We start from the raw sequence: 57,671 nt of genomic DNA, 5'->3' as shown, positions 1-57,671 counted from the left end.
GTGCTCGGCTTCGTCCTGGCCGTCGCCGGGGCGGACCGGATGTGGATCGACATCGTGGCAGGAGTCGCTTCGGGTGCGGTGCTCCTGGAGTTCGCGCGCCGAGGAGTGCGTCAGAGACCGACCTCCTCCAGTGCCTCGTCGTAGATCAGAGCCGCCTCGGACTCCGAACGGCCTTCCTGCAGCGCATTCACGTAGACGGCGGACACCTCCTTCTCCACCGCCGTGTACTTCGCGAGCCACTGCTCGGCTCGCACGCGCCAGTAGCCGATGATGTCGAAACGGTCGACGCCCATACCCTGCTCGCGGCGCACGTACTTGCGGACGGCGCGAGAGTCGGCCGCCTCCCCTGCGAAGAAGACGTAACCGTCGCCCGGTGGGAACTCCCATGCCTGCACCGCGTCCGGCAGCACACCGGGACCGTGCCCGTTACCGGACCCGACGCACCACTGCACTGTCACCTCGGCCGCCGACTCGAACGTCTGCACGTCGGCCTCGTCGAGAACCTCGACGATCGCATGGGCCCGAGTGTTCGCGGGCAACTCCTCGAGCACTCGGCCCAGCGCCGGAAGCCCGGCGAGATCCGCCGCGAGGAGGAACCACGCGGTGTCCGCCGGCGGCGCGAACCAGTGCCGCGGTGGAGTGACGACCACGACGTCGCCCGGTCGCGCCGACAGCGCCCAGGAGGCGGCCACCCCGCCGTCGTGGGCGACGAAGTCGATCACCAGCTCACCGGCGTTCGTCACCCGTCGCACCGTGTAGTTGCGTCCCTCGGGACGGGTGGCGTCGTCGTGGTACCACCACACCCCGTCGACACACTGCATGGCCGGCGGCCGAGCGTCGCCGGGAGCCGGGAAGTAGAGCGCGACGCACTCGTCGGCCACACCGGCCGGGCGGTACCGGCGCAGGTCCTCTCCGCCGAAGGTGAGGCGAACGAGGTTGGGGCTCAGTGTCGTCCGGTCCACCACCTCGGCCCAGTAGAAGGTCGGCTCGGTGTCGTCGGTCATCGATGAAACTCCCGCAGTCGAGGTCGTGAACTCGACTTAGGCTACCCTGACCGCTCGGCTCATGGTGGTGCCACGACGAGTTGTTGCCCGCAGGCGCAGGACTCCCGGGCAATTCGATTCACAGACGCGTCCCGACGAAACGGCCCGTGTGGTCTGATCGACACGTGCGCGAAGAGATGCCGACCGAACCGAAGCAACCGATGACGTCGAGCCTGCTGTCCAAAGGCCAGAATGTCGAACTTCCCGACGGGATCTCGAAGATGGACATCCTGATCAGTTGGGTCGACGACGCGGGCGACGTGGACGCGTCCGCACTCCTGCTGGCGGAATCGGGCACGGTGTCGAAGGACGACGACTTCGTGTTCTACAACCAACCTGAGAGTTCCGACGGCGCGATCCGCCACCTCGGGCGAAGTGCCGCGGAGGACGGAATGTCCGAACGCATCAGTATCGACCTGACACTTCTCGACCCGGCCGTTCTGACCGTGGCGCTCGCGGGAAGCGTGACCGGGGGGACGTTCGGTGACCTCGGCAAGCTGAGCCTGCGTGTGATCGACGGTACGGGCGTGACGCTGGGCGAGTACGTCACAGCGGATGCGAAGGACGAAACGGCTTTCGTATTCGGGGAGGTCTACCGGCGAGGGGGTCGGTGGAAGCTGAGGGCGGTCGGACAGGGATGGACCAGTGGGCTGGAGGGATTGGCAACCGATTACGGGGTGTCGATCGAGAACAGCGATGTGCCCGACCCGGAGGTGGTCGACAGAGCCGATCCCGTCGCTGACGATGTGGTGAGTGTGGCACCTGATGTCGTCGAACCGAGTACTGTCGAATCTGAGCTCGATGAGACAGTTCCGTCCGCTGATGTCGACATGCCGATCACGACGACGACATCCGCATCGGTTCAGGAAGATGGATCCGACAAGACCACGGGGCGCGCGGCCGCCTCCACGCGTCGCGGAGTGCGCACCACTAAGGCGGTGCCGAGGAAGGCGAAGCCCTTCACGTTCGTCTCCGCCGACGGGGACAACTGGGCGCCCGCCCGACTGTTCTCTGTCGTCGGCTCCGGCGACGAGCAAGAGCGCCGTGCGACTGCCGCACTCGTTGCCACGATGCAAGCTGTGAGGCCCTTCGCGCGCGCAATCAGTGGACGTGTCGGCGCACCGGCAGGCCGATTCGAAGGCTACGTCGAAGTTCCGTACACGAAGGGCGAAACCAAGGTCATCCCGGATGCCGTCTTTCGCGTCGCCCGAGGGTCCAAGATGTGGACGGCGCTGCTCGAAGTGAAGACGGGTACTGCCTTGGGCCCCAAGCCTGGAGATCAACAAGAGGCACATAAACAAAGCCCAGATGAGCTGTTTGAGCGATAGATAGCTGTAATTGCTATTGGCCATTAGCCCAGGTCCGACAGCTGCCCTAAACCGCCCGATATGAGCCGGTAGCAGCCCTTTTCTACGCACCATTTCAGTAGAATTTTTTAAGGCACTATTTCAGTACAGCATCGCGTACTGACGCAAGGTCTCTTCTGTTCGTTTGGGTGACCCCTTGAGTGAACACCCGTGTCCTTTCAACCCCCGGGGTGCGGAGCAGGTTTTCCTAAGTAGCCGATTATCTCTTCGATGTCGTACAGGTCGCTTCCGGTCACGCTGGGGTATCGCGCATTGACATCTGTCATATGATCCCGAAGATTCGCAATAACGCTCGAATCGTCGAGTTTACCGTTCTTGGAGTGAAAATTGAAGGCGGTCCGCGACATGTGCACCGCAGCTTCGTTAAACTCTGCAGTGGGGTCACCATCGAGTTCGCGAATGGTCATGCGTGAAACGACAAGGCCATCTATCTTGCCCGTCATGAAGTCGAACCAGCGAGCGGTGTCCGACCCAGCGTATGTTGCTCCGTGCTTGCTACCGCCGATCTTGTTCCACGGCGGCAGTTTACCGTGCAACGTTTTGAATCCCTCAAGTAATTGTCCCTCGCCGATAGCCGCAGCCTCGTCGTACGCCTCATCGGCAAAGGCATCTTGCAATACAAGGCTGAATCCCAAACGGTCATTCTCGGCGAACCACCCGTTGATCTTAGCTCCCTTGTTTCCACCGCTTGGTTTATTCCCCCCCAAACCGTTGTGCTGCGCAAAACGAGTGCAAAGATTTCTAGCCAAACCTATGTAGAGAGGTTCTTTAGTGGATGGATCCCAGTAGCAATAGAGACCAGAGGAACTCCAGTTGGGCTGCCGCAACAGGCTTACTAGCGTGCCATACATGACCTTCCGCTCACCGTCGGTGTAAACATCACGGATAACTGTTCCTAGTGCCATGGTTAGATGGTACGTGAAATTGACGTGTCTGGTTTATCGGTTAGGGACCTTCACGGTTCGCCCCGCAACTCAGGCTCGTCTCCTCGGATCGGCTGCGTGTCGATCGTCGACAGATCACGCTGCAGTTCGGACGCGTCGATCGGTGTCAGCTCGCCATCACTGATCGCGATGTAGACGATTTTCTGTATCTCCGAGAACACAGCTTGGGCGGCGTTGAAGCCCGGAAAGACCATGATCGAGATGGTCACGGCATCCGTGACGCGCTTGTCCAGGGATATCTGCGCGCCCTTGTCCTGGGGCTCCTCTCGAATCCACCCGCGTGATTTCAACGAGAGCAGTTGCCGTGTCGATGCCTTCGTTCCCTCCAGCCGGGCGATGGACGCCCGCACGTCACCAGTGAAGACAGCCCGGTGCACCTGCTCGAACGGCTGCTGCACCATCGCGGCGTCGAGCACGTGCTGCCAGGTTCTCAGCGCGTCACCCATAGTCAGGGGGTGCACCACCGCGACGTCGACCTCATCTGCGATCTCGACGTGCGCACCATCGGCATCGATGGGCGACCGGAGGTCGGAGAATCGGAAATGCGTGCCACTGCCGGTAGACCAGACGAGCCTGCTCACGACATGCCACGTCAACGGGTGCGCGACCAGGTGGGTACGTACTTGGCCCATGCGCCACGTTCGGTGCGCGACCATCGCCTTCTCGAAGCGTGCAATCAACTCGCCGGAGACCGCGCCGAGATCCTTTCGCAGAGTCGTGTACCGCTTGTACTCCTCACGGGCGAGATCCGAATCATGTTGTCCCGGGCGGGCAAGCCGGTCCCGGGTCTTGCCGTCGCGGTCGACGATCACCAGGCTGAGGCGGTGGTCGAAGGTCGCGACGAACGAGCGGTCGCCATAGTCGAATGTCGTCGTGCCGTCAGGGTCGAGTCCGAGGTTCGGAACCAGGCGGTCGGCGAGGTCGAGTGGCGTGAGGTTCAGTTCGTCGGCGATGCGCCGGATGCGGGTATCGGCCTTCGCTCGCAGCGCCGGGAACCGCAGTGCTTGCGAGATAGTCCAGAGATGACCGAGTGCCGCGTCCGTACCGATGGTGGCCAGAGCTTCCAATCCTGCTGCGGCCCTGCGGTGCGCGGACTGGAGCGGCCACGTTCGGATCAAAGGCGTGAGCCTGCGCGCGGTGTCGTCGTTGCCGACGATCCCCAGGGCATCCAATGCCCAGTTCTGCGCATCGGGGAAGCCTGCCGCCGCCCATCGTTCGAAGACATCCCACACGAACACGGCAAGGTCATCGGTGTCGACGAGGTCGCGCAGTATGTCGATCCCGGCATAGACCTCGTCCATCCGCGACATCGCGAACATGACGAGAACGTTCTGCACGGCATCTGTGGGCAGCGGCGCCTCGGTGTCCCTCAGAACGAGCGGCGGCAACAACGCGGGGTCGAGCCACGCCGGAGTCGTCGGGATGGTCCGTGGCAGCACCAGTAGCGGATCGGTGTCCACGATCGTGGCCACCACGGCGCTCGCTTTCGGCCCAAATTGCCCTGCGGCGGAGACCAGTACGTCGCGGTTACCCCGCCGGGCCAAGGTGCGGATGCCTCTCTCCGCTGCCAGTCGCGGCGCACCCTTCTGGCGCAGCACCGACGCGACGACGTCAGGCGCTGCCGAGTCGATGTGCCGGTCGAACCACTCGAGAGCGCTCGCCCTCACCGACCTCGCCTGCAACCAGTCCACCATCCGACGGGCTACAGCGCTGCCGCCCACCGGTAGAAGGACGTGCACGGTCTGCGCCGGTTTGGTGATCACTGTTCGCAGTACGTAGTGCGCTGCGTCGACATCGAATCGGGCCAAGATACGACGGATCTCGCCCTCTGCCTGCCACAGGTAGGACGATTCGGTGATCGTCGGAAGTAGGGGACGGATGATGTCGTCCGGTGCGTGTGCCACGTAGCTCAGCGGATATCGCCCGTGGCCATCGGTCACCTCTTTGATGAAGTCCGCCCACGTCTTTCGCCACACAGACGGTGGATACGGCGTGCCCGCTGCGGCCCATTCTTCTCGCTCTCCGGGCAGCCATGCCGTGAACAAGTCCGTCGACGGCTCGTCGACGTCGATCACGACGGGGGCTGACGCTTTCCGAGGCCCGAGCCACGGCGGCGACGCCAGAAGTGTGGGAACGGCACTCGCGGACAGCGTGGTCGGCTCGTCCCGTGACTCGGGTCCGGCAAGTTCAGGGTGTGTTCGGTACAGGTCGCGAAGCAGTGCCCCTGCGAGCGGTTTGTCCGACTCCTCCAACATCCGCGCCGCCCGCTCGGGTGCACGGTCCATCGCGTCGAGGACAGCAGGTTCTATATGTTTCGTGCCCAACCGGTCCAGGAGCTTCGACACCCCCGCGTCCGTGTCGAATTCCGCAAGAATTTCGGCACACCGCTTCTTGTTGGCGGACGAGAGATTGCCGTCGAAGATCTCACCCACGATCGGCTCCAACCCCGGCCCGATGTTGGCACACATGGCGTGAAGGATGCGCGGATAGATCCCAACATTCCAGATCGCACGGGCACGGTCTTCGACCAGCTCGAACGCGGTCTCTACGGCAGCCACGTCGCTGACACTGGCAAGCAGGACGAGGCCGATACTCCGTTGATAGCGGTCGAGTCCGGACGACTTCTGCAGATCGGCCGCAACCCAGTCGTGTTCGGTCGGCAACAGGAATGACGTCGCGATGCGACGCGCGAAGCAGGAGCCGCGAAACTCCGCGAGTCGTTCCGCCACTGCCGCGTACTCGTCGTCCGAGAGTGCGGCGAGCGCCGACCGCACCCGGCTGTAGGCGTCGTCGACCCAGAAATTGACGGTGTCCATGCCGATTCGGTGGCTGAGGGAACTAGTGGCCATGGTTCTGGGTTGCGGACTCGGGTGATATTCGATGGTCATCCCCGCTGCTACGACGACAGCCTCTGCGGCGAACGCGGCCCCGAATCGACCGATCAAGTACACGACGAACGGTGTTCGCATCTTGTATTGATTGTGCTGGGTCGACACCATCCACGCCGCTGCCGCCGCGAGTGGCGTCACGTTTTCCGTGGGCGAGTGGTGGCCTGCAACGAACGCGCGGGCAGCATCGGCCCACTCCGGCGGTGTCGCGGGATGATCGAGGACGGCATCGAACTGGTCCGCCACCCGTTCGATGAGACCGTCGATCGCGTCAGGTTTGAGCGGCGCCTTCGACGGCGCGGGCGTCGGCGTCCGACCGTGCACCGCCTCGCCGCGCCGCCACCATTGCGCCGGCACCTGCCACGTCGAAGATCTGGAGCTCATCGCATCGACAGTAGGGGCCCGCCCCGACGGTCTGCCTTCTGAAACACCGGAGAGGTCGTCACGAAACTGACTCGTGCACACCATGGGGCTGAGAACGCGAAAACCCCCGACCGCATCGCAGATGCGTGATCGGGGGTCTCAGGCGCTCCCCCATCTGGACTTGAACCAGAAACCCTTCGATTAACAGTCGAATGCTCTGCCAATTGAGCTATGGGGGAATGTTCGTGGCCTCGAACAGACCCGTACGGATGTGTCCTCGTCCGAGAACAGACTCTAGCTCATCACACCCGCACACCACCAAATCGGCTGTTCGGAGGCACTTCCGTACGTCCGCGTAGATCTCGGCAGGCTGTACGCCCCCCGCCCACGGCGCATGTCCACGCTGTCGGGCAGGATATGGGGAGACGTCTCGGAAGGACTCACGCTCACATGATGGGAATGTTGGCCGGCATCGCCGCCGGATACGTGCTCGGCACCAAGGCGGGGCGGGCCCGCTACGAACAGATCAGCCGGGCCACGAAGGCCGTCGCGTCGTCCCCCGCGACGAAGAAGGTCGTGTCGGCCGGACGCCAGAAGTTGGCCGACACCCTCAGCACGCAGCCGAAGCTCGAGCCGATGAAGCAGGTCGACGACACTCAGCTCTACATCCCGCACGACAAGCTCTAGACGGCCGGAAACTCCGCGTCCGTGGTGCTGCCGACGGCCTGCTCCAACAGGCTGCGGCGGTACTGCTCGAGCGCGATGAGGTCGCCGAACAGCGCGTTGTAGTCGTCCGGCTTCTCGATCGGTGACATGCGTTGCAGCTTCGACTTCAGTTCCGCCACCTGCCGGCCGACCCACACCTCCTGCAGTCGCGCGAGCACCCCCGAGATGTAGCGCGGGGTCGCCTCGTCGGAGATGGGCATGGCCTCGACGGCCAGTTCCGTGACCAGTGAGCGCAATCCCTTCGGCTCCGCCTTCTTGCCGACGGCGTCGAGCCACTCCCCGCCCCCGAGCCCCGCGGCCGTTCCACCGGCCTCGCGGACCGCCTCGGACACCGCGGCGTACGCCGGGTGCCCGAACGTCTCGGGCGGCAGCGAATCGAACACGGACCCGGCGATACCGGGGTGCTGCATGACGGCCTTGAGGGCTTCGCGCTGCGGCCACAGCGTGGGGTCGTTGCGCGCCGGATGGGCCGGTCCGACCGGCGCGGCCTTCTCGGTCTCGGTACTGCGCACCGGCCGCCGGAGCGGCGCCGGAGCGCCACCCTTCGCGATCTTGGCCGCTTCCTCGCGCACCCGGTTGACCACCATGCGCTCGTCGATCCAGCCCACCCAGCCGCTGAGCCGAGCCGCGTAGTTGTCCCGCAGCGCACGGTCCTTCATCTGCGCGACCATCGGCACGGTGCGGCGCAGTGCTTCGACCTGCCCTTCGGCGGTGTCGAGGTCGCACTCGGACAGAGCGCCGCGGATGGCGAACTCGAAGAGCGGGGTACGACGCGCGACGAGATCACGTACCGCCGCATCGCCCTTCTCGAGGCGCAGGTCGCACGGATCCATCCCGTCCGGAGCCACCGCGATGAACGTCTGGCCAGCGAGCTTCTGGTCTCCCGAGAAGGCCTTCATCGCGGCGGCCTGACCAGCGGAGTCCCCGTCGAAGGTGTAGATGATCTCGCCGCGCCAGAACTTGTCGTCCATCAGCAGTCGACGCAGCAACGCGAGATGGTCGTCGCCGAACGCGGTGCCGCACGACGCGACCGCCGTCGTGACCCCGGCCAGGTGCATGGCCATGACGTCGGTGTATCCCTCGACCACGACGGCCTGGTGCCCCTTGGCGATGTCCTTCTTCGCCAGGTCCAGGCCGAACAGCACCTGAGACTTCTTGTACAGCAACGTCTCCGGCGTGTTGACGTACTTGCCCGGCATCGTGTCGTCGTCGAAGATCTTGCGTGCGCCGAAGCCGATGACGTCACCGGACAGGTTGCGGATGGGCCACAGCAACCGACGGTGGAACCGGTCCATCGGCCCCCGCTTGCCCTCGCGAGACAGCCCGGCCGCCTCGAGTTCCTTGAACTCGAAGCCCTTGTTCAGCAGATGCTTGGTGAGCGTGTCCCACCCACTCGGGGCGAACCCGCACCCGAACTCCTGTGCCGCGGCGGCATCGAAGTTGCGCTGCGTCAGGTAGTTCCGCGCCGCCTGCGCCTCGGGTGATCCGAGCTGCTCGGCGTAGAACTGCTGCGCTGCCGCATTGGCCGCCACGAGGCGGGACCGGGTACCGCGATCGCGCTGCACCGAGGTGCCGCCGCCCTCGTACGAGATGGAGTAGTTGAGCCGATCTGCGAGTTGCTCGACGCTCTCGACGAACGTGATGTGCTCGATCTTCTGCAGGAACGTGTAGACGTCGCCGCCCTCACCACAGCCGAAGCAGTGGAAGGTGCCGTGATTCGGCCGGACGTGGAACGACGGGTTCTTCTCGTCGTGGAACGGGCAGAGCCCGCTCATGGAATCGCCACGCGGAGCCTTGAGCGCGACGTACTCACCGACGATGTCCTCGATGCGAGTGCGTTCGCGAATGGCGGCTACATCGCGTTCAGGTATCCGGCCGGCCACGAGCCCAGTCTAGTGCCGGGTCCGACACGGCTCCCCCGCCCTACCGACCCGGATCGGCTAACCCCAGGACGCCTGTGCGCCGAGGCTGCCCTTGTCCACCCGTTCGAGCCGCGACTCCGTGTAGGACGCGATCTGATCGACCACGACGCGGGTGCGCTGGGCGTCGTCCGCGGCGGCGTTCCACACGGGAACGAACATCGGATCGAGCGAGGTCGGTGCCGAGTACAGCAGCCAGGCCGCGACGCGGTGGATCCGATCGCGCTGGCGGTCCTGTCGCAGCCGGTGTCCGGCGTCGGACATCACGTAGCGCAGCGCCATCGTCTTGAGCAGCGCCACCTCAGCTCGCACCAGCGACGGTACGGAGAGATCGGCCTCGTAGCGCCGCACAGGCCTGCCGTCGGCCGCCTCCCGGGTGCTGGAGATGGCGGCGGTGGTGAATCGGCCCACCAGTTCGCTCGTCATCCGCTTGAGCGCCACCGAGCGGACGAGAGTGCCGTCGTATCCGGACGCATCGGTGACCACCGGCATCTCCGACAACCGCTGAGCGGCCTCGCGCATGTGGTCACGGTCGAAGCCGCGGAACTCGCTCACCGACATCTCCGCGAGGGCCGACTGCTCGCTGGGGTCGGCCAGCGACCGGAGGTCGATGCGCCCGGCGATGATGCCGTCCTCCACGTCGTGCACCGAGTACGCGACGTCGTCGGCCCAGTCCATCGCCTGCGCCTCCAGGCTCTGACGGCCCTCGGGTGCGCCCTCGCGGATCCAGGTGAGGGTGTCGGCGTCGTCGTCGTAGGCGCCGAACTTCGCGCCCGGCCGCGGCCGCAGCCACGGGTACTTGATCGCGGCATCGAGCGAGGCACGAGTGAGGTTCAGCCCGGCGCTGGCGCCGTCCTCGGTGAGGACCTTCGGTTCCAGCACCGTGAGGATCCGAAGGTTCTGAGCGTTGCCCTCGAACCCGCCGCAGGACTCGGCCACCTCGTCGAGAGCTCGCTCGCCGTTGTGGCCGTAGGGCGGATGGCCGATGTCGTGAGCCAGCCCGGCCAGTTCCACCAGATCGGGATCGCAGCCGATGCCGTCGGCGATGCTGCGCCCGATCTGAGCCACCTCGAGGGAGTGCGTCAAGCGGGTACGGGGCGTGTCGCCCTCGCGGGGACCGGTGACCTGAGTCTTGTCGGCGAGTCGTCGCAACGCGGCCGAGTGCAGCACGCGGGCGCGATCACGGGCGAAGTGTCCGCGCGAGTCGCCGGGCGTCTCGGTGAGCACCAGCGCGGCCGTCTTCGGCCCTTCCGCCACCAGTCGTTCGAGGTCCGCCGCGTCGTACTGCGTCACTGGCTGGCCGTGTACTGGAAGTCGGCGGAGTAATGCGTCAGCTGATACCACAGCAGAGCTGCCGTCTCCCTGGCGATTCCGTGGATCTGCGACTCTCGGGTGAACACGGCGGGACCCTGGCGCGTGGGCGACGTCCAGGCATCCAGCCCGGCGTCGCGTGCCATGGTGCGGGTACGCAGCGAGTGCCACGGATCGCTCACCAGCGTGATGTCGGTCAGGCCTCGCGTCGCCAACTCGGCCGCCACGGCTTCGATGCTGCGCAGCGTGTCCGATCCCTCCTCGACGGCGACGATGTCCTCGCCCGGAACACCCTGATCCATCAGGTAGTTCCGACCCGATGCCGCCTCGGTGTAGTTGTCGCCCACCTGCTTGCCACCGACCGTCACGATCAGCGGGGCGACCCCGCTGGAGAACAGCGCCGACGCCTGTTCGAGTCGCGCCTCGAAGACCGACGAGGGGACGCCGTCGTACTGGGCCGCGCCGAGCACGACGATGGCGTCCGACGGCGTGTGATCGTCGATCCGAGCCACCTGCCACACCCGCACGGCGGTCCCACCGACGAGGAGCACTCCCACGAGGACCACGCCCGCGACCAGCCGACGGAGCCAGCGCGCGACGGTGCCGCCGAAGCCGAGGCGATCGGGCTGCGGCACATACGGGTCGTCGTAGTGGTAGTCGGTAGTCACACGTCGATTCTGCCAGCCGCACCCGCGGAGATCGGTCCGCCGCGCCTCACAGCCACCCGTTGTCCTCGGCGATGCGCACGGCCTCGGCGCGGGTGGTGGCGCCGGTCTTGCCGATGGCAGCGGAGAGATGGTTGCGCACCGTGCCCTCCGAGAGGTGCAGCGCGCCGGCGATCGACCCGGCGGTGGTCCCGGCGCGCGCCGCGGACAGGACGTCCCGCTCCCGCGGAGTCAACGGCGAGTTCCCGGCCGTCAGCGTCTCCGTGGCCAGCGCCGGGTCGATGACGCGCATCCCGGCGTGGACCCGCCGGACCGCCTCGGCGAGCTGGCGAGCGGGCGTGTCCTTGACCACGAATCCGCCGGCACCGGCGTCGATGGCCCGCCGCACGTACCCGGGCCGTCCGAAGGTGGTGACCACGAGCACGCGACACGTGGGGACTGCCGCCCGCAGCAGGGCGGTGGTGGCGATGCCGTCTCCCCCGGGCATCTCGACGTCGAGAAGCGCCACGTCGGGACGGTGCTCGAGCGCTGCGGGCACCACCTCGTCGCCGCGCCCCACCTCCGCGACGACGTCGAGATCGTGCTCGAGTCCCAACAGGGCGGCCAGAGCGCCGCGGACCAGGGCCTGGTCGTCGGCCAGCAGGAGTCGGATCGTCACGGCGCCGTCACCGTGAGAGTGAACCCGCCGTCACTTCCCCGTGCGACCCGGACGGCGGCGCCGACTGCGTCCGCCCGGTCGGTCAGCCCGCGCAGGCCGGTGCCCGTGGACTCGCCCTGCGGCCCGATGCCGTTGTCCGCGACGGTGATCCGGCGGGCATCGAGTCGCACCCGGCACTCGGTTCCGCCGCTGTGACGCACCACGTTCGTCACCGCTTCCCGGAGCGCCCAGGCGAACAGCTCACGGAACTCCTCCGCCACGTCACGCACCGACCCCTCGATGTGCAGTGTCATCCCTGCCGCTTCGACGGCGCTGCGCACTCCGCGTATCTCGGTGTCGAGTCGCAGGTGTCGCAGCCCGCCCACCGTCGATCGCACGTCGGCGAGCGCTGCGCGCGAGAGGCTCTCGACGTCGGCGATCTCGACGGCGGCACGCGCCGGATCCACCTCGACGAGTCGCCCGGCCAGTTCCGCCTTCACGGTGATGACGGTCAACGAGTGACCCAGGATGTCGTGGACGTCGCGGGCCACTCTCTCGCGCTCCTCGACGACGGCCAGGTCCGACAGGCGACGGCGCGCTTCGTCCAGCTGAATGTTGCGAGCGACGAGTTGGCTGATTCCCCAGGCGGCGAACGCGGCCACCGCCACGGTGAACCCGGCGGAATCGTCCGGGGTCCACTTCGGGACGACACGGGGAAGCACCTCGACCGCGGCGACGTTCGCAGCGAGCACGAGGAGACCCGATCGGGGCGGGAGGGTCATGACGGCGAGAACCGCCACGAACACGCATCCCGTCAACACGGAGTCGCCGGCTGCGGGAGCGACCGGAACCAGCAGCAGCATCAGCGCCACCACCACAGCCCACTGTCGGGGTACTCGCACCTGCGCCTCGGCGTGCAGCCGACCACGGAAGTCGCGGAAGCCACCCAGGAACACCGCGGCGAAGGCGAGCAGACACAGCGCTGCGGCCACCTGCCAGTACAGAGGCCCGTCGTAACTCCACACCGCCCGTACCGGATAGATCAGGTAGGCCAGCCACACCGCACTGAAGATCCAGCCTCGGCGCACGGCGGCGCGCAGTCGCGTCCCCTCGCTGTCGTCGACGTTCACCTCGCGCGGCTCGATGACGACATGCGACCGAAGTGACTGCACGAGGCCCTGACGACGGCCGAGCGCGGCGGCGGTGGTCCTGCTCACCGCCGCCACGCTAGACCCCCCGGTGTCCGGACGTGTCATACGCGGGCGGTGTCCTTGCGGAACATCGTCATCGCGCCGATCACGAAGATCGTCGTCCACACCGCGACGTTGACGAGCGCCTCCACCAGCGACGTCCACGAGGTGTCCCCGAGCGGAGATCGCGCCAACGTGGCCACCCCGTACGTCGGGACGAACTTCGCCACGGTCGCGAACCATCCACTCGCCGGGACGAAGAGACCACCGGCGAAGGCGAGCACAGCGAGACCGGGTCCGAGAATCTGCATCACGTTCTCAGACGGCAGCAGGTACCCCATGAAGAGGCCGAACGCCGCGAACACGATCGAGGTGATCCAGGCGAGCACGAAGCACTCCACCCATGCCGCGGCGGGAAGAGTCGCGCCTGTCGCCGCACCGACGGCGAAGACGACGGCCACGGACACGAGCCCGAGCGCCATGGCGACGACGACCTTCACTGCGATGTACGCGGTGGGGGTCAGCGGGGTGAGCCGCAGCTGACGGCTCCATCCGAGTCCGCGTTCGATCGAGACCATGGCGCCGCCACTCGTGGTGGCCAGCATCGCGCCGTAGAGGGCCATGCTCACCATGACGTAGCCGGTGACGTTCGCCGATCCTGCCGACTCGGTCTTCAGATCACCCTGCAGCCCGAAGATGAGGAAGAAGATCGGCGGGACGACGAGCGCGAAGATGATGGTGCGTCGGTTCCGCAACATCCGGCGCATCTCGAGTGCGAGGAAGCCGGCGTTGAATCCGCCCCGCGCCGGCATCGTCCGGACGGTGGTGGTGGTGGTCGAATCGGTGGCGGTCATGCGAGGCTCCCGGTGGTGTCGGTGGTGAGGGTCAGGAACGCGTCCTCGAGAGTGTGGGGCACGATCTCCACCTCGCGAGCAGCGGTGTGTGCGAACAGGTGTCGAGCGACCGCATCCGAGTCCGTCGCGTGGACGGTGAGCCGGTCACCGTGGATCTCGACGTCGTCGACGCCGGGAACGACCAGCAGATCGGCTGCCCGCGCGCCCGGCAGGATCGCCGAGACCCGTCGGCCGGACGCCACGTTCTTGATCTCGGCCGCGGTGCCGTCCGCCACGATGCGCCCGTCGCGCAGCAGCACGATGCGGTCGGCGTACGCGTCCGCCTCGTCGAGGTAGTGCGTGGCGAACAGGACCGTGCGTCCGTGCGAGGTGTCCTCGCGCATGGCGGCCCAGAACTCACGTCGGCCCTCGACGTCCATGCCCGTGGTCGGCTCGTCGAGCACGATGAGGTCGGGGTCCGGGAGCAGGGCGAGCGCGAACCGCAACCGCTGCTGCTGTCCGCCGGAGCACTTCCCCACCATCCGGCCCCCGATGTCCGCGATGCCTGCGCGTGCCAGGACCTCCGAGACGGGCCGGGTGGTCGAGTACAGCGTGCCGATGAGCCGCACGGTCTCCTCGACGGTGATGTCCTTCAGCAGTCCCCCGCTCTGCATCACCGCCGACACGCGGCCCGTCGCGACGGCGTCCTCGGGCGATCCGCCGAAGAGCGCGACGGAGCCCTCGTCAGGACGACCGAGACCCAGCATCATGTCGATCGTGGTGGTCTTGCCGGCGCCGTTGGGCCCGAGGAACGCGACGATCTCGCCCGGGTGCACGACGAGGGACAGGTCGTCGACGGCCTGGACGCGGGTGTGGCCCGGCCCGGCGAACGACTTCCGCAGATGATCCAGGTGAATCGCTGGTGTGGTCATGAGAAGAACACTGCTCCGATACGAGGGACGAACCCTCGTTCGTGCGTCACGACCGCGGCATGACAGTTGTCACGGGTCTCTCGTCCTCGTTCGCACCGTTCGGCCACGCTCCCGGTAGGTTCCCACCATGACCCGGGTCCGAGTGCTCCTGCGTGCCGCCACCACCGCGATCCTGTTCGTCCTCGCCGTGGTCGGTGTGGGCGTGCCCGCCTCCGCCGAGGAACCGTTCCGAGTGCCCGAGCAGGTCACCGATCAGGCCGGCGCACTCGATGCCGGTGAGGTGTCCGAGGTGCAGTCCGCCGTCGACACCCTCTACGACGAGCAGGGCTTCCGACTCTGGGTGGTCTTCGTCGACGACTTCTCGGGCCAGGCTGCCACCTCGTGGGGTGAGCGCACGGCGTCCACCAGCGACTTCGGGGACCGTGATGTGCTCATGGCGGTCGCGACGCAGGCCCGCTCGTACGTCCTGAACGTTCCCCAGGCGCTGTCGAGCATCTCGGACTCGGAGATCTCCGAACTCGAGCAGGCCTCGATCGAACCGGCGCTGCGCGAGGAGAACTGGGCGGGCGCGGCGACGGCGGCAGCCACCGGTTTGGGCAAGGCGGCGTCGACCACCGGCTCGGGATCGGCAGGTCTCTGGGTCGCCGTCGGCGTGATCCTCGTCCTCGTACTGGGTGCCTTCGCCTTCACTCGGCTGCGCGCACGGCGGCGGCGAGCCGATGCACTGGAGGCCGCCGAGCAGTTGGACGGCAGTGACCCCGCGGCCTTCGCCGCTCTCCCGCTCGACGTCCTGGACGAGCGTTCCCGTGCTCTGCTGGTGGAGACCGACGAGGCGATCCGGGCCAGTGCCGACGAGTTGTCCACTGCCGTCGGCGAACTGGGACAGGCCGCGGCTCGCCCGTTCGTCGAAGCTCTCGACGGTGCCCGCCGCGCGCTCGCGGCCGCGTTCGAGACGAGGCAGCGTCTGGACGACGCGATCCCCGAGTCGCCCGACGAGCGGCGCCAGATGCTCCTGTCGATCATCACCTCGTGCAGTGACGCGGACCGGCACCTCGACGAGAAGGTCGCCGAGTTCGACGAGATCCGGAACCTGTTGATCGACGCGGACTCCCGTCTCGACGCGCTCACGCGCGGGCAGGTGGAGCAGACGGCGCGGCTGGACGCGGCGGCGGCGACCCTGACGAGCCTCGCGGGGCGGTACGACAGCTCCGTCCTCGCACCGGTGGCGAACAACGTCGATCTGGCGAAGGAACAGCTGGAGCTCGCGGACGCCGGCATCGACGACGGGCGCGATGCTGCCGCGCAACCGGTGGGTCACCAGGGACCTGTGGTGGCCGCGGTGCGCACCGCGGAGAGTGCACTGTCGCGCGCCCGATCGCTGCTCGATGCCGTCGAGCACGCCGACGCCGACATCGAGGCCGCCCGATCCGGACTCGACGCGGCGATGGCCGATGCGGAGGCCGACATCGCGTCGGCGGACCGCCTCGCCTCGCACGGCGGAGACCAGCTCGCCGCAGCACGGACCGCCGTCGCCGAGGCGTTGACGCGGGCACGGACTCGCGGCGCGCAGGATCCGCTGGGCACCATGAACGCTCTCGTCGCCGCCGACGCGCAACTCGACTCCGCGCTCGCCGCCGCCACGCAGAGCAAGGAACAGGACGACCATGCCCGTGCTCGGCTCGACCGAGATCTCGCCTCGGCGCAGGCACAGGTGCGGGCCGCGAGCGAGTACATCGGCGCTCGCAGCGGCGCGGTGAAGGTCCAGGCGCGCACGCGGCTCGCCGAGGCCGAACGGCACGTCCAGGCCGCCCAGCAGCTGGGTGCCACGGACGCGCCGCGCGCTCTGCAGCACGCCGCGGCCGCCCTGTCCCTCGCCGCGCAGGCGTCGCACCTCGCTCAGGCGGACGTCGCCGACTGGGAGGCGACACAGCGCCCTCGGCACAGCGGTGGGTACGGCGGCTCGTCCTCGGCGGGCGGCATACTCACCGGCGTGCTCATCGACAGCGTGCTGCGGGGCGGCTTCTCCGGGGGCCGTTCGTACGGGAACCGTCGCGGCGGTGGCTACGGCGGATTCGGCGGCGGTCCGCGCTCGTTCGGCGGCTCCGGCAGCTCGGGTCGCATCGGACGCTCGTCCGGCGGACGTTTCTGAGCCCGGAACGGAACCGGCGACAGCGGTCGTCGAGACGAGTGACGACATCGCTGTCGAGGTCCCGCTCGCGTCGCAGAACGACACCCTGCAGCGAATCCATGCCGAAAAATGTGCCGCCGCCGAACTCGCCGACATCGTCGCGCATCGACGTCCCGGTCACGCTGTCGACGGCGTCCTGCGAACCGCATGTCATCGCGGACGCCACGAAGCCCTTCGTGTTCCCCGCGTGGATCGCAGTGGGTGACGGTGTGCCGGTCCACACCCGCATTCCGGTGCCCGTCTCGGTGCGGCGCCAGTTGGTGGGGTATCAGCAGCGCGCAAGCGCCAGGTAGCTCCAGATTGGACCGAGTCCGACGAGGGCATCCCTGCCCGGTACGCATCCTCTAGTTCAGGAGTCAGACACGCCATGGTCGATGTCACCCGCACCTTCACCGTCACCCGATCACGGGCGGACGTGGCCGCGTACCTGCGCGACTTCGCGAACGCCACCGAATGGGATCCGGGCACCGTGGAGTGCACGCAGTCCACGCCCGGACCGGTCGCCGTCGGCACGGAATGGAACAACACGTCGAAGCTGTACGGAATCTCGACGGAGCTGACCTACCGCCTCGAGGTCGACGAGCCCGGCCACATCGTCCTGAAGGGCACGAACAAGACCGCGACGAGCACCGACGACATCACGCTGAACGAGGCCGGCCCGACCTCCACCGAGATCACCTATCACGCGAACATCGAGTTCAACGGCCTCGCGAAACTGGCCGACCCGCTCGCCGGCATCGCCTTCGAGCGGGTCGGGAAAGAGACCGAGGAGCAGATGACCGCTGCTCTACAGAAGTAGCGGTCAGCAGCCCAGCAGGCGGGTGGCGAGGTAGCCCTCGACCTGATCGAGGGCGATCCGCTCCTGTGCCATGCTGTCGCGCTCGCGGATGGTGACCGCATGGTCGTCCAGCGTGTCGAAGTCGACCGTGATGCAGAACGGGGTGCCGATCTCGTCCTGGCGACGGTAGCGGCGACCGATGGCGCCGGCGTCGTCGAACTCGACGTTCCAGTTCTGTCGCAGAGTCGCCGCGAGGTCCTTGGCCTTGGGCGTCAGGTCGGCGTTGCGGCTCAGCGGGAGCACGGCGGCCTTGACCGGCGCCAGACGACGATCGAGTCGCAGCACCGTCCGCTTGTCCACGCCGCCCTTCGCATTGGGCGCCTCGTCCTCGTGGTACGCGTCGACGAGGAAGGCCATGAGCGAACGGGTCAGTCCCGCCGCAGGTTCGATGACGTACGGGGTGTAGCGCTCGTCGTTGGCCTGGTCGTAGAAGCTCAGGTCGGTGCCCGAGTGCTTCGAGTGCGTCGACAGGTCGAAGTCGGTGCGGTTGGCGACGCCCTCGAGCTCGCCCCACGCGCTGCCCTGGAACTCGAAGCGGTACTCGATGTCCACGGTGCGCTTGGAGTAGTGCGACAGCTTCTCCTGCGCGTGCTCGTACAGGCGCAGGTTCTCCGGGTCGATGCCCAGGTCGGTATACCACTTCATGCGGTAGTCGATCCAGTACTGGTGCCACTGCTCGTCCTCGCCGGGCTTGACGAAGAACTCCATCTCCATCTGCTCGAACTCGCGGGTGCGGAAGATGAAGTTGCCGGGCGTGATCTCGTTGCGGAAGCTCTTGCCGATCTGGCCGATGCCGAACGGCGGCTTCTTGCGCGACGTGGTGAGCACGTTGGCGAAGTTGACGAAGATGCCCTGCGCCGTCTCGGGGCGGAGGTAGTGCAAGCCTGCCTCGTCGTCGACGGGTCCGAGGAACGTCTTGAGCAGTCCGGAGAAGGCGCGCGGCTCGGTCCAGGAGCCGGGCTCGCCGGTCTCGGGATCGCGGATGTCGGCGAGACCGTTCTCCGGCGGGTGGCCGTGCTTCTCCTCGTACGCTTCGAGAAGGTGATCGGCGCGGTAGCGCTTGTGGGTGTGGAGAGACTCGACCAGCGGGTCGGAGAACGTCTCGACGTGGCCGGACGCCTCCCACACCTCGCGCGGCAGGATCACGGACGAGTCGAGACCCACCGTGTCCTCGCGGCTGGTGATCATGTTGCGCCACCACTGCTTCTTGATGTTGTCCTTCAGCTCCACGCCGAGGGGGCCGTAATCCCACGCCGACTTGGTTCCGCCGTAGATCTCGCCACACTGGTAGACGAGTCCCCGGCGTTTGGCCAGGTTGGCGACGGTATCGATCTTGGACTTCGGTGCCACGGGGCCAGCTCTCCATCTCGGGTGGTCGGTAGTACTGCCGAGCGAGGGGGTGTCCCTCTGCTCGCGACACATCAGACTATCCGGCGACGTCCCGGTCTTCGAGCACCGGTGAGTTGACATGCACGTCCGCGCATATCAGAGTAGATGTCGAAAGTGGTTACTGTTTCCATTAAGCGCCACCCGACAGTGCAGGAGGACCTTCATGAGCATCGACGACACGGTGGTCCCTCCCGCGGCTCCGAGCCCCGTTCCGCTGCCGTCCAAGGACGTGCTGGGCGGCGCGGGAGACCTGCTGCGTGCACTCGCCGCTCCGGTGCGCATCGCGATCGTGCTGCAACTGCGCGAGTCGGAGCGGTGTGTGCACGAGCTGGTCGGTGCACTGGGCGTCACGCAGCCCCTCATCAGCCAGCACCTGCGCGTCCTCAAGGCCGCGGGCGTCGTCCGCGGTGAGCGTGCCGGACGCGAGGTCCTGTACCGCCTGGTGGACGACCACCTCGCCCACATCGTCGTCGACGCCGTCGCCCACGCTCAGGAGGAGAACCACTCGTGACCGCTCCCCGCACCATCGGTGTGCGCTCGACCAAGCAGCGCAGCGCCATCTCCGAACTGCTGGAGACCGTCGACGAGTTCCGGTCGGCGCAGGAGCTGCACGACGAACTGCGCAAGCGTGGCGACGGTATCGGCCTCACCACCGTCTACCGCACCCTGCAGGCCCTCGCGGACGCCGGCACCATCGACGTCCTGCGGACCGATTCCGGTGAGTCCGTCTATCGCCGGTGCTCCGACGGTCACCACCACCATCTGGTGTGCCGCGACTGCGGCTTCACCGTCGAGGTGGAAGGTGCCGCCGTGGAGCGCTGGACCAAGTCGGTGGCCTCGAAGCACGGGTTCAGCGACGTCAGCCACACCGCCGAGATCTTCGGCACCTGCAGCGAGTGCGCCGCTCGCTGAACGCTCGTCATCCCTCGATCAGTGGATGCCGTGAACAGTGCGCGGACCATCCGGACGGGAACACCTGCACCACCATGCGGCGGCCGCACCACGCGCAGTACCGCGGTGGCTCCAGGTCACGAGGCCGTGGTCGCGCCCCGTCTGCCAGCGGTGCTCCCGTCCACCCATCGAACGCCGGGGACTCAGATGGCGGCATCGAGCGCTTTGACCGGCATCTTCAGCTCCGCCAGGAGATCGAGATCGGATTCGGCCGGACGACCGAGCGTCGTCAGGTAGTTGCCGACGATGATGGCGTTGATGCCGCCCAGGATGCCCTGTCGCGCGCCGAGGTCGCCGAGCGTGATCTCGCGGCCACCGGCGAAACGCAACGTGGTGCGCGGGAGCGCGAGTCGAAATGCCGCGATGGCGCGGAGGGCATCGGTTGCGGGCAGGACCTCGAGGTGGGCGAACGGGGTTCCGGGTCGCGGATCGAAGAAATTGAGGGGCACCTCGTGCGGATTCACCGCCGCGAGTTCGGTGGCGAATTCTGCTCGCTGACGCAGACTTTCGCCCATCCCGAGAATGCCACCGCAGCACACCTGCATGCCGACATCAGCGACCGTCGTCAAAGTCTCCTGGCGTTCCTCCCAGGTGTGCGTGGTCACGACGGTCGGGAAGTAGGACCTGGCGGTCTCGAGATTGTGGTTGTAGCGGTGGACACCCCAACTCGCGAGCCGCTCGGCCTGTTCGCGGGTGAGCATGCCCAACGAGCAGGCGATATCGATGTCCACCTCCGCGTGGATTGCCGCGATCCCGGCCTGGACCTGACTCATCAATCGCTCGTCGGGACCGCGCACGGCGGCGACGATGCAGAACTCGCTCGCACCGGTCTTCGCCGTCTGCTTCGCGGCCTCGACCAACTCGGCGATGTCGAGTCGTGCGGCGCGCACCGGGGAGACGAACAGTCCGGACTGGGAGCAGAAGTGACAGTCCTCGGGGCACCCCCCTGTCTTGACGCTGATGATGCTCTCGACTTCGACTTCTTCTCCGCACCAGCGCATGCGCACTCGGTGAGCGAGATCGAGTGCATCGGCGACCCGGTCGTCGGGCAACTCGAGAACGGCGAGGACTCGGTCGACGTCGAGTGGGCGGCCCTCGTCGAGAACGATGCGCTCGGCCTCGCGCAGAACGTCGTCGGTCGGTGTGTCGGTCATGCTGACTCCTTCGGTGGGTTCACGCGAACGGCGCGAAATCGGGGGCGAACCATGTCGGCGCGGTGGAGACGAAACGTTCCGCCGGCCACGAGCCGACGCCGTCGGGGATGCGGCCGACAATCGGAACGCCGGTGACGGCAGGGAGTTCTGCGAGGTTGGTGACAGCGGCGAGGTCGGGCACCGTCGGCCACGAGCCGAGAACCACGCCCACGCACCACAGTCCGGCACGGCGCACGGCGTCCACGGTGAGCTCGGCGTGATTGAGCGCTCCCAGGCCCGGCTGCGAGACGACCAGAACCCGCGCGTAAAGAGCGCGGGCGATGTCCAGCACGGTGGTCCCACGGTCGTCGAAACGAACGGCCACTCCCCCGGCGCCCTCCACGAGCACCGCTCCGGGAAGATCGCCGACAGCGTCGACCACGTCGCCGACGGACAGTGATGCACGCCCTCTGCGCCGCGCCGCGACGCCGGGTGCGAGCGGATCGGGGTAGCGCACGCACTCGCGGTACTGCCTGCGGCGCAGAGGGTCCGACAGGCCGACGACCGCGTCCAGATCCCCGGCCTCGTCCGGATCGACACCGGTCTGGGCGGGCTTGCACACCGAGACCACGTGCCCGGCGCTTTCCAGCAAGACGGCGAGTGCCGCGGTGACGATCGTCTTCCCGACGTCCGTCGACGTCCCGGTGATCACGAGAACGCTCACAGGGACACCTGCTCGAGCGCCCCCGCGACCACGGTGCACACCCTGGACACCTCGCCGTCGGTCAGATCGGCGCGGGCCGTGATCCGCAGGCGCGAGCGGCCTTCCGGCACCGACGGCGGCCGGAAACATCCGACCGACACGCCCTGTGCGCGGCACGCGTTCGCGGCTCGGAGAGCGGAATTCGCGTCGCCCACGATCACGGGGACCACCGCCGATTCCGGCAGGTCGGCCAGTCCCAGTTCCGCGGCGAGCCGACCTGCGTGCCGACGCAGCGCCCCTACCCGATCCGGCTCGCGCCGGAGCACCCCCAGCGCCGCGTGCGCGGCCCCCACCGATGCCGGAGCCGGAGCAGTGTCGAAGATGAAGGTTCTGGCCGAGTTCAGAAGATGCTCGCGCACGACTTCTTCCGCCAGAACCACTCCACCCTGGCTTCCGAGAGCCTTCGACAGCGTCGCGGTGACGACGAGGTCGGGAGCGCCGGCGAGACCGCACTCCTGGACCAGTCCGCGCCCGCCGCCCCCTCGCACACCGAGACCGTGCGCTTCGTCGACGACCAGAACGGCGCCGTGACGCCGGGTCACCGCGTAGAGCTCTCGGAGGGGCGCCAGATCACCGTCCGCACTGAACACCGAGTCGGTGAGCACCAGCGCCCGCGCCTCGGATCGCGTCGACAAGGCCAGGTTCACGGCAGCGACATCACGGTGCGGCGTCACCTCCACGCGCGCTCGCGACAGGCGGCACGCATCGACCAGCGACGCGTGTGATGCGGTGTCGGAGACGATCAGCGAACCCGCGCCGGACAATGCCGACACCACGCCCAGATTGGCGAGGTAGCCGCTCGAGAAGAGCAGCCCGGAGTCGGCGCCGACGAAGTCCGCCAGGTCGAGCTCGAGGCCGTGGTGGTCGGTCGTCGTTCCGGTGACCAATCGTGATCCGGTGCTGCCGGTTCCCCATCGATCCAGCGCATCACGGGCGCCGGCGATCACCGCGCTGTGCCGGCTCAGACCCAGGTAGTCGTTCGAGGCCACGTCGATGACATGGTCGTCGGGTGTCCGTGGTCGGAGGACTCTCCGCAGTCCGGCATCGGTACGCCGGACCGCTGCGGCGTCGAGCCACGCCAGTGCCCTGTCGGTCATGAACGCGCAGCCTACGCATGGACTTGAACAGTGTTCAAGTTTGCGTGGCTGCGGCCGCGCACACCAGTGCTTCCCCGATCGCACGGATGTCGTCGGCCGTGCAGACGTAGGGCGGCATCGCGTAGATCAGATTCCGGAACGGCCGGATCCACACGCCGCGGGCCATGGCGGCCGCGGTCGCGAGCGCGACGTCGACCTCACGGTCGAGCTCGATCACACCGATACCGCCGAGCACCCGCACGTCGCGGACGATCGGCAGAGCATTCGCACGGACCAACTCGCGGCCGAGACCCGTCTTGATCGCCGCGACCTCCGCCCGCCAATCCCGTGCCAACAGAAGTTCCGTCGACGCCACCGCCACAGCGCACGCCAACGGATTCGCCATGAAGGTCGGGCCGTGCATCAGACCGCCCGCGGGCCCCGCGCTGATGACCGACGCCACCTCCGCCGTGCACAGCGTCGCAGCCATCGACAGGTACCCACCCGTCAGCGCCTTGCCGACGCAGAGGATGTCCGGGCCGACACCGGCGTGCTCGGACGCGAACAACGTTCCGGTGCGGCCGAATCCGGTGGCGATCTCGTCGAGGATCAAAAGGACGTCGTGGTCGGAGCACGCCTCACGAAGCACGCGAACGTAGCGTGGGTCGTGGAATCTCATACCGCCGGCGCCCTGGACGACGGGTTCGACGATGACCGCCGCCAGCTCGGACGCGCGGCGCTCGATCGTCTCGCGCAGCATCGCCGCATAGCTCTCGTCGAACGGTGTGTCCGATCGCGGCGGCGCGTCGACGAACACCTGCTCCGCCAGGACTCCCGACCACGCCGAGTGCATGCCGCCGTCGGGGTCGCACACGCTCATCGGCGTGAAAGTGTCACCGTGGTAGCCGCCGCGCCATGTCAGGAGCCGGCGTTTGTCGGGGCGTCCCAGGGCCCGGTGATACTGGAGCGCCATCTTGACCGCCACTTCGACGGACACCGAGCCGGAGTCGCAGAAGAACACCCGCTCGAGCCCCTCCGGGGTGATCCTCACCAGCAGTTCCGCCAGCCTGGCCGCCGGCTCGTGCGTCAGACCGCCGAACATGACGTGACTCATGGCGCCCAGTTGCGCCGTAACGGCAGCGTCGAGGACCGGGTGGCCGTACCCGTGGACGGCAGCCCACCACGAACTCATGCCGTCGATCAGCGAGCGCCCGTCGTCCAACGTGATGCGCACGCCCGCAGCCGATGTCACCACCGCCGGACGCGGAGACGGGAATCCCGAATACGGGTGCCAGATGTGTTCGGCGTCGATGTCGCCGACGCTCCGACGGGTCACGGGACGAGGCCGACGCGCGCCTTCTCGACACCGGAGAGCACCAACACCAGCATCGTCATCAACGGCTCGTCGTCCAGTCCGGACGCCGGGAACGTGTAGCGCATGACGACGTCTGCCTGCGATCCGTGCGTGGTCAGGGAGATGGATCCGAATTGCGATTCACTGTTGCGCACAGCGACTTTCCCGCGCAGAGTGCCCGAGGACGGACGATCCCAGGCCAGCACCGCCGTCAACGAGAGGACCTCGAGACCGGGACTGAGAGCCACTGCGCGCAGCGAACACAGAGCTCCGGCATACGAGAATCCGAGCGATCCGTCGTCTCCGACGCTGACGTCGGCGAATTGGCCGAGGGCGAGACGGGCACGATCCTGCAGTGCCCTCACGATGTCGTCCTCACTCATTTTACACCTCCGAATCTGCGGTCACGAGAGGCGTATTCGACACAGGCGGCCCACAGGTCGCGACGGTCGAAATCGGGGAAGAGCTTTTCCTGGAACACCATCTCGGCGTACGCCGACTGCCAGATCAGGAAGTTGGAGGTGCGTTGCTCGCCGGACGGACGCAGGAACAGATCGACGTCCGGCATGTCGGGCTCGTCCAGATACTTGGCGAACGACGCCTCGGAGATCTTGTCCGGATCGAGTTGGCCGGCGGCAGCTCGCCGCGCGATTTCCCGCGCTGCGTCGACGATCTCGGCCCGACCGCCGTAGTTGACGCACATCGTCAACGTCATGACGGTGTTGTCCTTCGTCAGCTCCTCCGCCGTCTCGAGCTCGGTGATGACGCTGCGCCACAGACGAGGTCGGCGCCCCGCCCAGCGGACGCGCACCCCCATCTCGTGCATCTCGTCGCGGCGGCGGCGGATGACGTCGCGGTTGAAGCCCATGAGGAACTTCACCTCGTCCGGGCTGCGGCGCCAGTTCTCCGTCGAGAACGCGTAGGCGGACAACCACCGCACGCCGATGTCGATGCATCCGCAGACCGTGTCCATGAGGACGGCTTCGCCGCGCTCATGGCCCGCGGTGCGGGGCAGTCCGCGATCCTGCGCCCAGCGTCCGTTGCCATCCATGACGAGCGCCACGTGGCGGGGAATCAGCTCGGGCTGCAGGATCGGCGCGCGGGCACCGGACGGGTGCGGATCGGGCGCGCGGACTTCACGCCGGGTGGGCTGCTCGCGTGGACTTCGACGGATCACGGGTCTCATCCTGCCCGACCGGAGTTTCTCCGGCGGGCGCGGACCCGGCGGTCCCGGACCCGCCGCTGCGTTCGACGAAGGGCAGGGTGCGGAGTTGCCGTTCGAGATGCCACTGCAGGTGTGCGGCCACCAGACCGCTCGCCTGCACGCGCATCGAGTCGGTCGACGCCTCGGTACCCGCCCAGTCGCCGCTCTGCAGAGCCGACATCAGGTCGAGCACTCCCACCGAGGGTGTGCTGGACCCGGCGGGGCGGCAGTGGGTGCACACCGCTCCCCCGGCGGAGACGTGGAACGCGCGATGCGGGCCGGGCGCGGCACACGTCGCGCACTCGTCCAGCGACGGAGCCCATCCGGCGAAGTTCATCGCCCGCAGCAGGAACGCGTCGAGCACCAGTTCCGAGTCGCGAGCCCCGGAGGCCAGGGTGCGCAGCGCGCCGACGGTCAGGTGGTGCAGGCGAGGCGCCGGAGCGTGTTCCTCACCCGCCAGCCGCTCGGAGGTCTCGAGGACGGCGCACCCCGTGGTGTAGCGGCCGTAGTCGGCGACGATGTCGGATGCGAACGACTCGACGGTCTGCACCTGCGTCACGATGTCGAGGTTGCGACCGGGATACAGCTGCACGTCGATGTAGGCGAACGGCTCGAGCCGGGCGCCGAACTTCGACGTCGTGCGGCGCACGCCCTTCGCCACTGCGCGTACGAGTCCGTGGCGGCGAGTGAGGAGCGTGACGATGCGGTCGGCCTCACCGAGCTTGTGCTGGCGCAGGACGACGGCATGATCGCGATACGACCTCACACTCCACCTCTGCTCGCCGGCACCCTGTCATTGTCCCACGCAGGACGACCGGCGAGGTCAGGGAGCGCCGAGCTCGGCCTGCAGATTCGCCAGCGTCCGCGCGATATTGCGGCGCTGGAAGGACGAGAAGGAACTCCCCCCGGTGGCCACCTTGTCGAACAGCGCGGCCACCGCGTCGGGCCACGGCCGATCGTCCGTCCACGTCTCGGTGACACGGGTGCCGCCGTTCACCGGCGTGAAGGTGTACTCCCAGCTCGCGTTCCGTGCGCGGACGATCGGCTTGCCGGGCCCGATGACCTCCACCCGGAACGCGAATCGCCGTGCGGGCTCGGCGGCTGTCACCACGCACCGCGTGCTCCACGTCGCCCGGCCACGCTTGTTGCGCCCGACGAACGTCATGCCCTCGTAGGTTCCTCCGCGGAGCGGCGCGTCCACCACCGCTCCCGTGTTCTCGGGGCTCCACCGATGCGTCTGCGTCGGGTCGCTGACCAGTGCGTAGACCTCGTCGGGCGATGCCGCGACGTCGACGTGATCGGACACGGTGCGAGTTCTCGTCATGGCCTCACGCTAGGCGACGGGTACGGAACCGTCGGCGCGGGTAGACAGGGAGGGAGCGCGCGGTCCGGCAGGTCGTGTCGGAGCGGCGCTCTACCCTCGATCAGAGGGGCACGCGCGACACGAAGGAGTGACAGATCGATGACACGCACACGCGACTCTCGGGACTACGACGAGGCCGACCTGTCGATCGAGAAGCCGAAGACGCATGCCGCCGGTCCGACCGCCGTCGCTGTCTCGATGAAGCGCTCGCTCGAGCGCATGGGCCCGGTGCGCACCGCTCGGACCCTGCTCGAACTGAACCAGGCCGAGGGCTTCGACTGCATGAGCTGCGCATGGCCCGATCCGGATCCGGGCCACCGGCACGCCGCGGAGTTCTGCGAGAACGGCGCGAAGGCCGTGGCCGAGGAAGCCGACAAGCGTCGCGCCACCCCGGACTTCTTCGCGCGCCACAGCATCGCCGACCTCGACTCGCACAGTGAGCACTGGCTCGGCCAGCAGGGGCGCATCACGCACCCGATGGTCAAGCGCTCGGGCGGTACCCACTACGAGGAGATCGGGTGGAACGAGGCGTTCGACCTCATCGGCGAGGAGTTGCGCTCGCTGCACCCGGACGAGGCCACGTTCTACACGTCGGGTCGCGCGTCGAACGAGTCCGCGTTCGTCTACCAGCTCTTCGTCCGCGCCTACGGCACCAACAACCTGCCGGACTGTTCCAACATGTGCCACGAGTCCACGTCCTTCGCCCTGCAGGAGTCGATGGGCATCGGCAAGGCCAGCGTCGTGCTCGACGACGTGTACGGCGCGGACCTCATCATCCTGGCCGGACAGAACCCGGGCACCAACCACCCGCGCATGCTGTCCGCGCTGGAGAAGGCCAAGCAGAACGGCGCCAAGATCCTGGCGATCAACCCGCTGCGCGAGGCCGGCCTCATCAATTTCAAGAATCCGCAGACGCCGCGCGGCATGGTGGGCCCCGGCACCGATCTCGAGGACATGCACCTACCGATCCGCATCAACGGCGACCTGGCGCTCTTCCAGGCCATCGGCAAGCTGCTGGTCGAGTGGGACGCCCTCGATCACGAGTTCATCGAGAAGTACACCAACAACTTCGATCTCTGGAAGCAGCACGTCTCGGCGGTCGACTGGGACGAGGTGGAGACGGTCACCGGTCTCTCCCGAGCGCAGATCACCGACGCAGCGAAGCTTCTGCGTGACTCGAAGGCCACCGTCTTCTGCTGGGCCATGGGGATCACGCAGCACCGCAACGCCGTGAACACCGTCAAGGAGATCACCAACCTCGCGTTCGCCCAGGGCAACATCGGTAAGGCCAACGCGGGTGTACTGCCTGTGCGCGGCCACTCGAACGTGCAGGGCGACCGCACCATGGGCATTTGGGAGCGGGTGCCGAAGCACTTCCTCGACGCACTCGAGAGCGAGTTCGGCTTCGATCCGCCCCGCGAGAACGGTCTCGACACGATCGACTCGATCCGCGGGATGCGCGATGGCAAGGTGAAGTTCTTCCTCGGTCTCGGCGGCAACTTCGCCCAGGCCACGCCGGACAGCACCGTCACCTTCGATGCCATGCGCAAGACGAACATGACGGTGCACATCTCGACGAAGATCAACCGCTCGCACCTCGTCACCGGGGACGTGGCGCTGATCCTGCCGACCAAGGGCCGCACCGAGAAGGACATCCAGGCCAGCGGGCCGCAGTGGATCAGCGTCGAGGACTCGACGTGCTCGGTGCACTCCTCCCGCGGTCCGCTCGATCCGCCCAGCCCGCACGTCAAGTCCGAGGTCGAGATCATCACGCAGATCGCGGAAGCCACGATCGGCGACCGCTACGGTCTCGACTGGAAGGGTATGCGCGACGACTACCGCACCATCCGTCAGCACATCTCGCGGGTGGTTCCGGGGTGCGAGGGCTACGAGGTCAACGCTCGTCGGCCCGGAGGCTTCGTCCTCCCCCACCCGCCGCGGGACTCGCGGACCTTCCAGACGGAGTCCGGCCTCGCCGAGTTCTTCGTCTCGCCCATCGAAGCACTGCAGGTGCCGCCGAAGCACCTTCTGCTGCAGACGTTCCGGAGCCACGATCAGTTCAACACCACGATCTACGGGCTCAGCGACCGGTACCGGGGAATCGAGGGCGGCCGCCGCGTCGTGTTCGTCAACCGCGGGGACATCGCGGAACTCGGCATGAAGGACGGCGACTTCGTCGACATCACCACCAAGTGGGACGACGACGACGTGGTGCGCGTCGCCGAGAACTTCCGGATCGTCGAGTACCAGACGCCCAAGGGGTCCGCGGCCGCCTACTACCCGGAGACCAACCCGCTGGTTCCGTTGGACTCGTCGGCGACCGACAGCAACTGCCCCACGTCGAAGTCGATCGTCGTCTCGTTGAGTCCGGCCAGGGCCGGCAGCCCGGGAGTGGGGCACGGCGGCCAGGACGCCATGCGCTCCGACGAGCACCACAAGACTCAGACAGAGCCTGAGCACCTGTCCTGAACCTGCACCCGGAACTACCGTGTCGCGACGATGGAGCGCGGCACGGTAGCGCGGGTCAGAAGCCCAGCTTGCCCATCTGCTTGGGATCGCGCTGCCAGTCCTTGGCCACCTTGACGCGGAGGTCGAGGTAGATGCGGGTGCCGAGCAGCTTCTCGATCTGACCGCGAGCCGCTGTACCCACGTCGCGCAGTCGAGCGCCACCCTTGCCGATGACGATCGCCTTCTGCGACTGACGTTCGACGTAGAGAATGGCGTGCACGTCCAGCATCGTGTCCGACCCCTCGCGGGGCCCGACCTCCTCGATGACCACGGCCAGGGAGTGCGGGAGCTCGTCGTGCACTCCCTCGAGCGCCGCCTCCCGGATCAACTCGGCCATGAGGGTCTCCTCCGGCTCGTCCGTCAGCTCACCGTCGGGGTAGAACGCAGGCCCGGGCGGCAACACCTTCGCGAAGACGTCGACGACGACCTCCACCTGCTCGCCGGACGCGGCGGACACGGGGACCACCTCGCAGTCCGGACCGAGCAGGTTCGAGACGGCGATCAGCTGCTCCATGACGCGCTGCTTGGAGACCTTGTCGATCTTGGTCACCAGACCGACCAGCGCTGTCCTGCCCGCGTTGTGGCGGACCTGCTCCAAGATCCAGCGATCGCCGGGGCCGATCTTCTCGTCCGCCGGGATGCAGAGACCGATGGCGTCGACCTCCGAGTAGGTGTCGCGCACCAGGTCGTTCAGACGCTGCCCGAGCAGGGTCCTCGGCCGGTGCAGGCCCGGGGTGTCCACGAGGATCAGCTGCGCGTGGTCCCGGTGCACGATGCCCCGAATGGTGTGGCGTGTGGTCTGGGGCCGGGAGGACGTGATGGCGATCTTGGCTCCCACCAGGGCATTCGTCAGAGTGGACTTGCCGGTGTTGGGCCGTCCGACGAAGCACACGAACCCGGAGTGGAAGTCGTCAGTCTCGGTCATGGTCGATCTCGTCTCTCTCGTCCGACGACTCGGAGTCCTCGTCGTCGGCGTCCGGTTCGGGAAGCTTCTCGGCGGTCACGGTGCTCACGCGCACTCGTCCGCGCGCATCGGAGCCGCCCTCGGCCACCAGGATCAACCCGTGTGCCTCGACACGGGCGCCCGGCAGCGGGACGCGCCCGATCTCGTAGGACAGCAGGCCGCCGACGGTGTCCACCTCGTCGTTGTCGATCTCGATGTCGAACAGTTCGCCGAGGTCCTCGAGAGGAAGCCTGGACGACACCCGGAAGCGGCCGTCCTCGAGTTCCTCGATCGGGGCCACCTCGTCGGTGTCGTACTCGTCCGCGATCTCGCCGACGATCTCCTCGAGCACGTCCTCGATGGTGACGAGGCCGGCGACACCGCCGTACTCGTCCACCAGGACCGCCATGTGCTTGCGGTCCCTCTGCATCTCGGCCAGCAGGCTGTCCAGCGGCTTGGAGTCCGGGACGAACACCGCGGGACGCATGACCTCGTCGACACGCACGCTGCGGCCACCGTCGGACGACGTGTACGTCTGTTGCACGAGGTCCTTGAGATAGACGACGCCGAGGATGTCGTCGACGTTCTCGCCGATCACCGGGATCCGCGAATGCCCGCTCCGCACGGCGAGGGTGGTCGCCTGTCCGGCGGACTTGTCACGCTCGATCCACACCATCTCGGTGCGCGGCACCATCACCTCGCGTGCGGAGGTGTCGCCGAGCTCGAACACGGACTGGATCATGCGGCGCTCGTCGTCGGCGACCACGCCGCGCTCCTGCGCCATGTCGACGAGTTCCCGCAGTTCGATCTCGGAGGCGAAGGGACCGTTGCGAAAGCCACGGCCGGGCGTGATCGCATTGCCGACGAGAATGAGCAACCGGCTCACCGGGCCCAGCAGGATGCCGATGGCGCGCAGCGGGTAGGACGACCCCAGCGAGAGGGAGTACGCGTGCTGGCGGCCGAGTGTGCGGGGTCCCACGCCGATGACGACGTAGTCGACCACCACCATGACGCCGGCGGCGATGGCCAGTGCCTGCGCCGGCGCGAGCAGGTCCAGCAACGCTCCGGCGAGCAGGACCGTGGACCCGATCTCGCACAGGATGCGCAGCAGGACCATGAGATTCACGTACCGCGGACGGTCCTCGAGGATGCGGAGCAGTTCGCTCGCCCCGCCCCGAGATTCCTTCACCATCTCCTCGACGCGTGCAGAGGAGACGGTGTTGACGGCGGAGTCGATGGCGGCGAAGAGGCCGCCGAGAGGGACGAGGACAACCGCGAGCACGATCAGTGCCGGAGCGCTGGTCACCGGGTCGACTCACCACCGGCATCGGTCCGGGGATTCGCGAAACCGGTGCTGCCCAACAGTTTCGCGTCCCGAGCAGCAGACAGAGCGTCGCGCTCGGCCTGGCGCAGGCTCTCGTACCAGTCCTCGAGGATGCTGTTCTGCAGGCCGAACATCTCCTTCTCCTCGTCCGGCTCCGCGTGGTCGTAGCCGAGGAGGTGCAGCACGCCGTGCACGGTGAGGAGTGCGAGTTCGTGCTCGAGCGGGTGCCCGGCCTTCTCGGCCTGGTCCGCCGCGAACGACGGGCACAGCACGATGTCTCCGAGCATCGACGGACCGGGGTCCGGTGAGTCCGGGCGACCGCCCGGCTCGAGCTCGTCCATCGGGAACGACATCACGTCGGTGGGACCTGGCAGGTCCATCCAGCGCATGTGGAGATCGGCCATGGTGGCGGAGTCGACGAGGACCATGGACAGCTCGGCTGCCGGATGCACGTCCATCTGCGCGATGGCGTAGCGCGCGACCGCGATCAGATCCTCTTCTCCGACGTCCATCCCGGATTCGTTGGAGACCTCGATGCTCATGCGAACACCGTACTAGTGCTCGGCGACGCCCCAGTCCACGACGACTCCGTGCCCGTGCACGCCCACATCAGTGGTGCGCGGCGCGGGGACCGCCACTGCGACGCGCAGCGCGGTTGGCGGACTTGGCGTCCGCGGCGTCGAAGCGGTCGTAGGCGTCGACGATGTCGGAGACCAGTCGGTGCCGGACCACGTCGCTGCTGTCGAGCTTGGCGAAGTGGATGTCGTCGATGTCCACCAGGATCTCGGTGGCGGCACGCAGTCCCGAGCGCGATCCGCCGGGGAGATCCACCTGGGTGATGTCCCCGGTGACGACGATCTTCGAGTTGAAGCCGAGGCGGGTCAGGAACATTTTCATCTGCTCGGCCGTGGTGTTCTGCGCCTCGTCGAGGATGATGAACGCGTCGTTCAGCGTGCGGCCACGCATGTAGGCCAGCGGTGCGACCTCGATGATGCCCGCCTGCATGAGCTTCGGGATGGCTTCGACGTCCATCATGTCGTGCAGCGCGTCGTGCAGCGGACGCAGGTACGGATCGATCTTGTCGTGCAGTGTGCCGGGGAGGAACCCGAGTCGCTCCCCCGCCTCGACGGCCGGGCGCGTGAGGATGATGCGGCTGACCTGCTTCGCCTGCAGAGCCTGCACCGCCTTGGCCATGGCCAGGTAGGTCTTGCCCGTTCCGGCGGGACCCACGCCGAACACGATGGTATTGGCGTCGATCGCGTCGACGTAGCGCTTCTGGTTCAGCGTCTTGGGCCGGATGGTCTTGCCGCGTCGGGACAGGATGTCCAGGCTCAGGACCTCGGCGGGAGACTCGCTCACGCCGCGACTGAGCATCGCGACCGTGCGCCGCACCGCGTCCGGAGTGACCGGTCCGCCGGCGACCACGACGGCGGCGAGCTCGGTGAGCACCCGCTTGCCGACGGCGATGTCGGACGGTGCCCCCTCGAACGTGACGACGTTGCCACGTACGTGGATCTCGGCGGAGAGCACCTGCTCGAGCGCCCGGAGGTTGCCGTCGGCGGACCCGAGCAGAGGGAACATCACGGCGGGGTCGAGTTCGATGGACTCGGTCACACGCGCCTCGGTCAGAACCGGGCGTGAGGACTGCCGCTTCTGTCCGCGGGACGCACGAGTGGTGTCCTGCGCATCGTCACCTCTGGTGCCGACGAAAGGGATGTTGTCACTCACGTGGTGGCTATGGCCTTCTCTCGGTTCTCGACTCTCGATGCGGGACGAGTTCGACTGCGTCCCGTCCTGCTCTCCACTCTAGCCATTGCGTCGACGAGTGCATTTTCCCTATCGCGGGTCACACGCTGGGCGGTGCGCCGGACCAGCGATCGGTCAGGACGCCGAGCGCGCCCAACGCCACGGCCGCCGCGGTCGATGTCCGCAGGACGGTCGGCCCCAGGAGCGCGGGCGTCGCGCCGGCACCGACGAGCATGTCGATCTCCGTGTCGTCGAGCCCGCCCTCGGGTCCGACGACGAGCACCACCTCGGGTGCGCCGCGGAACGGGAGGTCCGCGAAGGCCCCGGGGGCAGCCTCGTGCAGCGCGACCACGATGCCCCCACGTGCGACGACGCCCTCGACCAGGCTGCGCACCATCCGAGTGTCGTGCAGGTCGGCGACGTCGGGAACGAAGGCACGCCGCGCCTGCTTGGCGGCCGCGGTGGCAGCGTTCCGCCACTTCGCGACACCTTTGACGGCCTTCGGGCCGTCCCATCGCGACACGCAGCGCAGCGATTGCCACGGCACGATCGCGTCCGCACCCGCCTCGGTCGCCGTCTCGACGGCCAGTTCCGAGCGCTCCGACTTCGGGAGCGCCTGGATCACGGTCACCGTGGGCCGGGGCGGCTCCGCGGTGGTGACGGAGAGCACCGTGAACGAGAGCCGGGCCTTCTCGACGCCGGTGACCTCGACGGCCGCGAGCGAACCGCGGCCGTCCGACAGCACCAGCCGCTCACCGACGGTCGTCCGGCGCACCGTGGCCGCGTGCCGACCTTCGGCCCCGTCCAACGCGCCCGACTCCCCCGGAGACGGCAGCGGATCGAGGAAGTAGACGGTGGCCGCCACCAGTGGTCCCCCGCCCGATCAGCGACTGAAGGCGTCGCGCAGACGGGAGAACAGTCCCCCGGTGTGCTGCGACGCGGTGGTGACCACCTCGGCGTTGTCGCGCTCGCGGTGAGTGCGCAGTTGCTGCAGCAACTTGGTCTCCGTGGAGTCCAGGCGGGCCGGGACGACCACCTCGAGGTGCGCGTGCAGATCGCCGCGGACACCGCTGCGCAGCTTGGGCATGCCGTGACCGCGCAGGACCTGCACCGAGCCGGGCTGCGTGCCGGGATCGACGGTGATCGTCGTGGGACCGTCGAGAATCGCGTCGACGCTGACGGACGTGCCCAGGGCGGCGTCCGCCATCGGCACGCGGATGGTGCAGTGCAGATCGTCACCGTCGCGGACGAACACGTCGTGCGACTTCTCGACCACCTCGGCGTACACGTCACCGGCGGGACCGCCGCCGGGGCCGACCTCGCCCTGCGCCGCGAGGCGGATGCGCATCCCGCTGCCGACCCCGGCCGGCACCTTCACGGCCAGCTCGCGGCGGGCACGCACGCGCCCGTCGCCGCCACACTTGCGGCAGGGATCGGGGATCGTCTCGCCCGCGCCGCGGCAGGTGGGGCACGGACGTGCCGTCATGACCTGTCCGAGGAACGACCGCTGGACCGACTGGACCTCGCCGGCACCGTTGCAGGTCTCACAGCGGACCGGCGTCGAGTCGCCGTTGGTTCCGGAACCGGTGCAGACGTCGCACAGCACGGCCGTCTCGACCGCGATGTGCTTGGTGACGCCGGTGGCGCACTCCTCCAGCGTGAGCGAGGTGCGCAGCAGCGAGTCCGAGCCGGGCTGGACACGACCGCGGGGCCCGCGGGTACCACCGCCGTTGCCGCCGAAGAACGCCTCGAACACGTCGCCGAGTCCGCCGCCGAAGCCGGCACCGCCGAAGCCGCCTGCTCCGCCTCCGCCGCCACTCTCGAGCGGATCGCCACCGAGATCGACGATGCGTCGCTTCTCGGGATCGGACAGCACCTCGTACGCAGAGCTGATGTCCTTGAAGCGGGCCTGGGCCGACTCGTCGGGGTTGACGTCGGGGTGGAACTCACGCGCGAGTTTGCGATACGCGCGCTTGATCTCCTGGTCCGACGCCTTGTTGTCGACGCCCAGAGTTCCGTAATAGTCGCGTGCCACGTGTGTACTCATATCCTCTTGATGGAAGGTGGTTCGGAAAAAGTTCGGGTGGGGCAGGTGAGTGCACCGGCCGTCATCGTTCGGCCAGCACCTCTCCGATGTATCGAGCAACAGCCGCGACCGACGCGATCGTTCCCGGGTAGTCCATTCTCGTGGGGCCGAGCACACCCATACCGCCCAGCACGTTGCCCGCCGAGCCGTAGCCGGTGGAGACCACCGAGGTGCCCCGCATCTCCGGGGCCATGGTCTCCTCGCCGATCCGGACGGTCACCCGGCCCGTGTCCTGCGTCGCGGCGATGAGCTTGAGCACCACGACCTGTTCCTCCAGCGCTTCGAGTACCGAGCGCAGTGACCCGGGAAACCCGCTGAGAGCCGCGAAGTCGGCAGCGTTGCGCGTCAGGTTGGCGGTGCCGCCGAGCACGAGCCGCTCCTCCGGGTGTTCGACGAGCGTCTCGACCAGCACGGTCGACGAGCGCACCACGGCGTCGCGCAGATCGTCGGGCGCCGTCTCGGCGAGTTCGGCCACCGCCGCGGAGGCCAGGGCGAGACGCTTGCCCTCCAGCGCGCCCCCGAGCAGCGACCGCAGACGCGAGAGGTCCTCGTCGTCGATGACGTCGCCGAGTTCGACGATGCGCTGATCGACGCGGCCGGAGTCTGTGATGAGCACCAGCAACAGTCGCGCCGGCGTCAGGGCCACCACCTCGAGATGGCGGACCGACGACGCGGACAGCGTCGGGTACTGCACGACGGCGACCTGACGGGTCAGCTGGGCGAGCAGGCGAACACCGCGCCGCAACACGTCGTCCAGGTCGACGCCGGTGTCGAGGAACTGCAGGATCGCCCGTCGCTCCGCCGCGGAGAGCGGCTTGACGTCGGCGATGCGATCGACGAACTGCCGGTAGCCCTTGTCGGTGGGGATACGACCCGAGCTGGTGTGCGGCTGCGTGATGTAACCCTCGGCCTCCAGCACGGCCATGTCGTTGCGCACGGTCGCGCTGGACACTCCCAGGTTGTGTCGATCGACCAGTGCTTTCGATCCGATGGGCTCCTGCGTCGCGACATAGTCGGCGACCAGGGCACGCAGGACCTCGAAACGTCGATCCTCCGTACTCGACATCGCAACCCTCCTACGCTCGGGACCGGTGGCTGTGCGGGACCAGCCGATTCTAGTCGGCGACGCGCGGGTGCCCCATTCCGCTCGCCCGAGTCACTACTGTGACCGGTGTGATCTTCAAGGGAGTGCGCGACGGCAAGCCGTATCCGGAGCACGGTCTGTCGCTCCGCGACTGGTCCAAGATTCCGCCACGTCAGTTGCGCCTGGACGAGATCGTGACCACCACGAAGGTGCTCGAACTCGACCGTCTGCTGTCCGAGGACAGCACGTTCTACGGGGACCTGTTTCCCCATGCCGTGCATTACCACGGCGTCGTGTACCTCGAGGACGGCCTGCACCGGGCGGTGCGGGCTGCGCTGCGAAACCGTGTCGTCCTGCACGCGCGGGTGTTCGATTACGACGCGATCGGGGCCTGAGCGGCACTCATTCGAGAATGTCGCGCACGACCCCGTCGGCGAGCAACCGCCCACGGTCGGTGAGGACGTACCGATCGCCCAGACGGACGAGCAGCCCGTCGGAGGCGATCGAGTCCGCACGGGCCACCTCGTCCGCTGACAGATCACCCGCGGCCATTCCCGTCCGCAGCCGCGCGGTCAACATGACACGCTCCATGTGTTGCTCGTCGCTCGTGAGGGATTCGCTGTCCGCGATCGGCAGCGCCCCGTTCGCCAGCGTCTCCGCGTATCGCGCCGGATGCTTGACGTTCCAGAACCGCGTCCCGTTCACATGGCTGTGTGCGCCGGGACCGATGCCCCACCAGTCACCGCCGTCCCAGTACCCCAGGTTGTGTCGGCACTCCGCACCGTCGCCCCGCGCCCAGTTGGACACCTCGTACCACCCGAGGCCGGCCGCGCCGAGACGCGCGTCGATCCGCTCGTAGCGCGACGCCAGCACGTCGTCGTCCGGAGCCGGGAGCTCGCCCCGGCGCACCCGTCTCGCCAGGGCCGTCCCGTCCTCGACGATGAGCGCGTACGCGGACACGTGGTCGACACCGGCGTCGAGCACCGCCGTCAACGACGCGTCGAGGTCGTCGTCACTCTCCCCAGGCGTTCCGTAGATGAGGTCGAGGTTCACGTGGTCGAACCCGGCCGCCGCCGCTTCCCGTGCCGCGTCCCCGGCGCGTCCCGGGGTGTGGGTGCGGTCGAGGATCGCGAGCACGTGCGGTGCCGCCGACTGCATGCCCAACGACACGCGCGTGTAGCCGGCCGCGCGGATTCCGTCGAAGAAGGCCGGCGACGTCGACTCGGGATTCGACTCCGTCGTCACCTCGGCATCGGCCGAGAACGTGAAGGACGAGCGCGCGGCACCGAGGAGATCGGCGAGGCCGTCGGCGCCGAGCAGCGACGGCGTTCCGCCGCCCACGAACACGGTGTCGACGCCGGGCACGCTGCCCGACTCCCGCGCGAACGTCGCCGCGGCGAGATCGAGCTCGCGGCGCACTCCGTCGAGCCAGGACTGCGGTGACGCCGACGTTCCGAGCTCCCCGGCGGTGTAGGTGTTGAAGTCGCAGTAACCGCAGCGCGTCGCGCAGAACGGCACATGGAGGTAGAGGCCGAACGGCGCGGCCGGACGATCGACGAACGACTCGGGTGCGAGCACACCGACAGCCGGAGGAGCGAGTGGAACGGGGATCACCGGACCAGTGTCCTCCTCCCTCTTCGTCGACGCCCTGGTCGGGGGAGGCACCCGCGTCGTGGCAGAATGGGGATCATGACAGTCGTGGAGATCATGCTCGTGGCTCGGCGCCACGTCGATCTCGCACGCGTCTGCAGCTGTCTGAGGCCGCTCGTCTGACCCTCCCGCCAGCCCGCACACCCCCGGCCGGTCAGGGACGAGGTGTGCGGACCAGCCCTCCGAGACACCCCTTCCTGTTCGGCGCCCGACCTTGGAGCGCCCATGACGAACACCCCCGACACCGCTGCGCCGCGCGCACGGTCGACCCGTCCCGCCAAGCGGAGGTCCGAGGGCCAGTGGGCACTCGGCTACCGGGAACCGCTCAACGCGAACGAACAGAGCAAGAAGGACGACAACCCGCTCAACGTCCGCGCGCGGATCGAGAACATCTACTCCAAGCAGGGTTTCGACAGCATCGACAAGGCCGATCTGCGCGGGCGCTTCCGCTGGTGGGGGCTCTACACCCAGCGCGAGCAGGGCTACGACGGCACCTTCACGGGCGACGAGAACATCGACCTGCTCGAAGCGAAGTACTTCATGATGCGCATCCGCTGCGATGCCGGCGCACTCAGCGCGTTGCAGTTGCGCACTCTGGGTGAGATCTCGCAGGAGTTCGGCCGCGACACCGCCGATCTGTCCGACCGGGAGAACGTGCAGTATCACTGGATCGAGGTGGAGAACGTCCCCGAGATCTGGCGCCGCATCGAGTCTGTCGGTCTGAAGACCACCGAGGCGTGCGGCGACTGCCCGCGCGTCGTGCTGGGCTCCCCGCTCGCCGGCGAGTCGCTCGACGAAGTCCTCGATCCCACGCCCGCCATCGACGAGATCGTCGAGCGCTACATCGGCCGGCCGGAGTACTCGAACCTCCCCCGCAAGTTCAAGACCGCGATCTCCGGCCAGCAGGACGTGGTCCACGAGGTCAACGACATCGCCTTCATCGGGGTGAACCATCCCGAGCACGGCCCCGGCCTCGACGTCTGGGTCGGCGGCGGTCTGTCCACCAATCCCATGCTCGCGCAGCGACTCGGGGTCTGGGTGCCGCTGCACGAGGTCGCCGACGTGTGGGAAGGCGTCGTCTCGATCTTCCGTGACTACGGGTACCGGCGTCTGCGCAACAAGGCGCGGCTGAAGTTCCTGGTCAAGGACTGGGGCGTGGAGAAGTTCCGGGAAGTGCTCGAGACCGAGTACCTGAAGCGGCCGCTTCTCGACGGCCCCGCCCCCGAGAAGCCGACCCGGCCCGTCGACCACGTCGGGGTCCAGAAGCTGAAGAACGGCCTCAATGCCGTCGGACTCGCCCCCATCGCGGGCCGCGTCTCCGGCACCATCCTGACGAAGGTCGCCGACGCGGCCGCGCGGGCAGGGTCGGATCGCATCCGGTTCACCCCGTACCAGAAGCTCATCGTCCTGGACATCTCCGACGAGAAGCTCGAGGACTTCATCACCGAGATGGACGCGCTGGGTCTGCCGGCGCGGCCGTCCATCTGGCGCAAGAACCTGATGGCGTGCAGCGGCATCGAGTTCTGCAAGCTGTCCTTCGCCGAGACCCGCAAGCGTTCGCAGGAGCTCGTCCCCGAACTCGAGCAGCGGCTGGGCGACGTCAACGCGCAGCTCGACGTCCCCATCACCGTGAACATCAACGGCTGCCCCAACTCGTGCGCTCGCTCGCAGGTCGCCGACATCGGGTTCAAGGGCCAACTGGTGGACGACGGTGACGGCGGGCAGGTGGAGGGCTTCCAGGTCCATCTCGGTGGAAGCCTCGGCTTCGACAGTGCCTTCGGCCGGAAGTTGCGCCAGCACAAGGTCACCAGCGCCGAGCTGGGCGACTACATCGACCGGGTCGTCCGCAACTTCGTGAAGCAGCGCGACGAGGGCGAGCGGTTCGCGCAGTGGGCCGTACGCGCCGACGACGCGGATCTGCAGTGAGCGAGCACGGGAATCGCGTGTCCCGCCCCCGCGTTGTCTCCTGGACCGTCCGCCCGCGAAAGGTTGTCTCATGAGCGTCGCCACCCATCGCCACCTGACCGAGTCCGAGCTCCGCGCCATCGCCGAGCGGGGTGGGCGGGAGATGGACGGCGCCTCGGCGGACGAGCTCATGCGCTGGACCGAGGACACCTTCGGCGACGACTACATCGTCGCGTCGAACATGCAGGACGGCGCGCTGGTCCATCTGGCCGCGCAGGTGCATCCGGGTGTCGACGTGCTCTTCCTGGAGACCGGCTACCACTTCGCCGAGACCATCGGTACTCGTGACGCCGTCGAGTCGGTCTACGGGGTCAACGTCATCGACGCGAAGACGACCGTGTCGGTGGCCGAGCAGGACAGGCTCGAGGGCAAGGATCTCTTCGCCCGCGATCCCGCACGCTGCTGCGCACTGCGCAAGGTCGTGCCGCTGAAGCGTGAGCTGGCGAACTACAGCGCCTGGGTCACCGGCATCCGCCGCGTCGAGGCGCCCACACGCGCCAACTCGCCGCTGATCTCCTTCGACGAGGCGTTCGGCCTGGTGAAGATCAACCCGATCGCGGCGTGGTCCGACGACGAGATGCAGTCCTACATCGACGAGCACGGCATCCTCGTGAACCCGCTCGTCGACGAGGGCTACCCGTCGATCGGGTGCGCACCGTGCACGGCCAAGCCCGCTCCCGGAGCGGACCCGCGCAGCGGTCGCTGGGCCGGCAGCACCAAGACCGAGTGCGGACTGCACTCGACCGAGGAAGGAACCCGATGACAGCCGCCACGAGCGTGGACGTCACCCACGTCGACGAGCTCCGGGCACTCGAGGCCGAGTCCGTGCACATCATCCGCGAGGTGGTGGCCGAGCTCGAACGCCCCGTACTGCTGTTCTCGGCGGGCAAGGACTCCATCGTCCTGCTCCGCCTGGCGGAGAAGGCGTTTCGCCCCTCCCCCGTTCCCTTCCCGGTGATGCACGTCGACACCGGACACAACTTCCCCGAGGTCATCGAGTTCCGCGACCGACGACTCGAGGAGGGCGGCCATCGCCTCGTCGTCGCGTCCGTCCAGGAGTCGATCGACTCCGGTCGCGTCCGCGAGGTCGGCGGGTCCTCCGGCTCACGCAACCGTCTCCAGACCCGGACGTTGCTGGACGCGTTGGAGGAGAACAAGTTCGACGCCGCCTTCGGTGGTGCGCGGCGCGACGAGGAGCGTGCGCGCGCCAAGGAGCGTGTGCTGAGCTTCCGCGACGAGTTCGGCCAGTGGGATCCGCGGGCCCAACGACCCGAGCCGTGGTCGCTGTACAACGGCCGCATCAAGCGCGGTGAGCAGGTTCGCGTGTTCCCGCTGAGCAACTGGACCGAGCTGGACATCTGGCGGTACATCGAGCTCGAGCAGCTCGAACTGCCGTCCATCTACTTCGCCCACGAGCGCGAGGTGTTCGAGCGCGACGGCATCCTGCTCGCCACCTCGGAGTTCACCTCCCCGACCGAGCACGAGACCGCTGCCGTCGAGATGGTGCGCTACCGCACGGTGGGTGACCTCACCATCACCGGCGCCGTGCGCTCGCACGCCACCGACATCGCCGGGGTGATCACGGAGATCTCCGCGGCCACCGTGTCCGAGCGCGGCGAGACCCGCGCCGACGACCGCACGTCCACAGCCGCGATGGAAGATCGCAAGCGCGAGGGGTACTTCTGATGACCATCACCAATCCGCTTCCGGTGTCGGACGTTCCGGTGTCCCCGGCTCCCACCGCCCCGCGTCAGCTGCTGCGCATCGCCACGGCCGGCTCCGTCGACGACGGCAAGTCCACCCTCATCGGGCGGCTGCTGCACGACACGGACAGTCTTCCGCTCGATCACCTCGACGCCGTGACCGACGAGGAGGGCGTGGCCGACCTCGCCGCCCTGTCGGACGGTCTGCGTGCCGAGCGCGAGCAGGGCATCACCATCGATGTCGCCTACCGCTTCTTCTCCACGCCGAGTCGCAGCTACGTCCTCGCAGACACCCCGGGACACGAGCGCTACACGCGCAACATGTTCACGGGCGCCTCCAACGCGAACGTCGCCATCCTGCTCGTGGACGCCCGCGCCGGCGTGTTGCGGCAGACGCGTCGTCACGCCCGGATCGCGACGCTCGTGGGTGTCGACCGCCTGGTGGCGACCGTCAACAAGATGGATCTCATCGACTTCGACGAGTCACGCTTCCGTGACGTCGAGCGCGAGCTCGCCGACCTCGGTGCCCGCCTCGGCACGGAGATCCTGGTCATCCCGATCGCGGCGAAGCTGGGCGACAACGTCGTTCGGCCGTCCTCGACCATGCCCTGGTACACGGGCCCCACTCTGCTCGATCACCTCGAGAGCATCGACCTGGTCGCTCCCGCACCGGTCGCCACGGAGCTCCGGTTGCCCGTGCAGTGGGTCTCTCGCCCCACCGACGGCGAACGCCGTCGGTACACCGGCCGGCTGTCCGCCGGCACCGTGCAGATCGGCGACTCGATCGTCGCGCTGCCGTCCGGATCGCGCAGTGTGGTCACGGCACTCGACACGCTGGACGACGCCCGCGACGTCGCCGTGGCTCCGCTCAGCGTCTCCGTCGAACTGGCCGACGACATCGACGTGGCCCGCGGCGACGTCCTGGTCAGTGGCGAGCCCGACGCCCACCTGCCCACGCTCGCAAGGGAATTCGATGCCACCGTGTGCTGGCTGGCGGAGGCACCTCTCGGTGTCGGCGACCGACTTGCGATCAAGCACACCACCACCACGGTGCGCGCGACGGTGCAGCGCATCCACTCGCGACTCGATCCGGAGACGCTCGACGAGCATCCCGGCTCGGAGAACCTGTCGCTCAACGACATCGCGCGGGTGACACTGCGAACCAGTGCGGTGATCGTGACGGACGACTACGCGGACAACCGCGACTCCGGTGCGTTCATCCTGCTGGACGAGCACACGAACGACACCGTGGCCGCGGGCATCATCGAGGGGTCCCGCGCGGTGCTCGACCGCTCGGACACCCCGTCCTGGGTTCCGTCGTCGATCACCCGCGACGAGCGTGTCCGCCGTACCGGTCAGCACGGTGCGACGATCTGGCTCACCGGCCACCCGTCCTCGCACAAGGCCGCGGTCGCCGTCGCGCTCGAGGACGCACTGACCGCCTCCGGTCGCACCGCCTACATCATCGGCGGTGACAACGTCCGCGGAGTCCTCGACATCGACGCCGCAGCCGGAACCCGCGCCGCGACGGTGCAACTCGCCCGGTTGGCCCGGTTGTTCGCGGATGCCGGAGTGGTCGCGATCGTGCCCATCTCGTCGGCGGACGGCGAGGATCTCGCTGCCGCGCGGGTCGAGATCGCTGCGGCCGGGATCCCGGTCACCGATCATCACGTCGATGCCGACGACACCGCGACGCCGGCCGAGGTCGCGGCAGCCGTGCTGCGCGCCCTGGAGAAGTAGCCTCCGTCGAAGGGGTTGCGCCCTGATCGTGGACTCCAGCCACCGGTAACCGGGGGCAAGTGTCCAGGGTCAGGGTGGTCGGGGGTTGCTGCACGGTGTGTGCACACGAGCTGCGATGAGCGCACACCCCCAACGGCATGCCGCACCCTGTGTTCACTCGACACAAGTGATGTGCGCTCGGCCGCGGAGCCCTCACGCGGCAAGCACGGACGCTGCACGGTGTGTGCACACGCGTTGTGGCGAGCGCACACCCCCTACGGCATGCCGCACCCTGTGTTCACTCGACACAAATCGTGTGCGCTCGGCCGCGGAGCACTCACGCGGCTAGCGCAGACGCTGCACGGTGTGTGCACACGAGTTGTGGCGAGCGCACACCCCCTACGGCATGCCGCACCGTGTGTTCACTCGACACAAATCGTGTGCGCTCGGCCGCGGAGCACTCACGTTGCGCGACGCACGTCCCCGCGTCGGGGATGCGCGTGCATCAGCCGGGGATCACCGGCACGCGCGTGGCACGCACGTACACCGTCTCCCCGCTCTGCAGCCCCAGCGCCTCGTTGTCGCCGCGGGTGATCTGCGCGAAGAACAGTTCGTTGGTGGCGCCGTTACGCAGCTCCACCCGCACCTCGAAGCCCAGGTGCACGACACGCTCGACGGTCGCCCGCAACACCCCCGCGTTCTCGGCCGTGCCGGTCTGCTGCGCGTTCGCGAGTTCCGGTGTGCGGCCGACCCGGATGTCGTGCGGACGGACCAGCTGGCCGTTGAGCCGCGACACCTCGCCGAGGAAGGACATGACGAAATCGTTCGCCGGGGTGTCGTAGAGATCGCGAGGAGCGCCCACCTGCTCGATCCGGCCCTTGTTCATGACCGCGATCCGGTCGGCGACGTCCAGCGCCTCCTGCTGATCGTGCGTGACGAGCACCGTGGTGACGTGCACCTCGTCGTGCAGTCGACGGAGCCACGTGCGGAGATCGGCCCGCACCTTGGCGTCCAGGGCACCGAACGGCTCGTCGAGCAGCAGCACCCGCGGGTCCACGGCGAGCGCGCGGGCCAGGGCCATGCGCTGACGCTGGCCACCGGACAGTTGCGCCGGGAAGCGCGTCTGGAATCCCGAGAGGCCGACGATGTCGAGCAGCTGATCGACGCGTTCGTCGATCTCGGCCTTGGGCCGCTTGCGGATCTCGAGCCCGAAGGCGACGTTCTTGCGCACGGTGAGGTGCTTGAACGCGGCGTAGTGCTGGAAGACGAATCCGATGTCGCGCTTCTGCGGACTGACGGTGGTGACATCGTCGCCGGCGATGACCACCACGCCGGAGTCCAGCTCCTCGAGTCCGGCGATCGACCGCAACAGTGTCGACTTGCCCGACCCGCTGGGCCCCAGCAGCGCCGTCAACGATCCGGACGGGATGTCGAGGGACACGTCGTCGAGGGCCGCGAAGTCGCCGTAGTTCTTTTGCGCTCCCCGGACAGAGATCTCGATGCCGCCCGTGCGCTTCTCTGTCGTCGTGGTCGTCGTCGTCACGGTGCTCATTCCTTGGTTCGCTTGCGGTCCAGAACCGTCATCAGCAGCAACACGATGACGGCGACGACCATGAGAAGTGTCGACGCGGCATACGCGCCCGGTTGGTTGAAGTCCTCGTACCTGGCGTTCACCAGCAGCGTCAGCGTCTGCGAGATGCCCGGCAGGTTAGTGGAGACGATGATGACGGCACCGAACTCGCCGAGTGCGCGGGCGACCGTCAGGACGACGCCGTACGTCAGCCCCCAGCGGATGGCGGGAAGCGTGATGCGCCAGAAGGTCTGCCACGACGTCGCGCCCAGCGTGGCCGCGGCCTCCTCCTGTTCCTGTCCGATCTCGTGCAGCACCGGTTCCACCTCGCGCACCACGAACGGCAGCGTGACGAAGATGGTGGCCAGCACCATGCCGGGCAGCGCGAAGATGATCGTGATGCCCCACTCGGCGAGGAAGCCGAACCAGCCGCCGGCACCCCACAGCAGGATGAGCGCGACACCCACGATGACCGGGGACACGGCGAACGGGAGATCGACGACCGCCTGCACGAGACCCTTGCCACGGAAGTTGCCGCGCGCGAGAGCCAGGGCCGTGACGACGCCGAACACCACGTTCAGCGGCACGACGATCGCGACGATGATCAGCGACAACTGCAACGCCGACTGTGCGGCCGGTGTGGTGATGAGCTGGAAGAACGAGACGATGCCGTTCTCGAACGTGCGGTACAGGATCGCGCCCAGCGGGAACACCACCAGCACGGCCAGATAGAGCAGCGCGACCGTACGGAGGCTCAGTCGAGTTCCGGTGGACAGCTTCACTTCTGCTCCTCCCGCCGGGCGAGGCGGCTACCGGAGATGCGCAGCACGAACAGCACCACGAAGGCGATGAGCAACAGCACCACCGAGATCGCGGCCGCGTCGACGGGCTGATCGGTCTCGATCTGCTCGCGGATGAGCTGCGACGCGATCTGCGTCTCGCCGGGAATGTTGCCACCGATGAGGACGACCGATCCGAACTCGCCGAGTGCCCGCGAGAAGGCCAGTCCGGCACCCGAGAGGATCGACGGCAGCAGCACTGGCAGCACGACCCGCCGGAAGATCACCAGATTGCTCGCACCGAGCGAGGCGGCCGCTTCCTCCACTTCCCGGTCGAGCTCGATGAGGACCGGCTGCACCGCGCGGACGACGAACGGAAGCGTGACGAAGGCGAGGGCGAGCACGACACCGGCCTTGGTGGCGTTCAACGTGATGCCCACCGGACTCATCGGTCCGTACAGCGACAGGAGCACCAGGCTCGCGACGATGGTGGGCAGGGCGAACGGCAGGTCGATCAGGGCGTTGACGACGGACTTGCCCGGGAAGTCGTCTCGCACCAACACCCAGGCGATGACGGTGCCCATCACCACGTTGATCAGCGCCGCCACCACCGAGACCTGCACCGTCACGCGCAGAGTGGCCAGCGCCCGCGGATCGGTGACCGCGTCCCAGAACTCGGCGGGTCCGTCGGACAGGGAGCGACTCAGCACGGCCGCCAGGGGCAGCAGGACGATGATCGAGAGCCACAGGACGACGGTGCCGAGCGTGAGCGATCCCCCGGGAAGATGGGAGGCCGGCCGGCGACGGGCGGGAAGGCCGGAGGCCGGTCGGCGACGGGCGGGAAGGCCGGAGGCCGGCCGGCGGGAGAGTAGTTTTCGCCGACCGGCGACCTCTGTCGTCATGGTCAGCTCGATGCCTTGTAGATCGCGTTGATGGCACCGTTCTCGCCGAACAGGTCACTGTCCACCGCAGCCCAGCCACCGAGGTCGTCGATGGTGTACAGCTTCTGCGGCGTCGGGAACTTGTCGGTGTAGTCGGCGGCGACTGCGGGGTCGACGGGACGGAAACCGCTGTCGGCCCAGATCTTCTGGCCCTCCGCGGTGTAGAGGTAGTCGTTCAACGCGTTGGCCTGCTCGAGATTCGCGCTGGAGTTGACGACCGCGACGGGGTTGTCGATGCGGAAGGTCTGGTCCGGAACGATGTGCTCCACCGGCTGACCCTGCCCCTCGAGCAACAGCGCCTCGTTCTCGTAGCTGAGCAGGACGTCGCCCTGGCCCTGGAGGAACGCCTCGGACGCGGAGCGGCCGGAGTCGGGCTGCACCGGGAAGTGCTTCACCAGTTCGGTGACGTAGTCCAGGCCGGCCTGGCGATCCTGGCCGCCGTTGCTCACGGAGGCGTAGGGGGCCAACAAGTTCCACTTCGCCGAGCCGGAGCTGAGCGGGCTGGGGCTGATGACCTGCACGTCGGGGCGGATCAGGTCCTCCCACGTGCGAATGTTCTTCGGGTTGCCCGGTCGCGTCACGATGGACACCACGGAGCCGAACGGCACGCCACCGTAGGCGTTCTGGTTCCAGGCCTCGTCGACCTTGCCGGCCTTCACCAGTCGGGTGACGTCGGGCTCGACCGAGAAGTTGACGATGTCGGCCGGTGCGCCGTCGGCGACCTTGCGGGACTGGTTGCCCGAGGCGCCGTAGTCGGCGTTGATGGTGACGTTGTCGCCGTTCTCGGTGGAGGCGAACGCGGCGCCGATGGCATCCCACCCGTTCTTGGGCACGGCGTACCCGACGAGGGTGAGCGACGGACCGGACGTGGACGCGGCGGTCTCACCGACGGTGTCGGAGGACCCGGTGGAGCACGCGGTCAGGGTGAGGGCGGCCGCGACGGAGGCGGCGGACAGCAGGCGGACACGACGTGATGGGAACACGGTGGACCTCTCGAGGAGTGCGACACACGCGAGCGCGCGGCGGCACGGACATGAACAGCGGTGATGGACGGAACTGACGAGCGGAACGCGCCGGAATCGGTGAGGGCGCGCCGTGTGGGGTCAGCGACAGTCGACGTCAGCGACCGCGAGCATGCCGACAGCGATCAGCGCCAGTTCATGGCGGATCGGGTGCGGGGCTGCGTCGGACACAGCCGAGAATTTAGCAGAAAGTCGGGGAGAGCCTGCTACCGAGTCAGCAGCCACGCGACGATCACCAGCACGATCAGCGCGATGAGGGCCAGGGTCACACGGGAGCGGGGCACGGTGTCACTTCTCTCGGGGGTCGGAGTCGCCGGTGGTCACGGCTGCGGGGTCCCGGTCGGCGGGTGTCCGGCGGAAGTAGCGCCGCCTGGCATCGAAGAGCGCAGACAACACGATGTCGACGACGTACGCGGTGAGTGCCGCTGCCGGCACGACCACCAGCAGGACGACGGCGACCTGGGGTACGAACGGCAACCCGGCGATCCAGAGTTCGACTCCGTCCCACCACGTGGCCACTGCGTTCACACCTCACGACAGTAGTCCCTCGCTCTCCGCGGTGGACTGGGGCGCCGGACGGCTTCATGATGGGCGGATGAGCCCGTTCGACGAACAGTCCGTGGTCCCCCGCGTCGCCAGCGCGGGGGAAGCCGTCTTCGGCCCCGGCGCGGCCGAGCCAGCCGAGGAGGGCGGCGCGCTCGACACCGTTCCCGGCACGGCCCAGACGTGGCTGCCGCATCGCACGACGTTTCCGCCGATCGACGACTACGCCTTCCTGTCGGACTGCGAGACCACGTGTCTGATCGCTCGCAACGGTGCGGTGGAGTGGATGTGCATTCCGCGACCGGACTCCCCCAGCATCTTCGGAGCGGTGCTCGATCGCGGCGCCGGGCAGTTCCGCATCGGCCCCTACGGCCAGAACGTGCCCGCGGCGCGGCGCTATCTCCCGGGCGGTCTGATCGTCGAGACCACGTGGCAGACCGAGACCGGATGGTTGGTGGTCCGCGACGCTCTGGTGATGGGCAAGTGGCACAACACGGACGAGCGCTCCCGTACGCACCGCCGGGCTCCGTCCGACTGGGACGCCGAGCACTGCCTCATCCGCAGCGTCAAGTGTGTCAGCGGAACGGTCGAGCTCGAGATGAGTTGTGAGCCCGCGTTCGACTACCACCGCAAGCCTGCCGTATGGGAGTACACCGGCAACGTCTACGAGGAGGCGACGGCCACCGCCACGGCGGGCGACGGCACCGAACCCACTCTCAAGTTGACCACCAATCTGCGCATCGGCCTCGAGGGGCGAGAGGCCCGCGCCCGGACTCGAATGACGGAGGGCGACAACGTGTTCGTCGCGCTGTCGTGGTCGACGCTCGATCCTCCCCGCACCTTCGAGGAGTCCGCCGAGAAGATGTGGCAGACAGCGGAGTGCTGGCGCCAGTGGATCACCATCGGCCGCTTTCCCGACCATCCGTGGCGCGGGTTCCTGCAGCGCAGCGCGCTCACCCTCAAGGGTCTCACGTACGCACCGACCGGCGCGCTGCTCGCCGCGAGCACCACGTCGTTGCCGGAGACGCCGGGCGGAGAGCGGAACTGGGACTACCGGTACGCCTGGGTACGCGACTCCACCTTCGCCCTGTGGGGTCTGTACACGCTCGGGCTCGATCGCGAGGCCAACGATTTCTTCGCCTTCATCTCCGACGTGACGTCGGGCCCCGACGGCGAACCCGTTCCGCTGCAGGTGATGTACGGCATCGGCGGCGAACGCACGCTGGAGGAGGAGGAGCTCGGACACCTTTCCGGGTACGACGGAGCCGTCCCCGTGCGCATCGGTAACGGTGCCTACAACCAGGTGCAGCACGACATCTGGGGCACGATGCTCGATTCCGTCTACCTGCACGTGCGCTCGCGGGAGAATGTTCCGGAGTCGCTGTGGCCCTTGCTCAAGCGTCAGGTGGAGGAAGCGATCGAGCACTGGCGCGAGCCCGACCGGGGCATCTGGGAGGTACGTGGGGAACCGCAGCACTTCACGTCGTCCAAGGTGATGTGCTGGGTGGCGCTCGACCGCGGAGCGAAACTTGCTGTACTGCACGGCGAGAAGGCGTACGCCGAGGAATGGTCGAGCATCGCCGACGAGATCAAGGCCGACGTTCTCGAACACGGCGTCGACTCGCGCGGAGTCTTCACCCAGCGATACGGCGACGACTCACTCGACGCCTCGTTGCTGCTGGTGCCGCTCCTGCGGTTCCTGCCCTCGGACGACGAGCGCGTCCGGGCGACGGTGCTCGCCATCGCCGACGAGCTCACCGAGGACGGCCTGGTACTGCGCTACCGCGTCGACACCACGGACGACGGGCTCTCCGGCGAGGAGGGCACCTTCACCATCTGCTCGTTCTGGTTGGTGTCCGCACTGGTCGAGATCGGCGAACTGCACCGCGCGAAGCGACTGTGCGAACGGCTGCTCGGGTTCGCGAGCCCGCTGAAGCTCTACGCGGAGGAGATCGACGCGAAGACGGGCCGGCACCTGGGCAACTTCCCGCAAGCGTTCACCCACCTCGCGCTGATCAACGCCGTGGTGCACGTCATCCGGGCGGAGGAGGCAGCGCAGGCCGGGCAGTTCCAGCCCGCCCACGGCCACCCGCACTCGTGACGGTCAGTCGAGTCGGAGAGCGTTGACCCACAGGCGCGTCGCCGCGTGCACCAGCTGATCCGACGACCACGTCGGCGACTCGCCGAGGGACGGCTCCACCACGAAATGGGTGAACGCCAGTCGGGAGATCATGCCCGACAACGCGAGTGATGCGACGACGGGATCCACGCCGCTGTCCGCCAGGCCTCGTCGCTGGAGACCGGCGATGCTGCGCGCGTTGCGACGGACGAACGCGTCGGCACGGTTGCGTCGGAGCCGCCGGAACCGGATGTCGATGGCCGCCACCTGTTCGAGCAGTTCCATCAGCTTCGCATTGCGTTCGTACGCCTCGAAGTACGCGCGTGTGCTCGCCTCGATGACGGCGACCGGATCACCGTCGTCCGGCACGTGTTCGGTACCGGGGTGCATCATGTCGTCCTGCGACACCTCGAGCACCGCCGCGAAGATCTCTTCCTTGCTCGCGAAGTAGGTGTAGAACGTGCCGGACGAGCAGCGAGCCTCGGCGGTGATGTCCACCAGACGGGCGTCGAGGTACCCGGCACGCTCGAACACCACCCGCGCCGCCGCGACGAGCGCAGCGCGCGTGCGCACTCCGCGCGGAGTCGCCGGCGGAGTACGCAGCAGATCCGCGTCGACCAGCGACGGCGGATCGTCGTCGCCTGCGGACCCGGTGCCGGACGGCGGGGTCCTGGTCATGGGTGTCCCCGCGGGAGCGACCGCGGACCTACTTCTTCTTGTCCGCAGACGCGTCGGTGGACAGGGCGGCGACGAACGCCTCCTGTGGCACGTCGACACGACCGATGGTCTTCATCCGCTTCTTGCCGGCCTTCTGCTTCTCGAGCAGTTTGCGCTTACGGCTGATGTCACCGCCGTAGCACTTCGCCAGGACGTCCTTGCGGATCGCACGGATGTTCTCGCGCGCGATGATCTTCGACCCGATCGCCGCCTGGATCGGGATCTCGTACTGCTGGCGCGGGATCAGGTCCTTGAGTCGGGTGGTCATCTTGTTGCCGTAGGCACCGGCCGCGTCGGCGTGCACGATGGCAGAGAACGCGTCGACGGCCTCGCCCTGCAGCAGGATGTCCACCTTCACCAGGTTGGCCGACTCCTCGCCGATCTCCTCGTAGTCGAGGCTCGCGTAGCCGCGGGTGCGTGACTTGAGGATGTCGAAGAAGTCGAAGATGATCTCGGCCATCGGGATGGTGTAGCGCAGCTCGACGCGGGTCTCCGACAGGTAGTCCATGCCGCCGAGCTCACCGCGACGGCTCTGGCACAGCTCCATGATGGACCCGATGAACTCGCTCGGCGAGATGATGGTGCACTTGACCATCGGCTCGAACACCGCGCGCGCCTTGCCTTCCGGCCAGTACGACGGGTTGGTGACGATGTGCTCGGCGCCGTCGTTCATCTCCACCCGGTACACGACGTTGGGCGAGGTCGAGATCAGGTCGAGCCCGAACTCGCGCTCGAGGCGCTCGCGGGTGATCTCCATGTGCAGCAGACCGAGGAATCCGCAGCGGAAACCGAACCCGAGTGCGACGGACGTCTCCGGTTCGTAGGTGAGGGCGGCGTCGTTGAGCTGCAACTTCTCGAGGGCGTCGCGCAGATCGGGGTAATCGGATCCGTCCACCGGGTAGAGACCCGAGTAGACCATCGGCCGTGGCTCGCGGTATCCGGTGAGCGCTTCGGTCGCGCCGTTGCGGGCGCTGGTGACGGTGTCTCCCACCTTCGACTGACGCACGTCCTTGACGCCGGTGATGAGATAGCCGACCTCACCGACGCCGAGGCCCTTCGTCGCCTTGGGGTCCGGCGAGACGATGCCCACCTCGACGAGCTCGTGCGTCGAACCGGTCGACATCATGGTGACCTTCTCGCGCGGCAGGATCTTGCCGTCCACCACACGCACGTACGTCACCACGCCGCGGTACGCGTCGTAGACGGAGTCGAAGATCATGGCCCGTGCGGGGCCGTCGGCGTCGCCGACGGGCGCGGGCACCAGACGGACCACCTCGTCCAGCAGTGCCTCGACGCCCATGCCGGTCTTGCCCGAGACGCGCAACACGTCGTCCGCCTCGCACCCGACGATGTGGGCGATCTCCGCGGCGTAGCGGTCGGGGTCGGCCGCGGGCAGGTCGATCTTGTTCAGCACCGGAATGATCGTCAGATCCTTCTCGAGTGCCAGGTAGAGGTTCGCGAGCGTCTGCGCCTCGATGCCCTGTGCAGCATCGACGAGGAGCACGGCACCCTCGCACGCCTCGAGTGCACGCGACACCTCGTAGGTGAAGTCGACGTGCCCGGGAGTGTCGATCAGGTGCAGGACGTGCTCGGTGTCCCCCACCTTCCACGGCAGGCGGACGTTCTGCGCCTTGATGGTGATGCCGCGCTCACGCTCGATGTCCATGCGATCGAGGTACTGCGCGCGCATCGACCGGTCGTCGATGACACCGGTGAGCTGCAGCATGCGGTCGGCCAGCGTCGACTTGCCATGGTCGATGTGGGCGATGATGCAGAAGTTACGGATCCTGGTGGGATCCGTGAACGTCGTGTCCGCAAAATTGGTGATGGGGTACTCCTGACGAGACGGCCGTGGTGACGTACAGAATATCTGCACGTCACCACGGCCGGGGTCCCGGGCAGGCCGGAGGCCGGTCGTGCAGGTGGGGCGGGCAGGCCGGAGGCCGGTCGTGCAGGTGGGGCGGGCAGGCCGGAGGCCGGTCGTGCAGGTGGGGCGGGCAGGCCGGAGGCCGGTCGTGCAGGTGGGGCGGGCAGGCCGGAGGGGTCAGGCGGGGGCCGTGGTGGTGGCCGCTCCGTCACCCGCGAGGGTGCTCTCGAATGCCGGTACGAGCGAGTCGAGCAGGTACGGCAGGCTCAGCGGCGAGGTGAAGTAGATGGCGCCGGCCGTGATCGCGTCGGTGAAGACGAGCCTGTTCTCCCGCACCTCCTGCAACGACGAGTACACCGGGTCGGCCTCGAGGGTCGCGCGGTCCTCCGGGGACTCGGTGGCCCAGAGCAGCACGTCGGCGCTGTCGAGCACGGAGAGGTTCTCCAACGGGATGTACGCCTGGGCGTCCTCCTCCTGGACGAAGGCGTCGAGCTCGGACGGGATCTCGAACCCGAGCGAGGTGAGGAAGTCCGTGCTCAGACCATCCTGATAGGCGATGGCGTTGCCGTCGTAGATCGCGTTCTGCAGGAGGACGGCCTTCTTCCCCGCGAACTCGGGGTGGGCCTCGGCAGCCTCTCGGTACCGGGTGCGGACGTTCTCGACGAGCGTCTCCGCCTCGTCGGGCTTGCCGAGCGCGGCTCCGATGGTGCGGGTCTGCTGATCCCACGGCTCGAAGTAGGGGGAATCGACGTCGCTGTGGGCGATGGTCGGGGCGATGGCGCTCAACCGGGTGTAGTCGTCCTGCGTCATGCCGGCGTTGGTGCCGATGATGAGGTCGGGTTCGAGGGCGGTGACCTTCTCGAACTGGATGCCGTCGTCCTGGGTGAGCACCTCGGGCCGGGCGTCACCCAGCAGATCGTGAGCCCAGGGCCACGTCGCGTCCGGCTGCTCTCCGTACCACTCCGTGACACCGACGGGAACGACGCCGAGAGCCAGCAGGGTGTCCTGCTCGGTCAGTCCGACCGAGACCACACGCTGCGGATCGGCCGGCACGACGGTCTCGCCGTAGGCGTGAGTCACGGTCACCGACCCCTCGGTAGATCCGCTCTCGGTGTCGGACGAGCACGCCGACACCAGCGCCAGGACACTCAGTCCGACGGCCACCACCGTGCGGCGACCCACACGTCCGACACTTCCACGCCTCACGACAACCCTCTTTCGCATCGGGAATCTCCCGAAATCGGACTTAGGGTAGCCGAACCTCACTCACGGGTGGTGAGCTACGTCCTCGGGTCTCGGTAGCCTGGACGGCATGGCAACTCTGGCGTCGATCGGCAAGAAACTGGGACGACTCGCGGTGGCGGAAGGCCCGCGCCTGTTCCGGCAGCTGCAGCGGTCCGGCGCCCTCGACAAGGTGACGCAGTCGTTGGGTTCACGCATAGGCGCGTCCGGAGCCGGTGGCACGTCACCCACCGGAGCACCGTCGGGACGGCCCGTGACGTCGACCTCGGTTCCCACCGCCATGCGCGCACGGCGCATCGAGTACTCCCCCGCGCTGGACGGCGCCGCGGACCCGGGCGAGGTCGTGTGGACGTGGGTGGCCTACGAGGAGGATCCGTCGCAGGGCAAGGATCGACCGGTGCTCGTGGTCGGCCGCGACGGTTCCACTCTGCTCGGCCTCATGCTCTCGAGTCAGAGCAAGCACGACGGCGACCGCGACTGGCTCGGCCTCGGCGGCGGGCCCTGGGACGCGCAGGGGCGCCCGAGTTGGGTCCGTCTCGACCGCGTGCTCGACGTTCCCGAGGGCGGGATCCGACGAGAGGGAGCCGTCCTCCCCCGTGATCGTTTCGACCTGGTGGCACAGCGCCTGCGCTCCGACTTCTCCTGGCACTGAACTCGGATCACAGTCGATCGACGGCGTTCTTGGCCTCGAGCAGCGACAACCCGGTTCGCTCGCGGAGTAACTTGATCGCGGCGATCGCCTGTCCCTCGTTCTTCAGTGCCGTGAGGCGTGGAACGAGGTCGTCCCACTGCGCCGGGCCCGGCGTGAGGGACTCACCGCGTTCGAGGGACTCGACCGCGACCTTCGCGTCGCGCAGTCCTGCGCCAGTTCGCTCCCGATAGACCTTGATCGCCTGAATCTTCCTGTCGGCGGCCAGCAGTCGATGAATCTCGGCGCGAGCACCGTCGTCCAACCCGACCGTTCCGACCTCGCCGGAGGTCGTGGGCCTGCCGGATGCGGCGCGTCCGAGAAGTCGGAACGCGAGAACGGCGGCGACGAGAACGATCAGGGCGACGAGGAACCATCCGGTGGCCGACATGGTCTCCAGTGAATCACCTCCGCCCGGACGCCGCGAGGGTCGTCAGCTCCGGCCGGCTCTGGCGCACATCCATGCCGCGGTGCTACCGTGCTTGTGCGGATGTGAATTTCCGCCGATTCCCCTCTCACCGGCGGCACATCCCGCGTCACATTCCTTCGAACCATCCGCACTGGTAGTGCGTTCACTGTGACCCTCACGCATTCCCCGGACTCCCTCGACATCGTCAGCGGAGCCCTGTCCCATCTCTCCCATCGAGCCCGAGCGATCGACACCGGTCCGCTCGAAGAGCCTGCGCTGCACATCTTCTCGCACCTGGCGGTGCCTCCGGATGCGGTGATCTCGCATCGCCGCTCACTCCCCGCCTATCAGGCCGCGACCCTCGTCCTCGCCGTCGAGGCCTATGCCGATGACCGCCCGGAGGAGTCGACATCATCTGCGGCACAACGATGGTCGTCGGTTCGTGGCCACGAGCGGTACCACGACGATCTCGTCGCCATGCTGAGTTCCTGCCGTCGCGGTGGCAGTTGTCGCGGCGCACCGGTCGAGTACCGGTCGGTGGACGTCGGTCCCGCGTCGACGATGTCCGTCCCGGTGTTCGGGTTGCTCGACACCCACTCGCCCGGCGGAATCCCCGTGGCGGTCGCGATCCACATCCCGGACCCGGCGCATCAGGCGCCACTGCAGATCGAGGTCATCTGCGGCGATCGGGACGCCGGCGCAAGCACGCTGGACAGCATCGTCTCGCTCATGGACGAGCACGACGTCATGCGCGGCCAGGTCCTGACCCTGGGGAGCGGCGGCGGACGGGGCAACGGGCTCGTGGGATTCATGACGAGGCCCACCGTCGCGGCTGAGGACTTGATCCTTCCCGACGGCACCCTCGAGGCGATGACCCGTCATCTCGTCACCGTCGGATCCTCCGCAGCACGACTACGTGAAGCGGGCCAACACGTGGGTCGCGGCATACTCCTGTACGGCCCACCGGGAACCGGCAAGACCCACACGGTCCGCCACCTGCTCGGACTCGTGCCGGACAGCACCGTCATCGTGCTCACCGGGTCCGCGATGCGCCACATCGCGGAGGCTACCACTTTGGCACGCCGTCTGAGCCCGTCGGTCGTGGTGGTCGAGGACGTCGATCTCATCGCTCGGGAGCGCGAGGAAACGGGTGTGAACTCGCTCCTGTTCGCACTGCTCGATGCGATGGACGGCATGGACGGCGACGCGGACGTCACGTTCGTCCTGACCACCAACAGACCGGACTCCATCGAGCGAGCGGTCCGGGACAGGCCCGGCCGTATCGACCTCGCGGTCGAGATCCCGTTGCCCGACACCCGCGGTCGCGAACGGTTGGCACGGCTCTACCTGTCGGCCGTGGACGTGGCAGCCGATCTCACACCGCTGGTGGAGGCGACCGAGGATGGAACCGCCTCGTACGTCCGAGAACTCGTGCGCCGCACCGTGGTGGCCGCGATCGAACGCGACGACCATGGCGCCGACGGGCACATGACGGTGATCACCGACGACGACGTCGCCGCGGTGCTCACCGCCTGCGTGGACGAGCGTCAGAGACTGACGCGCTCGCTGTTGGGCGGATCGGGCGTCAGGCCAGCCGGGTGATCTCCACGACGACGTCGAGTTCCGTGGACCCGCCACCGGAGAAGATTCCCTTGAGGGGTGGCACGTCGGCGTAGTCGCGTCCGATTCCCACCGAGACGTGCTGTTCGTTCACCGGCACACCGTTGGTCGGGTCGTAGCCCCACCACGATCCGGTCCACGCCTCGATCCACGCGTGTGACTGACCTTCGACCGAATCACCCACCACCGCTTCGGCATTCGGGTGCAGGTAGCCCGAGACGTAGCGGGCAGGAATGCCGATACTGCGGAGCAACACCAGCGTGAGGTGTGCGTAGTCCTGGCAGACGCCCTTCTTCTCGGCCCACGCCTCCACCGCGGACGTGTGCACCCCGGTGGTGCCGGGAACGTA

At 67.8% G+C, this 57,671-nt stretch carries 55 protein-coding genes and 1 tRNA gene (2 of these 56 running past the window's edge); 17 read left to right on the top strand and 39 right to left on the bottom strand.

What is annotated here, in order from left to right:
• A protein-coding gene (locus tag HQ325_RS18285; RefSeq protein WP_222631616.1) for a hypothetical protein crosses the window boundary here: on the top strand, positions 1-144 show its 3' portion. The gene continues 411 nt to the left of window position 1, outside the view; the window shows 144 of its 555 coding nt (coding positions 412-555); its start codon lies off the left edge, out of view; it ends in the stop codon at positions 142-144.
• Here HQ325_RS18285 and HQ325_RS18280 read toward each other — a convergent pair.
• The gene (locus tag HQ325_RS18280) at positions 111-1,004 is read right to left on the bottom strand and encodes a siderophore-interacting protein (RefSeq protein ID WP_222631614.1); all 894 of its coding nucleotides are present in this window, start codon (positions 1,002-1,004) and stop codon (positions 111-113) included. The two genes, HQ325_RS18285 and HQ325_RS18280, sit on opposite strands and share 34 nt — an antisense overlap.
• Before the next feature lie 164 nt (positions 1,005-1,168).
• On the opposite strand from HQ325_RS18280, the gene HQ325_RS22660 reads away from it, so the two are divergent.
• A complete protein-coding gene (locus HQ325_RS22660) occupies positions 1,169-2,371 on the top strand; it encodes a TerD family protein (protein WP_308014707.1) in 1,203 nt (400 codons plus the stop codon).
• A 197-nt stretch (positions 2,372-2,568) separates the two neighbouring features.
• On the opposite strand, the gene HQ325_RS18270 is transcribed toward HQ325_RS22660, so the two are convergent.
• The 3 genes from HQ325_RS18270 to HQ325_RS18260 form a co-directional block, all read right to left on the bottom strand.
• A complete protein-coding gene (locus HQ325_RS18270; protein WP_222631612.1) occupies positions 2,569-3,315 on the bottom strand; it encodes a hypothetical protein in 747 nt (248 codons plus the stop codon).
• 50 nt (positions 3,316-3,365) lie between these two features.
• Positions 3,366-6,626, bottom strand: a complete 3,261-nt coding sequence (locus HQ325_RS18265) for a DUF4132 domain-containing protein (RefSeq protein ID WP_222631611.1) — start codon at positions 6,624-6,626, stop codon at positions 3,366-3,368.
• A gap of 145 nt (positions 6,627-6,771) precedes the next feature.
• Positions 6,772-6,844 (bottom strand) — tRNA-Asn (locus HQ325_RS18260).
• Between the two features lie 211 nt (positions 6,845-7,055).
• Here HQ325_RS18260 and HQ325_RS18255 point away from each other — a divergent pair.
• Positions 7,056-7,292 (top strand): hypothetical protein, encoded by a 237-nt coding sequence (locus HQ325_RS18255; RefSeq protein WP_027505741.1) that lies wholly within the window; start codon positions 7,056-7,058, stop codon positions 7,290-7,292.
• Here the strand turns inward: HQ325_RS18255 and dnaG are convergent.
• The 7 genes from dnaG to HQ325_RS18220 are packed head-to-tail and all read right to left on the bottom strand — an operon-like array spanning position 7,289 to position 14,818.
• Complete coding sequence (dnaG, locus tag HQ325_RS18250; RefSeq protein WP_222631609.1) at positions 7,289-9,214, bottom strand: DNA primase; 1,926 nt, start codon at positions 9,212-9,214, stop codon at positions 7,289-7,291. The genes HQ325_RS18255 and dnaG overlap by 4 nt on opposite strands.
• 57 nt (positions 9,215-9,271) lie before the next feature.
• A complete protein-coding gene (locus tag HQ325_RS18245; RefSeq protein ID WP_222631607.1) occupies positions 9,272-10,543 on the bottom strand; it encodes a deoxyguanosinetriphosphate triphosphohydrolase in 1,272 nt (423 codons plus the stop codon).
• Positions 10,540-11,229 carry a YdcF family protein gene (locus HQ325_RS18240; protein ID WP_222631605.1) on the bottom strand — a complete coding sequence of 230 codons (690 nt, stop codon included), beginning with the start codon at positions 11,227-11,229 and terminating at the stop codon, positions 10,540-10,542. The genes HQ325_RS18245 and HQ325_RS18240 overlap by 4 nt, the downstream gene beginning before the upstream one ends.
• Before the next feature lie 46 nt (positions 11,230-11,275).
• A complete protein-coding gene (locus HQ325_RS18235; protein ID WP_222631603.1) occupies positions 11,276-11,884 on the bottom strand; it encodes a response regulator transcription factor in 609 nt (202 codons plus the stop codon).
• Positions 11,881-13,080 carry a histidine kinase gene (locus HQ325_RS22900; protein WP_222631601.1) on the bottom strand — a complete coding sequence of 400 codons (1,200 nt, stop codon included), beginning with the start codon at positions 13,078-13,080 and terminating at the stop codon, positions 11,881-11,883. The genes HQ325_RS18235 and HQ325_RS22900 overlap by 4 nt, the downstream gene beginning before the upstream one ends.
• Positions 13,081-13,115: 35 nt before the next feature.
• Positions 13,116-13,907, bottom strand: a complete 792-nt coding sequence (locus HQ325_RS18225) for an ABC transporter permease (RefSeq protein ID WP_222631600.1) — start codon at positions 13,905-13,907, stop codon at positions 13,116-13,118.
• Positions 13,904-14,818: an ABC transporter ATP-binding protein gene (locus tag HQ325_RS18220; protein ID WP_222631599.1), complete on the bottom strand. Its 915-nt coding sequence runs from the start codon at positions 14,816-14,818 to the stop codon at positions 13,904-13,906. The genes HQ325_RS18225 and HQ325_RS18220 overlap by 4 nt, the downstream gene beginning before the upstream one ends.
• Positions 14,819-14,945: 127 nt before the next feature.
• Between HQ325_RS18220 and HQ325_RS18215 the strand changes: the two genes are divergently transcribed.
• From HQ325_RS18215 to HQ325_RS18205, 3 genes are all read left to right on the top strand, one after another.
• Positions 14,946-16,967 carry a TPM domain-containing protein gene (locus HQ325_RS18215; RefSeq protein WP_222631598.1) on the top strand — a complete coding sequence of 674 codons (2,022 nt, stop codon included), beginning with the start codon at positions 14,946-14,948 and terminating at the stop codon, positions 16,965-16,967.
• A 98-nt stretch (positions 16,968-17,065) separates the two neighbouring features.
• Positions 17,066-17,299, top strand: coding sequence for a hypothetical protein (locus HQ325_RS18210; RefSeq protein ID WP_222631597.1), 234 nt, complete (start codon positions 17,066-17,068; stop codon positions 17,297-17,299).
• A 74-nt stretch (positions 17,300-17,373) separates the two neighbouring features.
• The gene (locus HQ325_RS18205) at positions 17,374-17,805 is read left to right on the top strand and encodes an SRPBCC family protein (protein ID WP_027505731.1); all 432 of its coding nucleotides are present in this window, start codon (positions 17,374-17,376) and stop codon (positions 17,803-17,805) included.
• Between the two features lie 3 nt (positions 17,806-17,808).
• Here HQ325_RS18205 and HQ325_RS18200 read toward each other — a convergent pair whose 3' ends face one another.
• Positions 17,809-19,194, bottom strand: coding sequence for a glycine--tRNA ligase (locus HQ325_RS18200; RefSeq protein ID WP_027505730.1), 1,386 nt, complete (start codon positions 19,192-19,194; stop codon positions 17,809-17,811).
• A 202-nt stretch (positions 19,195-19,396) separates the two neighbouring features.
• Between HQ325_RS18200 and HQ325_RS18195 the strand changes: the two genes are divergently transcribed.
• Together HQ325_RS18195 and HQ325_RS18190 are read left to right on the top strand one after the other, a co-directional pair.
• Positions 19,397-19,744: a metalloregulator ArsR/SmtB family transcription factor gene (locus tag HQ325_RS18195; RefSeq protein ID WP_027505729.1), complete on the top strand. Its 348-nt coding sequence runs from the start codon at positions 19,397-19,399 to the stop codon at positions 19,742-19,744.
• Positions 19,741-20,145 carry a Fur family transcriptional regulator gene (locus HQ325_RS18190; protein ID WP_027505728.1) on the top strand — a complete coding sequence of 135 codons (405 nt, stop codon included), beginning with the start codon at positions 19,741-19,743 and terminating at the stop codon, positions 20,143-20,145. The genes HQ325_RS18195 and HQ325_RS18190 overlap by 4 nt, the downstream gene beginning before the upstream one ends.
• Before the next feature lie 182 nt (positions 20,146-20,327).
• Here HQ325_RS18190 and bioB read toward each other — a convergent pair whose 3' ends face one another.
• The 8 genes from bioB to HQ325_RS18150 are packed head-to-tail and all read right to left on the bottom strand — an operon-like array spanning position 20,328 to position 27,038.
• Positions 20,328-21,338 carry a biotin synthase BioB gene (gene bioB / locus HQ325_RS18185; RefSeq protein WP_222631596.1) on the bottom strand — a complete coding sequence of 337 codons (1,011 nt, stop codon included), beginning with the start codon at positions 21,336-21,338 and terminating at the stop codon, positions 20,328-20,330.
• Between the two features lie 19 nt (positions 21,339-21,357).
• On the bottom strand, positions 21,358-22,041 hold the full coding sequence (gene bioD, locus HQ325_RS18180; protein WP_222631594.1) for a dethiobiotin synthase: 684 nt from the start codon (positions 22,039-22,041) through the stop codon (positions 21,358-21,360).
• Positions 22,038-23,177 (bottom strand): 8-amino-7-oxononanoate synthase, encoded by a 1,140-nt coding sequence (locus HQ325_RS18175; RefSeq protein WP_222631592.1) that lies wholly within the window; start codon positions 23,175-23,177, stop codon positions 22,038-22,040. The genes bioD and HQ325_RS18175 overlap by 4 nt, the downstream gene beginning before the upstream one ends.
• A gap of 34 nt (positions 23,178-23,211) precedes the next feature.
• Positions 23,212-24,492 carry an adenosylmethionine--8-amino-7-oxononanoate transaminase gene (locus HQ325_RS18170; RefSeq protein WP_222631590.1) on the bottom strand — a complete coding sequence of 427 codons (1,281 nt, stop codon included), beginning with the start codon at positions 24,490-24,492 and terminating at the stop codon, positions 23,212-23,214.
• A complete protein-coding gene (locus tag HQ325_RS18165) occupies positions 24,489-24,893 on the bottom strand; it encodes a hypothetical protein (RefSeq protein WP_056075588.1) in 405 nt (134 codons plus the stop codon). Before HQ325_RS18165 ends, HQ325_RS18170 begins: the two co-directional genes overlap by 4 nt.
• The gene (locus HQ325_RS18160) at positions 24,890-25,696 is read right to left on the bottom strand and encodes an isoprenyl transferase (protein WP_222631588.1); all 807 of its coding nucleotides are present in this window, start codon (positions 25,694-25,696) and stop codon (positions 24,890-24,892) included. Before HQ325_RS18160 ends, HQ325_RS18165 begins: the two co-directional genes overlap by 4 nt.
• Positions 25,647-26,480, bottom strand: a complete 834-nt coding sequence (gene recO / locus HQ325_RS18155) for a DNA repair protein RecO (RefSeq protein ID WP_027505725.1) — start codon at positions 26,478-26,480, stop codon at positions 25,647-25,649. Before recO ends, HQ325_RS18160 begins: the two co-directional genes overlap by 50 nt.
• Before the next feature lie 57 nt (positions 26,481-26,537).
• On the bottom strand, positions 26,538-27,038 hold the full coding sequence (locus HQ325_RS18150) for an SRPBCC family protein (RefSeq protein WP_222631586.1): 501 nt from the start codon (positions 27,036-27,038) through the stop codon (positions 26,538-26,540).
• A 138-nt stretch (positions 27,039-27,176) separates the two neighbouring features.
• On the opposite strand from HQ325_RS18150, the gene HQ325_RS18145 reads away from it, so the two are divergent.
• A complete protein-coding gene (locus HQ325_RS18145) occupies positions 27,177-29,546 on the top strand; it encodes an FdhF/YdeP family oxidoreductase (RefSeq protein WP_222631585.1) in 2,370 nt (789 codons plus the stop codon).
• A 55-nt stretch (positions 29,547-29,601) separates the two neighbouring features.
• Here the strand turns inward: HQ325_RS18145 and era are convergent, their stop codons facing one another.
• The 7 genes from era to hrcA all read right to left on the bottom strand — a co-directional run bounded on the left by era (position 29,602) and on the right by hrcA (position 36,750).
• Positions 29,602-30,510, bottom strand: coding sequence for a GTPase Era (era, locus tag HQ325_RS18140; RefSeq protein ID WP_027505722.1), 909 nt, complete (start codon positions 30,508-30,510; stop codon positions 29,602-29,604).
• Positions 30,497-31,834 carry a hemolysin family protein gene (locus tag HQ325_RS18135; RefSeq protein WP_222631584.1) on the bottom strand — a complete coding sequence of 446 codons (1,338 nt, stop codon included), beginning with the start codon at positions 31,832-31,834 and terminating at the stop codon, positions 30,497-30,499. Before HQ325_RS18135 ends, era begins: the two co-directional genes overlap by 14 nt.
• Positions 31,831-32,394: an rRNA maturation RNase YbeY gene (gene ybeY, locus HQ325_RS18130; RefSeq protein WP_027505720.1), complete on the bottom strand. Its 564-nt coding sequence runs from the start codon at positions 32,392-32,394 to the stop codon at positions 31,831-31,833. The genes HQ325_RS18135 and ybeY overlap by 4 nt, the downstream gene beginning before the upstream one ends.
• A gap of 67 nt (positions 32,395-32,461) precedes the next feature.
• Positions 32,462-33,481 carry a PhoH family protein gene (locus HQ325_RS18125; protein ID WP_056446329.1) on the bottom strand — a complete coding sequence of 340 codons (1,020 nt, stop codon included), beginning with the start codon at positions 33,479-33,481 and terminating at the stop codon, positions 32,462-32,464.
• A gap of 217 nt (positions 33,482-33,698) precedes the next feature.
• Positions 33,699-34,463 (bottom strand): 16S rRNA (uracil(1498)-N(3))-methyltransferase, encoded by a 765-nt coding sequence (locus tag HQ325_RS18120; RefSeq protein WP_222631583.1) that lies wholly within the window; start codon positions 34,461-34,463, stop codon positions 33,699-33,701.
• Between the two features lie 18 nt (positions 34,464-34,481).
• Entirely contained in the window at positions 34,482-35,633 is a 1,152-nt protein-coding gene (gene dnaJ, locus HQ325_RS18115; RefSeq protein WP_222632534.1) for a molecular chaperone DnaJ, read from the bottom strand.
• A gap of 73 nt (positions 35,634-35,706) precedes the next feature.
• Complete coding sequence (gene hrcA, locus HQ325_RS18110) at positions 35,707-36,750, bottom strand: heat-inducible transcriptional repressor HrcA (RefSeq protein ID WP_222631582.1); 1,044 nt, start codon at positions 36,748-36,750, stop codon at positions 35,707-35,709.
• A gap of 107 nt (positions 36,751-36,857) precedes the next feature.
• Here hrcA and HQ325_RS18105 point away from each other — a divergent pair, with 107 nt between their 5' ends.
• Positions 36,858-37,163, top strand: coding sequence for a type II toxin-antitoxin system VapB family antitoxin (locus HQ325_RS18105; RefSeq protein WP_027505715.1), 306 nt, complete (start codon positions 36,858-36,860; stop codon positions 37,161-37,163).
• A 7-nt stretch (positions 37,164-37,170) separates the two neighbouring features.
• Here HQ325_RS18105 and hemW read toward each other — a convergent pair whose 3' ends face one another.
• Positions 37,171-38,346, bottom strand: coding sequence for a radical SAM family heme chaperone HemW (gene hemW, locus HQ325_RS18100; protein ID WP_308014775.1), 1,176 nt, complete (start codon positions 38,344-38,346; stop codon positions 37,171-37,173).
• Between the two features lie 297 nt (positions 38,347-38,643).
• On the opposite strand from hemW, the gene HQ325_RS18095 reads away from it, so the two are divergent.
• From HQ325_RS18095 to HQ325_RS18080, 4 genes are all read left to right on the top strand, one after another.
• The gene (locus HQ325_RS18095) at positions 38,644-40,344 is read left to right on the top strand and encodes a nitrite/sulfite reductase (protein WP_222631581.1); all 1,701 of its coding nucleotides are present in this window, start codon (positions 38,644-38,646) and stop codon (positions 40,342-40,344) included.
• Between the two features lie 70 nt (positions 40,345-40,414).
• Positions 40,415-41,146 carry a phosphoadenylyl-sulfate reductase gene (locus tag HQ325_RS18090; RefSeq protein WP_222631580.1) on the top strand — a complete coding sequence of 244 codons (732 nt, stop codon included), beginning with the start codon at positions 40,415-40,417 and terminating at the stop codon, positions 41,144-41,146.
• On the top strand, positions 41,143-42,069 hold the full coding sequence (gene cysD, locus HQ325_RS18085) for a sulfate adenylyltransferase subunit CysD (RefSeq protein WP_222630395.1): 927 nt from the start codon (positions 41,143-41,145) through the stop codon (positions 42,067-42,069). The genes HQ325_RS18090 and cysD overlap by 4 nt, the downstream gene beginning before the upstream one ends.
• Positions 42,069-43,826: a GTP-binding protein gene (locus tag HQ325_RS18080; protein WP_222631579.1), complete on the top strand. Its 1,758-nt coding sequence runs from the start codon at positions 42,069-42,071 to the stop codon at positions 43,824-43,826. The genes cysD and HQ325_RS18080 overlap by 1 nt, the downstream gene beginning before the upstream one ends.
• A 484-nt stretch (positions 43,827-44,310) precedes the next feature.
• Here the strand turns inward: HQ325_RS18080 and HQ325_RS18075 are convergent, their stop codons facing one another.
• From HQ325_RS18075 to HQ325_RS18055, 6 genes are all read right to left on the bottom strand, one after another.
• On the bottom strand, positions 44,311-45,348 hold the full coding sequence (locus HQ325_RS18075; RefSeq protein ID WP_308014712.1) for a TOBE-like domain-containing protein: 1,038 nt from the start codon (positions 45,346-45,348) through the stop codon (positions 44,311-44,313).
• Between the two features lie 5 nt (positions 45,349-45,353).
• Complete coding sequence (gene cysW, locus HQ325_RS18070; RefSeq protein WP_027505710.1) at positions 45,354-46,157, bottom strand: sulfate ABC transporter permease subunit CysW; 804 nt, start codon at positions 46,155-46,157, stop codon at positions 45,354-45,356.
• Entirely contained in the window at positions 46,154-47,056 is a 903-nt protein-coding gene (gene cysT, locus HQ325_RS18065) for a sulfate ABC transporter permease subunit CysT (RefSeq protein WP_222631577.1), read from the bottom strand. Before cysT ends, cysW begins: the two co-directional genes overlap by 4 nt.
• A 2-nt stretch (positions 47,057-47,058) precedes the next feature.
• Positions 47,059-48,078 (bottom strand): sulfate ABC transporter substrate-binding protein, encoded by a 1,020-nt coding sequence (locus HQ325_RS18060; RefSeq protein ID WP_222631576.1) that lies wholly within the window; start codon positions 48,076-48,078, stop codon positions 47,059-47,061.
• Positions 48,079-48,198: 120 nt separating this feature from the next.
• On the bottom strand, positions 48,199-48,288 hold the full coding sequence (locus HQ325_RS22995; protein ID WP_321163718.1) for an Ms4533A family Cys-rich leader peptide: 90 nt from the start codon (positions 48,286-48,288) through the stop codon (positions 48,199-48,201).
• Positions 48,289-48,405: 117 nt separating this feature from the next.
• Positions 48,406-48,645: a hypothetical protein gene (locus tag HQ325_RS18055; RefSeq protein WP_222632728.1), complete on the bottom strand. Its 240-nt coding sequence runs from the start codon at positions 48,643-48,645 to the stop codon at positions 48,406-48,408.
• 67 nt (positions 48,646-48,712) lie between these two features.
• Here HQ325_RS18055 and HQ325_RS18050 point away from each other — a divergent pair, with 67 nt between their 5' ends.
• The gene (locus tag HQ325_RS18050) at positions 48,713-50,761 is read left to right on the top strand and encodes a glycoside hydrolase family 15 protein (RefSeq protein ID WP_027505707.1); all 2,049 of its coding nucleotides are present in this window, start codon (positions 48,713-48,715) and stop codon (positions 50,759-50,761) included.
• Between the two features lie 3 nt (positions 50,762-50,764).
• Here HQ325_RS18050 and HQ325_RS18045 read toward each other — a convergent pair whose 3' ends face one another.
• The 3 genes from HQ325_RS18045 to HQ325_RS18035 all read right to left on the bottom strand — a co-directional run bounded on the left by HQ325_RS18045 (position 50,765) and on the right by HQ325_RS18035 (position 54,569).
• Positions 50,765-51,457 (bottom strand): TetR/AcrR family transcriptional regulator, encoded by a 693-nt coding sequence (locus HQ325_RS18045; protein WP_222631575.1) that lies wholly within the window; start codon positions 51,455-51,457, stop codon positions 50,765-50,767.
• Positions 51,458-51,485: 28 nt separating this feature from the next.
• Positions 51,486-53,372: a translation elongation factor 4 gene (gene lepA, locus HQ325_RS18040; RefSeq protein ID WP_269320095.1), complete on the bottom strand. Its 1,887-nt coding sequence runs from the start codon at positions 53,370-53,372 to the stop codon at positions 51,486-51,488.
• Positions 53,373-53,540: 168 nt separating this feature from the next.
• Positions 53,541-54,569 carry an ABC transporter substrate-binding protein gene (locus HQ325_RS18035; protein WP_308014714.1) on the bottom strand — a complete coding sequence of 343 codons (1,029 nt, stop codon included), beginning with the start codon at positions 54,567-54,569 and terminating at the stop codon, positions 53,541-53,543.
• 106 nt (positions 54,570-54,675) lie between these two features.
• On the opposite strand from HQ325_RS18035, the gene HQ325_RS18030 reads away from it, so the two are divergent.
• The gene (locus HQ325_RS18030; protein WP_222631571.1) at positions 54,676-55,257 is read left to right on the top strand and encodes a type II toxin-antitoxin system PemK/MazF family toxin; all 582 of its coding nucleotides are present in this window, start codon (positions 54,676-54,678) and stop codon (positions 55,255-55,257) included.
• Positions 55,258-55,264: 7 nt separating this feature from the next.
• Here the strand turns inward: HQ325_RS18030 and HQ325_RS18025 are convergent, their stop codons facing one another.
• Positions 55,265-55,684 carry a hypothetical protein gene (locus tag HQ325_RS18025; RefSeq protein ID WP_222631569.1) on the bottom strand — a complete coding sequence of 140 codons (420 nt, stop codon included), beginning with the start codon at positions 55,682-55,684 and terminating at the stop codon, positions 55,265-55,267.
• Positions 55,685-55,870: 186 nt separating this feature from the next.
• On the opposite strand from HQ325_RS18025, the gene HQ325_RS22895 reads away from it, so the two are divergent.
• On the top strand, positions 55,871-57,304 hold the full coding sequence (locus HQ325_RS22895; RefSeq protein ID WP_222631567.1) for an ATP-binding protein: 1,434 nt from the start codon (positions 55,871-55,873) through the stop codon (positions 57,302-57,304).
• Here HQ325_RS22895 and HQ325_RS18015 read toward each other — a convergent pair.
• Positions 57,288-57,671: the end of a transglutaminase family protein gene (locus HQ325_RS18015; protein ID WP_222631565.1), read on the bottom strand. The gene runs 447 nt beyond the window's last position; only the last 384 of its 831 coding nucleotides appear in the window; its start codon lies off the right edge, out of view — the gene reads right to left on this strand; it ends in the stop codon at positions 57,288-57,290. The genes HQ325_RS22895 and HQ325_RS18015 overlap by 17 nt on opposite strands.

Source organism: Rhodococcus sp. BP-349 (assembly GCF_019835845.1).
Lineage (GTDB): Bacteria > Actinomycetota > Actinomycetes > Mycobacteriales > Mycobacteriaceae > Rhodococcoides.
This window is presented reverse-complemented; position numbering and strand designations above follow the sequence as displayed.

Excerpts from the sequence above, each read along its gene's own strand:
- HQ325_RS18255 (WP_027505741.1), top strand. The coding sequence starts at position 7,056 with ATGATGGGAATGTTGGCCGGCATCGCCGCCGGATACGTGCTCGGCACC.
- HQ325_RS18095 (WP_222631581.1), top strand. The coding sequence starts at position 38,644 with ATGACGAACACCCCCGACACCGCTGCGCCGCGCGCACGGTCGACCCGT.
- HQ325_RS18030 (WP_222631571.1), top strand. The coding sequence starts at position 54,676 with ATGGCAACTCTGGCGTCGATCGGCAAGAAACTGGGACGACTCGCGGTG.
- HQ325_RS18160 (WP_222631588.1), bottom strand. The coding sequence starts at position 25,696 with ATGAGACCCGTGATCCGTCGAAGTCCACGCGAGCAGCCCACCCGGCGT.
- HQ325_RS18265 (WP_222631611.1), bottom strand. The coding sequence starts at position 6,626 with ATGAGCTCCAGATCTTCGACGTGGCAGGTGCCGGCGCAATGGTGGCGG.
- HQ325_RS18050 (WP_027505707.1), top strand. The coding sequence starts at position 48,713 with ATGAGCCCGTTCGACGAACAGTCCGTGGTCCCCCGCGTCGCCAGCGCG.
- HQ325_RS18080 (WP_222631579.1), top strand. The coding sequence starts at position 42,069 with ATGACCATCACCAATCCGCTTCCGGTGTCGGACGTTCCGGTGTCCCCG.
- HQ325_RS18280 (WP_222631614.1), bottom strand. The coding sequence starts at position 1,004 with ATGACCGACGACACCGAGCCGACCTTCTACTGGGCCGAGGTGGTGGAC.
- HQ325_RS18165 (WP_056075588.1), bottom strand. The coding sequence starts at position 24,893 with ATGAGTGAGGACGACATCGTGAGGGCACTGCAGGATCGTGCCCGTCTC.
- HQ325_RS18145 (WP_222631585.1), top strand. The coding sequence starts at position 27,177 with ATGACACGCACACGCGACTCTCGGGACTACGACGAGGCCGACCTGTCG.
- cysD (WP_222630395.1), top strand. The coding sequence starts at position 41,143 with ATGACAGCCGCCACGAGCGTGGACGTCACCCACGTCGACGAGCTCCGG.
- HQ325_RS18210 (WP_222631597.1), top strand. The coding sequence starts at position 17,066 with ATGCCGAAAAATGTGCCGCCGCCGAACTCGCCGACATCGTCGCGCATC.
- HQ325_RS18195 (WP_027505729.1), top strand. The coding sequence starts at position 19,397 with ATGAGCATCGACGACACGGTGGTCCCTCCCGCGGCTCCGAGCCCCGTT.
- HQ325_RS18175 (WP_222631592.1), bottom strand. The coding sequence starts at position 23,177 with ATGACCGACAGGGCACTGGCGTGGCTCGACGCCGCAGCGGTCCGGCGT.
- HQ325_RS18220 (WP_222631599.1), bottom strand. The coding sequence starts at position 14,818 with ATGACCACACCAGCGATTCACCTGGATCATCTGCGGAAGTCGTTCGCC.
- HQ325_RS18215 (WP_222631598.1), top strand. The coding sequence starts at position 14,946 with ATGACCCGGGTCCGAGTGCTCCTGCGTGCCGCCACCACCGCGATCCTG.
- HQ325_RS18205 (WP_027505731.1), top strand. The coding sequence starts at position 17,374 with ATGGTCGATGTCACCCGCACCTTCACCGTCACCCGATCACGGGCGGAC.
- HQ325_RS18090 (WP_222631580.1), top strand. The coding sequence starts at position 40,415 with ATGAGCGTCGCCACCCATCGCCACCTGACCGAGTCCGAGCTCCGCGCC.
- HQ325_RS18025 (WP_222631569.1), bottom strand. The coding sequence starts at position 55,684 with ATGTCGGCCACCGGATGGTTCCTCGTCGCCCTGATCGTTCTCGTCGCC.
- bioB (WP_222631596.1), bottom strand. The coding sequence starts at position 21,338 with ATGACCGACACACCGACCGACGACGTTCTGCGCGAGGCCGAGCGCATC.
- ybeY (WP_027505720.1), bottom strand. The coding sequence starts at position 32,394 with ATGAGCATCGAGGTCTCCAACGAATCCGGGATGGACGTCGGAGAAGAG.
- HQ325_RS18225 (WP_222631600.1), bottom strand. The coding sequence starts at position 13,907 with ATGACCGCCACCGATTCGACCACCACCACCACCGTCCGGACGATGCCG.
- hrcA (WP_222631582.1), bottom strand. The coding sequence starts at position 36,750 with ATGTCGAGTACGGAGGATCGACGTTTCGAGGTCCTGCGTGCCCTGGTC.
- HQ325_RS18150 (WP_222631586.1), bottom strand. The coding sequence starts at position 27,038 with ATGACGAGAACTCGCACCGTGTCCGATCACGTCGACGTCGCGGCATCG.
- cysT (WP_222631577.1), bottom strand. The coding sequence starts at position 47,056 with ATGACGACAGAGGTCGCCGGTCGGCGAAAACTACTCTCCCGCCGGCCG.
- HQ325_RS18045 (WP_222631575.1), bottom strand. The coding sequence starts at position 51,457 with ATGACCAGGACCCCGCCGTCCGGCACCGGGTCCGCAGGCGACGACGAT.
- HQ325_RS18270 (WP_222631612.1), bottom strand. The coding sequence starts at position 3,315 with ATGGCACTAGGAACAGTTATCCGTGATGTTTACACCGACGGTGAGCGG.
- era (WP_027505722.1), bottom strand. The coding sequence starts at position 30,510 with ATGACCGAGACTGACGACTTCCACTCCGGGTTCGTGTGCTTCGTCGGA.